Annotated in this window: 45 protein-coding genes and 1 pseudogene (1 of these 46 running past the window's edge); 29 read left to right on the forward strand and 17 right to left on the reverse strand. The window is 64.2% G+C overall.

The window, feature by feature from the left end; genetic code table 11:
- Positions 1-403 precede the first annotated feature (403 nt).
- Complete coding sequence (locus CFB17_RS12750) at positions 404-2143, reverse strand: nitrilase-related carbon-nitrogen hydrolase (RefSeq protein WP_088561951.1); 1740 nt, start codon at positions 2141-2143, stop codon at positions 404-406.
- 146 nt (positions 2144-2289) lie between these two features.
- Between CFB17_RS12750 and CFB17_RS12755 the strand changes: the two genes are divergently transcribed.
- The 6 genes from CFB17_RS12755 to CFB17_RS12780 all read left to right on the forward strand — a co-directional run bounded on the left by CFB17_RS12755 (position 2290) and on the right by CFB17_RS12780 (position 10367).
- Positions 2290-3168 (forward strand): NAD(P)-dependent oxidoreductase, encoded by an 879-nt coding sequence (locus CFB17_RS12755; protein ID WP_088561952.1) that lies wholly within the window; start codon positions 2290-2292, stop codon positions 3166-3168.
- 57 nt (positions 3169-3225) lie between these two features.
- Entirely contained in the window at positions 3226-3987 is a 762-nt protein-coding gene (locus CFB17_RS12760; RefSeq protein ID WP_088561953.1) for an SDR family NAD(P)-dependent oxidoreductase, read from the forward strand.
- A 133-nt stretch (positions 3988-4120) separates the two neighbouring features.
- Complete coding sequence (locus tag CFB17_RS12765) at positions 4121-6199, forward strand: hydantoinase/oxoprolinase family protein (RefSeq protein WP_088562066.1); 2079 nt, start codon at positions 4121-4123, stop codon at positions 6197-6199.
- A 15-nt stretch (positions 6200-6214) separates the two neighbouring features.
- Positions 6215-8026, forward strand: a complete 1812-nt coding sequence (locus tag CFB17_RS12770; RefSeq protein WP_207762067.1) for a hydantoinase B/oxoprolinase family protein — start codon at positions 6215-6217, stop codon at positions 8024-8026.
- Between the two features lie 110 nt (positions 8027-8136).
- Positions 8137-9552 carry an aminotransferase gene (locus CFB17_RS12775; RefSeq protein ID WP_207762068.1) on the forward strand — a complete coding sequence of 472 codons (1416 nt, stop codon included), beginning with the start codon at positions 8137-8139 and terminating at the stop codon, positions 9550-9552.
- Between the two features lie 95 nt (positions 9553-9647).
- Positions 9648-10367: a GntR family transcriptional regulator gene (locus CFB17_RS12780; protein WP_165769602.1), complete on the forward strand. Its 720-nt coding sequence runs from the start codon at positions 9648-9650 to the stop codon at positions 10365-10367.
- A gap of 255 nt (positions 10368-10622) precedes the next feature.
- On the opposite strand, the gene CFB17_RS12785 is transcribed toward CFB17_RS12780, so the two are convergent.
- From CFB17_RS12785 to CFB17_RS12795, 3 genes are read right to left on the reverse strand one after another with little or no spacing between them, the layout of a single operon-like run.
- Positions 10623-12572, reverse strand: a complete 1950-nt coding sequence (locus CFB17_RS12785) for a hydantoinase B/oxoprolinase family protein (RefSeq protein WP_088561955.1) — start codon at positions 12570-12572, stop codon at positions 10623-10625.
- 10 nt (positions 12573-12582) lie between these two features.
- Positions 12583-14607 carry a hydantoinase/oxoprolinase family protein gene (locus CFB17_RS12790; protein ID WP_088561956.1) on the reverse strand — a complete coding sequence of 675 codons (2025 nt, stop codon included), beginning with the start codon at positions 14605-14607 and terminating at the stop codon, positions 12583-12585.
- Positions 14608-14666: 59 nt separating this feature from the next.
- Positions 14667-15869, reverse strand: coding sequence for an ABC transporter substrate-binding protein (locus CFB17_RS12795; protein ID WP_207762069.1), 1203 nt, complete (start codon positions 15867-15869; stop codon positions 14667-14669).
- 252 nt (positions 15870-16121) lie between these two features.
- Here CFB17_RS12795 and CFB17_RS12800 point away from each other — a divergent pair, with 252 nt between their 5' ends.
- From CFB17_RS12800 to CFB17_RS12815, 4 genes are read left to right on the forward strand one after another with little or no spacing between them, the layout of a single operon-like run.
- The gene (locus CFB17_RS12800; protein ID WP_088561957.1) at positions 16122-16922 is read left to right on the forward strand and encodes an ABC transporter ATP-binding protein; all 801 of its coding nucleotides are present in this window, start codon (positions 16122-16124) and stop codon (positions 16920-16922) included.
- Positions 16922-17665: an ABC transporter ATP-binding protein gene (locus CFB17_RS12805; RefSeq protein ID WP_088561958.1), complete on the forward strand. Its 744-nt coding sequence runs from the start codon at positions 16922-16924 to the stop codon at positions 17663-17665. The genes CFB17_RS12800 and CFB17_RS12805 overlap by 1 nt, the downstream gene beginning before the upstream one ends.
- Entirely contained in the window at positions 17662-18576 is a 915-nt protein-coding gene (locus CFB17_RS12810) for a branched-chain amino acid ABC transporter permease (protein WP_088561959.1), read from the forward strand. Before CFB17_RS12805 ends, CFB17_RS12810 begins: the two co-directional genes overlap by 4 nt.
- Positions 18573-19646 carry a branched-chain amino acid ABC transporter permease gene (locus CFB17_RS12815; RefSeq protein WP_088561960.1) on the forward strand — a complete coding sequence of 358 codons (1074 nt, stop codon included), beginning with the start codon at positions 18573-18575 and terminating at the stop codon, positions 19644-19646. The genes CFB17_RS12810 and CFB17_RS12815 overlap by 4 nt, the downstream gene beginning before the upstream one ends.
- Positions 19647-19674: 28 nt before the next feature.
- Here CFB17_RS12815 and CFB17_RS12820 read toward each other — a convergent pair whose 3' ends face one another.
- The 3 genes from CFB17_RS12820 to CFB17_RS12830 are packed head-to-tail and all read right to left on the reverse strand — an operon-like array spanning position 19675 to position 24637.
- Complete coding sequence (locus CFB17_RS12820; RefSeq protein ID WP_207762070.1) at positions 19675-20601, reverse strand: aminotransferase class IV; 927 nt, start codon at positions 20599-20601, stop codon at positions 19675-19677.
- A gap of 49 nt (positions 20602-20650) precedes the next feature.
- A complete protein-coding gene (locus tag CFB17_RS12825) occupies positions 20651-22597 on the reverse strand; it encodes a hydantoinase B/oxoprolinase family protein (protein ID WP_088561961.1) in 1947 nt (648 codons plus the stop codon).
- Between the two features lie 3 nt (positions 22598-22600).
- Positions 22601-24637, reverse strand: a complete 2037-nt coding sequence (locus CFB17_RS12830) for a hydantoinase/oxoprolinase family protein (protein WP_207762071.1) — start codon at positions 24635-24637, stop codon at positions 22601-22603.
- 211 nt (positions 24638-24848) lie between these two features.
- Here CFB17_RS12830 and CFB17_RS12835 point away from each other — a divergent pair, with 211 nt between their 5' ends.
- Genes CFB17_RS12835 through CFB17_RS12855 form a run of 5 tightly spaced genes read left to right on the forward strand, consistent with a single transcriptional unit; the run spans position 24849 to position 29123 of the window.
- On the forward strand, positions 24849-25634 hold the full coding sequence (locus CFB17_RS12835) for a 5-oxoprolinase subunit PxpA (RefSeq protein ID WP_088561963.1): 786 nt from the start codon (positions 24849-24851) through the stop codon (positions 25632-25634).
- Positions 25635-25658: 24 nt separating this feature from the next.
- On the forward strand, positions 25659-25901 hold the full coding sequence (locus tag CFB17_RS12840; RefSeq protein ID WP_088561964.1) for an acetyl-CoA carboxylase: 243 nt from the start codon (positions 25659-25661) through the stop codon (positions 25899-25901).
- A complete protein-coding gene (locus CFB17_RS12845) occupies positions 25901-27289 on the forward strand; it encodes an acetyl-CoA carboxylase biotin carboxylase subunit (protein ID WP_088561965.1) in 1389 nt (462 codons plus the stop codon). The genes CFB17_RS12840 and CFB17_RS12845 overlap by 1 nt, the downstream gene beginning before the upstream one ends.
- Positions 27286-28152 (forward strand): 5-oxoprolinase subunit B family protein, encoded by an 867-nt coding sequence (locus CFB17_RS12850; RefSeq protein ID WP_088561966.1) that lies wholly within the window; start codon positions 27286-27288, stop codon positions 28150-28152. The genes CFB17_RS12845 and CFB17_RS12850 overlap by 4 nt, the downstream gene beginning before the upstream one ends.
- Positions 28149-29123: a 5-oxoprolinase subunit C family protein gene (locus CFB17_RS12855; protein WP_088561967.1), complete on the forward strand. Its 975-nt coding sequence runs from the start codon at positions 28149-28151 to the stop codon at positions 29121-29123. Before CFB17_RS12850 ends, CFB17_RS12855 begins: the two co-directional genes overlap by 4 nt.
- Here the strand turns inward: CFB17_RS12855 and CFB17_RS20090 are convergent.
- A pseudogene (locus CFB17_RS20090) lies at positions 29124-29336 on the reverse strand (hypothetical protein); the annotation flags it as partial.
- 208 nt (positions 29337-29544) lie between these two features.
- Here CFB17_RS20090 and CFB17_RS12865 point away from each other — a divergent pair.
- Together CFB17_RS12865 and panS are read left to right on the forward strand one after the other, a co-directional pair.
- The gene (locus tag CFB17_RS12865; protein ID WP_207762072.1) at positions 29545-30072 is read left to right on the forward strand and encodes a 2,4'-dihydroxyacetophenone dioxygenase family protein; all 528 of its coding nucleotides are present in this window, start codon (positions 29545-29547) and stop codon (positions 30070-30072) included.
- 94 nt (positions 30073-30166) lie between these two features.
- Positions 30167-31108: a ketopantoate/pantoate/pantothenate transporter PanS gene (panS, locus tag CFB17_RS12870; protein WP_088562072.1), complete on the forward strand. Its 942-nt coding sequence runs from the start codon at positions 30167-30169 to the stop codon at positions 31106-31108.
- A gap of 75 nt (positions 31109-31183) precedes the next feature.
- Here the strand turns inward: panS and CFB17_RS12875 are convergent, their stop codons facing one another.
- On the reverse strand, positions 31184-32194 hold the full coding sequence (locus tag CFB17_RS12875; protein ID WP_088561969.1) for a replication protein RepA: 1011 nt from the start codon (positions 32192-32194) through the stop codon (positions 31184-31186).
- A 578-nt stretch (positions 32195-32772) separates the two neighbouring features.
- On the opposite strand from CFB17_RS12875, the gene repA reads away from it, so the two are divergent.
- From repA to CFB17_RS12890, 3 genes are all read left to right on the forward strand, one after another.
- On the forward strand, positions 32773-33972 hold the full coding sequence (gene repA / locus CFB17_RS12880; protein ID WP_088561970.1) for a plasmid partitioning protein RepA: 1200 nt from the start codon (positions 32773-32775) through the stop codon (positions 33970-33972).
- On the forward strand, positions 33969-35069 hold the full coding sequence (locus CFB17_RS12885; protein WP_088561971.1) for a ParB/RepB/Spo0J family partition protein: 1101 nt from the start codon (positions 33969-33971) through the stop codon (positions 35067-35069). The genes repA and CFB17_RS12885 overlap by 4 nt, the downstream gene beginning before the upstream one ends.
- A 377-nt stretch (positions 35070-35446) precedes the next feature.
- On the forward strand, positions 35447-36511 hold the full coding sequence (locus tag CFB17_RS12890) for a DUF2332 domain-containing protein (RefSeq protein ID WP_088561972.1): 1065 nt from the start codon (positions 35447-35449) through the stop codon (positions 36509-36511).
- 23 nt (positions 36512-36534) lie between these two features.
- On the opposite strand, the gene coaA is transcribed toward CFB17_RS12890, so the two are convergent.
- From coaA to CFB17_RS12905, 3 genes are read right to left on the reverse strand one after another with little or no spacing between them, the layout of a single operon-like run.
- A complete protein-coding gene (gene coaA, locus CFB17_RS12895) occupies positions 36535-37470 on the reverse strand; it encodes a type I pantothenate kinase (RefSeq protein ID WP_088561973.1) in 936 nt (311 codons plus the stop codon).
- Between the two features lie 36 nt (positions 37471-37506).
- Positions 37507-39558: a hybrid sensor histidine kinase/response regulator gene (locus CFB17_RS12900; protein WP_165769603.1), complete on the reverse strand. Its 2052-nt coding sequence runs from the start codon at positions 39556-39558 to the stop codon at positions 37507-37509.
- Positions 39555-40493, reverse strand: coding sequence for a LysR family transcriptional regulator (locus CFB17_RS12905; protein WP_088561975.1), 939 nt, complete (start codon positions 40491-40493; stop codon positions 39555-39557). The genes CFB17_RS12900 and CFB17_RS12905 overlap by 4 nt, the downstream gene beginning before the upstream one ends.
- 120 nt (positions 40494-40613) lie before the next feature.
- Here CFB17_RS12905 and CFB17_RS12910 point away from each other — a divergent pair, with 120 nt between their 5' ends.
- Positions 40614-44189: an ABC transporter ATP-binding protein gene (locus CFB17_RS12910; RefSeq protein WP_088562073.1), complete on the forward strand. Its 3576-nt coding sequence runs from the start codon at positions 40614-40616 to the stop codon at positions 44187-44189.
- Positions 44190-44339: 150 nt separating this feature from the next.
- On the opposite strand, the gene CFB17_RS12915 is transcribed toward CFB17_RS12910, so the two are convergent.
- The 5 genes from CFB17_RS12915 to CFB17_RS12940 all read right to left on the reverse strand — a co-directional run bounded on the left by CFB17_RS12915 (position 44340) and on the right by CFB17_RS12940 (position 49301).
- The gene (locus CFB17_RS12915; RefSeq protein ID WP_088561976.1) at positions 44340-44606 is read right to left on the reverse strand and encodes a hypothetical protein; all 267 of its coding nucleotides are present in this window, start codon (positions 44604-44606) and stop codon (positions 44340-44342) included.
- 373 nt (positions 44607-44979) lie between these two features.
- On the reverse strand, positions 44980-46560 hold the full coding sequence (locus CFB17_RS12925; protein WP_243389879.1) for a GMC family oxidoreductase: 1581 nt from the start codon (positions 46558-46560) through the stop codon (positions 44980-44982).
- Between the two features lie 27 nt (positions 46561-46587).
- Positions 46588-46830, reverse strand: a complete 243-nt coding sequence (locus tag CFB17_RS12930) for a hypothetical protein (RefSeq protein WP_088561979.1) — start codon at positions 46828-46830, stop codon at positions 46588-46590.
- A 17-nt stretch (positions 46831-46847) separates the two neighbouring features.
- Positions 46848-48365: a sodium:solute symporter family protein gene (locus tag CFB17_RS12935; protein WP_088561980.1), complete on the reverse strand. Its 1518-nt coding sequence runs from the start codon at positions 48363-48365 to the stop codon at positions 46848-46850.
- Between the two features lie 297 nt (positions 48366-48662).
- The gene (locus CFB17_RS12940; protein ID WP_088561981.1) at positions 48663-49301 is read right to left on the reverse strand and encodes a helix-turn-helix domain-containing protein; all 639 of its coding nucleotides are present in this window, start codon (positions 49299-49301) and stop codon (positions 48663-48665) included.
- Positions 49302-49432: 131 nt separating this feature from the next.
- Here CFB17_RS12940 and CFB17_RS12945 point away from each other — a divergent pair, with 131 nt between their 5' ends.
- The 8 genes from CFB17_RS12945 to CFB17_RS12980 form a co-directional block, all read left to right on the forward strand.
- Positions 49433-50323: a class II glutamine amidotransferase domain-containing protein gene (locus CFB17_RS12945; RefSeq protein WP_088561982.1), complete on the forward strand. Its 891-nt coding sequence runs from the start codon at positions 49433-49435 to the stop codon at positions 50321-50323.
- Positions 50323-51012, forward strand: a complete 690-nt coding sequence (locus tag CFB17_RS12950) for a protein glxC (RefSeq protein ID WP_088561983.1) — start codon at positions 50323-50325, stop codon at positions 51010-51012. Before CFB17_RS12945 ends, CFB17_RS12950 begins: the two co-directional genes overlap by 1 nt.
- 6 nt (positions 51013-51018) lie before the next feature.
- Entirely contained in the window at positions 51019-52335 is a 1317-nt protein-coding gene (locus tag CFB17_RS12955; RefSeq protein WP_088561984.1) for an FMN-binding glutamate synthase family protein, read from the forward strand.
- Between the two features lie 87 nt (positions 52336-52422).
- A complete protein-coding gene (gene glnT / locus CFB17_RS12960; protein WP_088561985.1) occupies positions 52423-53721 on the forward strand; it encodes a type III glutamate--ammonia ligase in 1299 nt (432 codons plus the stop codon).
- Positions 53722-53732: 11 nt separating this feature from the next.
- The gene (locus tag CFB17_RS12965; protein ID WP_207762073.1) at positions 53733-54980 is read left to right on the forward strand and encodes a DUF2630 family protein; all 1248 of its coding nucleotides are present in this window, start codon (positions 53733-53735) and stop codon (positions 54978-54980) included.
- A 126-nt stretch (positions 54981-55106) separates the two neighbouring features.
- The gene (locus tag CFB17_RS12970) at positions 55107-55928 is read left to right on the forward strand and encodes a DeoR family transcriptional regulator (protein ID WP_088561986.1); all 822 of its coding nucleotides are present in this window, start codon (positions 55107-55109) and stop codon (positions 55926-55928) included.
- Positions 55925-56887: a tagatose kinase gene (locus CFB17_RS12975; RefSeq protein WP_088561987.1), complete on the forward strand. Its 963-nt coding sequence runs from the start codon at positions 55925-55927 to the stop codon at positions 56885-56887. The genes CFB17_RS12970 and CFB17_RS12975 overlap by 4 nt, the downstream gene beginning before the upstream one ends.
- Positions 56884-57671, forward strand: partial view of a D-tagatose-bisphosphate aldolase, class II, non-catalytic subunit gene (locus CFB17_RS12980; RefSeq protein WP_088561988.1) — the 5' portion only. Its footprint extends 490 nt past the window's final position; only the first 788 of its 1278 coding nucleotides appear in the window; the start codon lies at positions 56884-56886; its stop codon lies off the right edge, out of view. The genes CFB17_RS12975 and CFB17_RS12980 overlap by 4 nt, the downstream gene beginning before the upstream one ends.

Below are 57671 nucleotides of genomic sequence, written 5' to 3' on the forward strand. Positions count from 1 at the left end.
ACCGGCACGCGGTTGACGAGCGCCATCTCCTGGGCGGTACGTCCGGCCGCCATGGCCTGGGCCGTGCGCCTGCGGTCGCGCCTGGCCCAGAAGGGGTAGCGGCGCCGTGGCGGCTTGGGGGCGAGGCGATCGGTCCAGTCCATGGGGCCCACTGTACAAGGAATATAATCCCCACACAACCGGTCTCATGCGCCACCCGCTGTTCGACCCACCCCAACCCCATGGGTCCAGGGGCCTTTCGGCCCATCGACAGCAAAGCTGTCGATCCGTGCTCGCGCAGCGAGACGTCGATCATCAGATCGCCGAGGGTCGCCGAAGGCTTCCTCCATCTTCCAAACAAGCCATCGATGCTGTCCATTGCGCCAGTGGCCAAGTTTCCCGCGTGCGGCGCGGGGTCCGGACCCTACTGGCTGTTCCAGGGCCGGCCCACGAGGGGCGCGTAGTGATGGGGGAGGCGCATGGTGACGAGGTCCTTGCGCCGGATGATGTTGGTTGGATAGGGCGGCGCGACATTGGTGGTGTCGATTTCGGCGATGGCCAGGCCCTCGCCGTCCGGGACGATGGCTTCGCGGCGGGGAAATTCGAAGGTGTCCGGACCAAAGACGCCACTTTTCCCGGCCTGGCCGGACGGTGAGGCGCCGATATTGGCGAAGGCCAGGAAGCAATTATTTTCGCCCGCACGGGCGCGAAAGAGGTGCCAGTGGTGGAGGTCCGCCCCGGTGGGGATCGGATAGTTCTGGCGCACCTGGGAACCCGGGTGGCCGGCGACGAAGCCGCTCTCGATGGCGGCTGGAAGGACGATGAGGTCGCAGCCGCGCAGTGCCAGGACGCGGCCGGCCTCGGGGAAGCTGGCATCGTGGCCTGAAAGGATGCCGACACGGCCGAGCGGCAGGTCGATGACGGTCCAGTCCTGGCCCGGCGTCGCCCAGGCGCGCTCGGCCTCGGTCAGGTGGGTCTGGCGATAGCTGGCGCGAATGCCGGCGGCACCGATGATGAGGGTGGTTATGTAGATTTTCGCACCGGCAGCCTCGGCCAGGCTGACGACGAGGTCGAGGCGAAGGCGCGTCGCCAGGGCCATGAGCTTCTGGATGGCGGCGGCGTCGCGCGGCAAGGCGCTTTCTCGGCCGCCCGGCCGACCGGTGAGTGCTAGATGCGGGAAGACGACGAGCTCGGCGCCGCCCTCTCGTGCCTGGGTCGCCAGGGTCTCGATGCGCTCGAGGTTACGGGCGAGATCGGTGCCGGGGGTGAACTGTGCGGCGGCGATCTTCGTGCGTCGACCGGGCGGCAGCGGCTCCAGGCCGTAGAGGCCGAAAAAGTCCAGCGGATTCCAGGCGAAGGTAGTGGTGGCCAGCTCCATGTAGAGCTCGGGACGGCGCTGCTCGAAGACGGGATGACCCAGCACGTGGCGCCTTGCCTGCGTGCGCGCGAGATCGATCGTGGCATAGGCGATACCCGGTCCATCGTCGACGACGGCGGCAAGCGTGCCGTCGGGCTCGATGATGCAGCTGCCGCCGCTGAACTGGACGGTGCGCTCAAGTCCGTAGCGATTGCTCTCGATGAGGTAACAGCCATTCTCGACGGCGCGGGTGATCCAGTAAGGGGCGGGCGTGCGCTCGGCCAGCCAGTTGCTGACGTGGCAGATCACGTCGGCGCCCTTGAGGGCCACGAGGCGCGCCGTCTCGATGAAGTGGATGTCCATGCAGACGAGGAGCGCGATCTTGCCGAACTTCGTCTCGAACACCTGGTGCGTCGCGCCCGAGGCCGCCCATTTGGGCTCGGAAATGTAGGGGTGCGACTTCCTGTGCGTACCGATGACGCCATCGGGGCCGATGAGGACGGCGCTGTTGTAGTAGAGATCCGAGGCCGGATCGACTTCCGGCATGCCAATGACGATCAGACAATCATGCACGCGGGCCAGGGCGGCAAAGCGCTCCGTGGTCGGCCCCGGCACCGTTTCGACGAAGGGTGCGACCTCGGCGCGATTGAGCCAGCAATAGCCGGTCGTGCCCATCTCCGGGGTCACGATGAGTCTGGCCCCGGCCCGGGCGGCCGTGTCGACCTCCCGCAGGAGGACCTCGATATTGCGGCCCTTTTCAAACATGGTGGGCTCGAACTGGATCGCGGCTGCCTTGTAACTCGTCACGTCGAATGCTTCCCCTGCAAAACCAGCCGTTGGTCATGCACACCACGTGCCGGCCGCGCGCAGACCTATCCTGCGCCGTACCGCTGGGTGGACAGGCCGCACGGCCCTAGCTCAGATGCAACAACACTCCAACGGGAGGGACGAGGATGCGCGTCGGTTTTCTTGGCCTGGGCGGCATGGGTGCGGCCATGGCGGCGAATTTGATCAAGGCCGGCCACGAGGTGACGGTCTGGAACCGCTCGCCGGCACCGGCCGACCGGCTGGCGGCGATGGGCGGGCGCAAGGCGGAAAGCCCCGCCGCGGCCGCCGGGGGGGAGATCCTGATCAGCATGCTGGCGGACGATGCCGCGACCAAGGCCGTTCTCGTCGAGGGGGGTGCCCTGGACCGGCTGGCGGCGGGCGCCCTCCATGTCAACATGGCGACGGTGTCGATGGCGCTGGCCAAGGAGCTGACCGCGCTGCACGAGGCGCGCGGCCAGGGCTACGTGGCGGCACCGGTGCTCGGGCGCGTCGATGTGGCGGTGGCGGGCAAACTCAACATCCTGGCCGCGGGCCCGGCGGCGCTTCTGGACAGGGCGGAACCGCTCTTTGCCGCCATGGGGCAAAGGACCTGGCGATTCGGCGAGCGGCCGGAGCAGGCCAATGCCGTGAAACTCGCCGCCAATTTCATGCTGGCCTCGGCGATCGAGGCCATGGGCGAGGCAGCGGCCCTCGTGCAGGGCCACGAGGTCGCGCCCGCGAGCTTCCTTGAGATGATCAGCTCGACCCTCTTTGCCGCCCCGGCCTATAAGGGCTATGGTGCCATGATCGCCGAGAAGCGCTACAGCCCGGTCGGCTTCAAGCTGCCCTTGGGCCTGAAGGACGTGCGCCTAGCGCAGGAGGCCGGCTTTGCCGCCAACGTGCCCATGCCGTTCGCCTCGGTGATCCGCGACAATTTCCTTGATGCCCTGGCCAATGGCGACGGCGAACTGGACTGGGCGGCCCTGGCCAAGGTCGCGGCGAGGCGGGCCGGCCAGCAGGACTGACGAGAGCGGCACGGTCGTTGCGGCGGATCCAGGCGATCACATCGCGGAGGACGGAAGATGGACCTCGGTTTGGCTGGATTGCGCGCGCTGGTGACAGGCGGCAGCAAGGGGATCGGCCGCGCCTCGGCGCTGACGCTGGCGCAGGAAGGCTGCGGCATCGCGATCTGCGCCCGCAACCAGGCGGAGATCGACTCGGTGGTTGCCGCCGCCAAGGCCAAGGGCGTGCCGGCCATAGGCCAGTCGGTGGATGTCAGCAAGAAGGAGGCGCTCACCGCCTGGATCGCCGCCAGTGCCGAGGCGCTAGGCGGCATCGACATCCTCGTCTTGAACGTCAGCGCCCTCGATATGGGCCAGGGCGAGGAGGCCTGGCAGGCCGAGTTCGAGATCGACCTCATGCACACGGTGCGGGCCCTGGAAGCGGCCCTGCCCCATCTAGAACGCTCGGCCCATCCAGCAGTGATCATCGTCTCCAGCGTGTCGGGCCTGGAGTTCGACTTCACCAGTGCCGCCTATGGCACGTTCAAGGCGGCCCTCATCCATTACGCCTCGCGCATGGCGAGCGCCCTGGCGGAGAAGCATATCCGCGTCAACACGGTCTCGCCGGGCAACACCTATTTCGAAGGCGGCATCTGGCAGAGGATCGAGCGCGAGATGCCCGATCTCTTCAAGACGGCCATGGGGCTCAACCCGTTCGGCCGCATGGCGACCGACCAGGAAATCGCCAATGCCGTTGTCTTTCTGGCCAGCCCGGCCTCGAGCTTCACGACGGGCGTCAATCTCGTGGTCGACGGCGCCCTCACCCGCCGCGTGCAATATTGACCAATCGGCGGGCGCTGTGATCACAGATTAACCAACGGACGGTTGCGCGTCTCCTACGGGTCGCGGCGGCAGCTGGTCTGGAATGGAACTTGCGGCCGCCTTTCCCGACGTGAAGACAGGGGACAAGCGGTCGATGAGCTTTCGCATCTCGGTGGACACAGGCGGCACCTTCACCGACGTGGTGGTGGCAGACGAGTTTGGCCGCCTCACCGTCGGCAAGGCGCTGACGACACCGGAGCGGGCCTTCAAGGGCCTGAGCGACGCCCTTAACGACGCCGCAGAGGCCCTGGCGATGGACCTTCCGGCCCTGCTGGCGCAGACGGAGCTCTTCGTCTACGGCACGACGCGGGCGACCAACGCCATTGTGACGCGGCGCGGAGCCAAGACCGCGTTTTTGACCACCGAAGGCTTCCCCGACATCCTGGTCCTGAAGGAAGGCGGGAAGCATTTCCCGCATGATTTTGCGACCGACTACCCGGCCCCCTACATCCCGAGACGCCACACTTTCGAGATCCGCGAACGGATGAGCTCGGAGGGGACGGCCTCGATCCCCTTCGACGAGGCCCAGGCTAGAACCATCCTTGCCAAGCTGAAGACGCTGGGCTTCGAGGCCGTGGCTGTCTCCTTCATCTGGTCGATCGCCAATCCCGCGCACGAGCGGCGCATGGGCGAACTCATCGAGGAGATGCTGCCGGGCGTGCCCTACACACTCTCGCACGCTTTGGTGCCGATCCTGCGCGAATATCGCCGCGCCTCGGCCTCGGCCATCGACGCCTCGCTAAAGCCGCTCATGCAGCGCCATCTGCAGGGGCTGGAGGAGGATCTGCGCGCGGCCGGCTATCAAAACGAGTTCCTGGTCTCGACCTCGATCGGCGGCGTCATGCAGGTGGCCGAGCTGATCGAACAGCCGATCCACACGGCGAAGTCCGGCCCGGCCATGGCGCCCGTCGCCGCCCGCGCCTTCAGCGGCCTCGAAACGCTGGGCGCGGACGCCATCGTCTGCGATACGGGCGGGACCACTTTCGATGTCGGCCTCGTGCGCGAAGGCGAGCTCGTCTATTCCCGCGACACCTGGCTTGGCGGCGAATGGACCGGCCATCTCCTGGGAATCTCCTCGGTCGACATCCGCTCGGTCGGTGCGGGCGGCGGCTCGATCGCCTGGATCGACGATGGCGGCCTCTTTCGCGTCGGCCCGCAATCGGCCGGCTCCGTGCCGGGCCCGGCCTGCTACGGCCAGGGCGGCACCCAACCCACCGTGTCGGATGCCGCCTGCGTCCTGGGCTATTTCAATCCCGACTACTTCCTGGGCGGCCGCATGGCGCTCGACCAGGAAGCGGCCCATGCGGCCGTCTCGACCGTGGCCGCGCGCATCGGCCGCTCCACCGCAGCGACCGCCTTCGGCATCATCAATCTGGCCTCCGAATTGATGATCAAGGCCATCCACGACATCACCATTGCCGAGGGCGTCAATCCGCGCGAGAGCGTCCTCGTGGCCGGGGGCGGGGCTGCTGGCATCAACATCATGCTGATCGCCAAGGAGCTCGGCTGCGAGAAGGTCCTCCTGCCCAAGCAGGCCTCGGCGCTTTCGGCCGCCGGCATGCAGTTCGCCGACATCGTGAAGGAGGCCTCAAGAAGCCTCTTCACCACCAGCCAGAGCTTCGACAAGGTGACCGTCAATACCCTCCTGGCGTCGCTCCGGGAGGAGCTCGAAGCATTCCGCGCCGGCCTCAACGCCACGCAAAAGGCGCTGCCCTACAAGATCGAGTTCGTCACCGACGCCCGGTATGCGAGCCAGGTCTGGGAGATCGAGGCCCCCCTGCCCTCGGCCGTCTTCGAGACCAACGCAGAGGTGGATGCCCTGACCGAGGCCTTCCACGCCACACATGAGCGCCTCTTCACGCTTCGGGACGAAGGCAGCACCATCGAGTTCATCGGCTGGAAAGCGAGACTCACGGTGATGAGCGGTATCGCGCTCGATCGCATCAAGCCCGAGCCACCTCCCGGTGTCGCCGAAACGGCCCGCTACCGCCCTTGCTATTTCGGCGACGACGAACCGGTCACAACCCGCATCTGGAAGGGCCAGGAACTGGCGGCCGGCACCCGCGTCGATGGACCCTGCATCATCGAGGAGCCGACGACGACCGTCGTCGTCTTCCCGGGCATGTCGGCGGAAGTAACACCGCGCGGACATTATCTTTTGACCTGCATCTGAAGCGAGCCCCGCCCAATGCAAGCGACGAACCCTTCATGTTCCGAGAACGCGCCCGTGCCGCCCATGGACCCGGTCTTGATGGCGATCATCGCCAACCGCATCGACGCGGTGGTACGCGAGATGACGCACACGCTGCTGCGCACCGCCCGCTCCGCCGTAATCAACTCGGCCCGCGACTTCTCCTGTGCCATCTGTACGGGCGATAACGAACTCCTGGCCTGCGCGGAGGGCCTGCCGATCCATATTTTCGGCGCCGACATGCAGGCGCGCACGATGACCGAACGGCACGCGGACTTGGCCGAGGGCGACTGCTACCTCCACAACGATCCCTATACCGGCAACACTCACGCAGCCGACCACACCTTCCTCGTCCCCGTCTTCTTCGAGGGCGAACATCTCTTCACCGCCGTCGCCAAGGCGCACCAGGCCGACTGCGGCAACAGCCTGCCCACCACCTACATGTCGACGGCGCGGGACCTGTTCGAGGAAGGCTCCCTCATCTTCCCGGCGGTCCGCATCCAGCGCGACTATAAGATGGTGGACGACGTCGTCGCCATGATGCGCAGCCGCATCCGCGTGCCCAGCCAATGGTATGGCGACTTCCTGGCCGGCATCGGCGCTGCCCGCATCGCCGAACTGCGCCTGAAGGAGGTCTGTGCCAAATACGGCAAGTCCGCCATCAAGACCTTCATCAAGGCCTGGCTGGACTATACCGAGCAGCGCATGATCAACGCCCTCAAATCGTTGCCGGCCGCCTCTCTCAGCCGCGATGGGCGGCACGATTCGACCCCTTTTCTGCCCGAGGGCATCCCGCTCAGGGTCGACGTCGCCATCGACCCCGACGACGCGCGCATCACGATCGATCTCACGCGCAACATCGACAATGTCGATTGCGGCTATAACCAGAGTGAGGCTACCGCCGTCTCCTCGGTCATGGCCGGCCTCTTCAACAGCCTGAAGAGCGATGTCCCGCGCAATAGCGGCTCCTTTCGCCGCGTCGACATCAAGTTGCGCGAGGGGGCCGTCGCAGGCAAGCCGCGCTACCCGCATTCCTGCTCGGTCGCGACGACGAACGTCTCCGATCGCATGATCAACCTGACGGGCCTGGCCTTCAGCGATCTCGGCGACGGCCTGGGCTTGGCCGAGGGCGGCGTCGGCCTCGGCGTCGGCATGTGCGTCCTCTCCGGCACCGATCCACGCTACGACAACGCCCGCTTCGTCAACCAGATCCATCTTTGCGCCAGCGGCGGCCCCGCTTCGGCCAGCGCCGATGGCTGGATCACCTATGGCATCCCGGTCGTCGCTGGCCTCATGTATCGCGATTCCATCGAAATCGACGAATTGAAGCACCCGATCGAGGTCAAGCGTGCCGCCATCGTCGCGGGTACGGGCGGTGCCGGCCGCCGACGCGGCGCGCCCGGCAGCATGATCGAGTACGGCATCAAGTCGGAAACGATGACCATGATCTATCCGGGCGACGGCCAGGAATTCGCACCGCGTGGCGCGCGGGGTGGCCAGGATGGCGGCCTTGCCGGCCGTTGGCTCATCGAGCCCGACGGCAAAGCGACGAAGCTGACCAACGCCGCCAACATCCTGATCAGGAAAGGCCAGACGGTTCGCGGCCAGGATTGCGGCGGCGGCGGCTACGGCCCACCGCTGGAACGCGAGCCCGAGCGTGTTCTCGAAGACGTGCGCGAGCGCTACGAGACGCCAGCCAGGGCACGCGAGATCTATGGTGTCGTGCTCACGGGCAGTGCCGATGACGATACCCTGGCCATCGACCTCGACGCGACGCGGACATTGCGCCGGCATATGGCATCGGCGTGAAAACCCGGGAATTCATGCCGCTAGTGTTGTGATCACAGATTGATATAATGTCGTCTGGGGCGCCGCAGCGGCCGGCGCGGATGGTTGCCGCAGAAATCTGGAGTTCGTTGATGCTTGAGGATCGCAGCAATTATACGCTCGAGGACATGGACCGCATGAGCGTGTTCCATCCCTTGACCTCGATCGAGACCCACATGAAGCAGGGTCCGATGATCATCGAGCAGAGCAAGGGCGTGCGGCTGCGCGACCATAAGGGACGCGAACTCATCGATTGCGGCGCTGGACTCTGGTGCGTCAATATCGGCTATGGCCGCCCCGAGATCGCCCAGGCCGCCCAGCAGGCCTTCGAGAACCTCAATTACTACCATATCTTCGGCGGCGCCTCGAACGAGCCGATGATCCGCCTGGCCGACAAGGTACTGACCCTCTTTCGCGAGCGCTCGGGCGCGCCGCAGATGGCCCGCGTCTTCTTCGGCACGTCGGGCTCGGACGCCAACGACACCAACGCCAAGCTGGTGCGCTACTACAATAATCTTCGCGGCAAGCCCGAGAAGAAGAAGATCATCTCGCGCACGGGTGCCTATCACGGCCTGACCACCATGGCGGCAGCGCTCACCGGCATCGACATCTACCACAAGGCCTGGGACCTGGACGGAAGCGGTGTCTTGCACACGAGCTGCCCGCATTTCTTCCGCTTCGGCCTGCCTGGCGAGACGGAGGAGCAATTCACCGATCGCCTGATCGGCGAGATCGAGGCCATGATCGCGCGCGAGGGTGCCGAAACGATCGCCGCCTTCATCGCCGAACCGATCATGGGCACCGGGGGCGCCCTCCTGCCGCCCAAGGGCTATTTCGAGAAGCTGCAGCCGATCCTTGAGAAGAACGACATCCTCTTCATCGCCGATGAGGTGATCACGGGCTTCGGGCGCACCGGCGACTGGTTCGCAACCGGCCTCTATGGCCTCAAGCCCGACATCGTCACCTTGGCCAAGGGCATCACCAGCGCCTATTTCCCGGTCTCGGCCTCGGTGATCTCGCAAAAGATCTGGGACGTGCTCGAGGCGGCCTCGCCGGAATATGGCCCGGTCATGCATGGGTTTACCTATTCCGGTCACCCGGTCGGCGGCGCCGTCGGTCTCGCCAATCTCAAGATCATGGAAGAGGAAAACCTGCCGGCGAACGCCGCCAAGGTAGGCTCCTATCTGCGCGAGCAACTCAAGGCGCGCTTCGGCGATCATCCCTATATCGGCGACATTCGAGGCCAGGGCCTGATGGTGGCGCTCGAATTCGTCGCCGACAAAGCCAAGAAGACCTTCTTCAAGGCCGGTCAGAATCCGCATCGCGTCGTCGCCGGCTACGCGCCCGATAACGGCATCATGATCCGCGGCCTGCCCTTCACCGAGACACTGGCCTTCTCGCCGCCGCTCTCGATCACCGAAGGCGACCTCGATCAGGCCATGGACGCCCTGGCCAAGTCGCTCGAACAGGCCATGCCGGAATTGCGGAAGCTCGCCGCCGAAGCCTGATTGCCAGCCCGACCTGGAAGATGGATTTTTTTTAGCAAGATCCGGAAAAGTGATTGCCCGAGGTTGAGCGTCGCCCTTAGATGATGCCCATGAGAATGAGCATCGCTAGCGATCAGGACGACCTGGCGACACTTCCAGGCGAGGCTGAGACAGCCGGAATCGACACGACAACACTGGCGCAACAGGTCTATCTCGACCTGGAGAGTCGGATTCTCGGTGGTGAATTACTGCCTGGCGACCGGGTCAGTCTGCGTGGCCTGGCCGCCACGCTCGGCACCAGCATGCAGCCAGTGCGCGAGGCGGTGGGTCGCTTGGTCGCCGTCCACGCCCTCGAGGTGACACCCAATCGATCGCTTCGCGTGCCGCCGGTCGACAGAGCCACGACCGATGACATCTGGGCGATGCGGCTTCTCCTCGAGGGGGAGGCCGCCGCCCGCTTCGCCGAACGTCATCAGGCTGACGAGGCGCGATCACTCTTCGTCCACAGCAAGGTCATGCGCGAAATCCGCTACGGCGTCGATCTCGAGCCGACGATGCGGGCCATCATGGCCTGGAACCAAGGCCTGGCCGTTGGCTCCGGCTCGCCCCTGCTGATCGAGAATATCGCGAGGCTGCGGCTACGCTACGCGCCCTGGCTCGCCATGGCGCTCAGCGTGCCCCGCGCTTTCGAGGCACCGTTCCTGCAATTCACTCTGCATATCCAGGACGAACTCGTCCTGGCGCTCGAGGCGGGTGATGCGGCGGCTGCCCGCCATCTCCGCTGCGCCGACCTCCGCTCGTTCCAGCGCTATCTCTACGGGCGCCTCGACTGGTAGGACCCGCGCCGCCAGCTGGACCGTGCCCCTACGTCGCGTCGAATGGCACTGCGCCTCACCAACCAGCGCCATCGGTCGCCTCATGCTTCGATAATGAATCTTGATTCATGAAGTTATCGTGGCCCATAAAGTCACGGACCATGCATTGCCGGCATACTCACAAGTAAAAGCATCGATACCGCTCCGCTGGCGATGCGGTGCTCGCAAGAAGTACCGTGCCTGCCGGGCGGGGGATCCGGCAGGCACGGGTGCCGACTATTCACCTGCGAGGTCGACAACGCTTCCATAGTCGTTCGCCGCGGCTTTCGCACTCACATAACCTTCCGCAACATCCTCCAGGATGGCTGCGGGGTCGCGTTCGGCGGGGTTCCCATAACCTCCTCCCCCCGGCGTGACCAAAAGAACACGATCGCCGGGCTCGAAGGTCACGTTGGCGTATTTCGACGACGAGACCTTGCCGTAGAGTTCCCGGACCGTCAGCCACTCATCGGCCCCGGCCTTCTGGATCAAAGTGCCGCCATTGCCCCCCGGCTGCCCGCCCATGAGGGGAAACGGCTTGACCTCGTGGCGATCCGAACACTGGCTGCCCGTGATCGGCACGGCCGTCATCAGGAGCGATCGCTGGAAGCCCAGGCCGCCCCGCCATTTGCCGGCCCCGCCCGAATCCTGGATCAGCTCGCAGCGTTCGACACGCAGTGGAAAGCGGGTCTCGAAGACTTCCGTCGGATTGAAACGGCAATTGCCGTTGATGGCGTTGACGCAGTCGTTGCCGTCATGGCCAAAACGCCCACCCCAACCGCCCGACATGATGTCGTAGCAGGCAAAATACTCGTCATGATCCGGGTGGTTGCCGCCAAAGACGAAATTCGTACTGGTGCAGCTCTCGGCCGCCATCGCCCGCTCCGGCACGCAGGCAGACATGGCGCCTATGACGATGTTGGCGAGCCTTGGATGCGTTTCCGTGTTGCCCGCCACGAGCGGCCCTGGATAGTCGACATTCACCACCTTGAAGGGCGGCGCCACGACGCGGATCGGCCGGAACGCGCCCGAGTTCTTGGGAATCGAGGGATCGGTGACGTGAAGGATGCCGTTATAGGTAGCCCCCGTGGTGACGCCCAAAGTGGCGTTGATGGGCCCCTTGGCCTGGATCGAGCTCCGCCGATAATCGGCGACGACCTCGTTGCCCTGCACATGGATGTCGACGGCAACGGTATAGGGCTTGTTCTCGATACCGTCATTCTCGAGGACATCCTCAAAGCCGTAAACGCCATCGGGGAAAGCCTCGAGCTCGGCCCGCATGCGCCGCTCGGCATAGTCCATGAGGTCTTCACATGTCTGCTTGAAGACGTCCTTGCCGTATTTTTTGACGATCTGGACGATGCGGTCGGCGCCCAGCTGAACCGAGCCCATCATGGCGCGAAGGTCGCCATAGCTCTGCCTGGCCGTGCGCGTATTGGCGAGGATCAGCTTCCAGACCTCGTCGACGTCCTTGCCGGCCTTCATGATCTTGACCGGCGGCACACGCATGCCCTCGTGGAAGATCTCGGTGGCCTCGCCGCAGAAGGCGCCCGGGACCATGCCGCCAATCTCGGCTATATGTCCGATGCAGACGGCAAAGCCCAAGAGCTCGCCATCGACGAAGAAAGGCTTGAAGAAGGTGTGTTCCGGGCAGTGCAGCCCGCCCCGGTAGGGATCGTTGTGGAGCAGGATGTCGCCCTCCTCCAGCGTCTCGAAGGGGATTTCCTGCGCACAGGTCTTGATCAAGAGCGGCATGCCGCCGATCATCGTCGGGCAGAACTCCGCACAGGCGATCATGTCGCCCTTGGCGTCCGCCAGCGCGCAGGTGAAGTCCAGCCCCTCGTTGAAGATCGTCGAGTAGGAGGTCTTCATGAGCAGGATGCCCATCTCCCGGCAGATCGACACCATGGTCGAATCCAGGATGTTCATGGTCACCATGTCCAAGGGCGCCAGACGCTCGCCGCGTTGCGGATAGGCCGCCTCGAAGGGAAGCCTAACGTGCTCGATCGCCAGCCTGGGAGCTGGCTCGCCCGCGGTCTTCTTGCCGTTCCAGGTGACGCACCAGTCCGAGCAGAAGAGATGCGCCGATCCCTTGCCCGTGCGCACGCCGTCGCCATAGACCAGCATGCCGCAATTGGCGCATTTGAGGTATTTCTCGACGTAGTAGCCGTTCTCGGAAAGCTTCATCGTCTCCTCCTCAGGCCTTGGGCGTTTCGATGAGCAGATGGCCGTAATCGTCGACGGTCAGCGTCTGGCCCGGACAGATCACCGTGACCGAGGCCGGCTCCTCGACGACGACCGGTCCCTTCAGCTTCTGGCCGGCGCCAAGCGCGGCGCGGTCATAGACCGGCACCTCGAAGGTACCTTGCACATAGCCCACCTGCCGATGCGCGCGCGGTACGGGCAGGCCCTCGGCCGCCTTCAGGCGCGGCATCTCGGGCAGCGTGCCCGCCGAGACCGCCGTCACGCCGAAATTGACGATCTCGATGATCTCGCCCGGATTGTTGAAGCCGAAACGGGCTTTGTGCGTGTCGTGGAAGGCCTGCCAGAGCCGTTCCGGGTGACCAAGATCGCTCTCCTGGACCGCGAGCTCGAGCTCGTAATTCTGGCCCAGATAACGCATCTCGAGATTACGCGCGACGACGATATCGTCGGCAAATCCCTGCCCGTCCAGCTGGCCCACGGCCTCGGCCACGAGCGAGCTCATGATCTCCACTGCCCGTGCTGGATCATAGAGGTTGCTGGTGAGCTGCGCGGTGCGATGCCGGTCCACCCGGGCATTGGTCATGATGAAGCCGAAGGCCGAGAACTGGCCTGGATGATTGGGCACGATGCCGCGCGGAATGCCCATCTCCTCCATGAGCTCGCCCACATGCAACGGCCCGGCACCGCCAAAAGTGCAAAGCGTGAAGTCGCGCGGATCAAGGCCGCCCTCGATCAGGACGGAGCGCAGGGCCCCCACCATGTTGGTATTGGCGATCCGCACGATGGCCAGAGCCGCCTGCTCGATGCTCTGGCCCAGGGGCTCGGCGACGGTCGCAATCGCCTGGCGCGCCCGGGCGACATCGAGCAACATGCGCCCGCCCAGGAAATTATCGGCCGCGATCCGCCCCAGGATCAGATTGGCATCCGTGACAGTCGGCCATTCGCCCTTGCCGTAGCAAGCAGGCCCCGGATTGGCCCCGGCACTCTGCGGCCCGACCCGCAGCATGCCCCCTTTATCGATCCAGGCGATCGAGCCGCCGCCCGCACCGATGGTACGGATGTCGATGATGGGGATCTGGATCGGCACACCCCACTCGATCTCGAAAGCAGTGGTGAAGCGCTCCTGCCCATCAATGATCACCGAGACGTCGGTCGAGGTGCCGCCCATGTCGAGCGTCACCAGATGGTCGATCCCGGTCAGCCGGGCGACGTGCCGGCTGGCGATGACTCCGCCCGTCGGCCCCGAGACGACGAGGTTGACCGGCGCTTCAGCCGCCGCCCCGAGCGTCATCTCGCCGCCATTGGATTTGATGACGACGGCCGGCGCCTTGAATCCGGCCTCGTCCAGCCGCCGACGCATCGAGCCCATCTGCCGGCTGACGACGGGCTTTAGATAGGCATCGGCCAGTACGGTCGAGGCGCGCTCATATTCCTTCCATTTGGGCAGGACCTCGTAGGAGATCGAGATCGGCATCTCGGGCAGGATCTCGCTCAAGATCTCCTTGATACGGATCTCGTGCGCCGGGTTCAGGTAGGAAAAAAGCGTGCAGACGGCCACCGCCTGGATCTCAGGATCGGCCTTGATCGCCCGGCCCAGGGCCCTGACCTCGGCATCGTCCAGGGGCTTGAGCACCTGGCCATATTTGTCGATCCGCTCGTCGAGCTCGAAGCAATGCCGCCGCTTGGCGAGCGGCTTCGGCTTTACCCAGCTCATGTCGTAGTGGAACTTGCGATTACCGCGCTGGATGAAGATGACGTCCTTAAAGCCCATGGTGGTCACATAGGCGACCGTGGCCCCCTTGCGCTCCAGCATGGCGTTGGTGGCGACAGTCGTGCCCAGCCTGATATGACCGACCGCGTCGCCGTCCTCGTAGCGCTTCAGGCCCGAAACGATGCCAACCACCGGATCGGTCGGCACCGAGAGCTCCTTCCAGACCACGACCTCCTGCGTCTCCCGGTCATAGGCGACGAAGTCGGTAAACGTCCCGCCCACGTCGATTCCCAGCGCGTAACGCATCTATCCTGCCTCCCGTGGAGAAGAAGAAAGGGCCGCATCGGCGGCGCGGCCCGTCGCGATCAGTTGGTCTTGAGGCGATAGAGCACAGCCGGCGGCACCGGCTCGTCGATCCGCCACTGATCGATCACCTGCCCCTTGCCGCTGCCAACCATGGCGATCAGCTCAAGCGGTTGATCTTGGATATGCAGCTTGTTCGTGAAGGTACGTGGCCCGAGCAGCGTCGGCTCGTCCTTGTAGCTCTCCATGACCTTTGTCACGGCGGCAGCATCGGTCGTCCCAGCCTTGGTCACGGCCTTGCCCCAGAGGTCGAGCCAGGCATAGATCGGATAGGCATATTGCGAGGCCGGCGCGGAGCCGTATTTCTCGGCATAGGCCTTGGTCAGCGCATTCACTTCGGGCCTCGGATCGTCGCCATAGGATGAGGCCTGGATTGGCACGTAGAAATCCTTCAGGTTCGGCACGGCCGTCTGCCAGTAGAGGCCATCCATCGACTGAGAGCCGAACACCGGAATGTCGATGCCCGCCCCCCGGATCTGCCTCAGCGCCGAGCCGGCCCCCGGCATCGACGAGCAGAGCATGATGACATCGACCTTGGTCTGCGCGTTCACGCCGCGAAAGCGCGTGATCTGCGAGGCAAGGGACGTGTCCGCACCCTTGAATGTGTCGCGGCCGACGATCGTGCCGCCTACTTTCGGATACGCCCAGTCGAAGCCGGCACAGGCCGACTTATTATATTCCAGGCTCTCGTCCAGGATCACGTAGGCGGTTTTGAACTGCTTCTTCTTCATGCCCCACTGCGCCATGGTCGCCCCTTCGACCTGGGCGGCGTTGGACGAGGTGAAGGAGAAAGGGCCGACGCCCATGACACCCGCCTTGGGATCGCCGGCGCAGAGAAAGACCGACATGATCTTCGCCTGCTGCGCCTGAAGAGCGGCAGGGGCGCCGAAATCATAGTCGCAGGTCGCAAAGACGAGGGCAGCGCCGTCATGGACCACTCGCTGCCCCGCCTTCGCACCCTCGACGCGATCGGATTTCGTATCCGCCATCACGGCCTTGAGCTGCTTGCCCAACAGGCCGCCTTTGGCGTTCGTCTGGTCGATCCAGAGTTGCGCCATCTTGGTGGAATCGCCGTCATAGGCCGCCATGTCACCCGAGGTGGCCACAGCAAAGCCCATCACGATATCGTCGGCAGCACGACCCTGGACGGGGTTCAGCGCTAGCATCGCGGCAATAGCCGCGATGCCCGCCCACTTGCGATGCATCATAAGCTTGTCCCTCTTTGACTGGAGGCCGATCGCGGCCAAACTGCAAGTCCTGTTCCACTTCTCCCGCCAATGCGGAGGCAAGCGCGGAACCGCGCCCCCTGACGGCCCCGCCTTCTCCGTCCCCGGGTAATTGCATGGTTCTTGCAGTACCCACGACAGACAGGTTCGACAGCGCGGCGGGAGACGCTTGCAACCACTCTCCCGCTGAGCGCGCAATTTGTGATCACAGCTTATGCGGGTGGCGTCGAAATGATCACCAGACCGAGTCGGACCGCGCCTGGCGTCGACCAGCCTCTGGCCGCCAGCCTGCGAGCGGAGAACATCTCCGTCCGCTTCGGCGGCCTTGCAGCCATCAGCGAGGTGACGCTGGCCCTGGAGCGCGGCCACATCCTGGGTCTGATCGGCCCGAATGGCGCCGGCAAGACCACGCTCGTCAATTGCCTGACCGGCTTTCAGGCGCCAACCCACGGCCGCGTCCTCCTGGCGGACGCTCCCACGCTAGGCTGGACGGCCGAGCATTTCCGCCGCGCCGGCGTCGCGCGCACCTTCCAGGCGGGACGGCTCTTCAAGGCCCTGAGCGTCGTTGAGAATATCGAGGTGACCGGTGCCGGGCTCGGCCTCAGCCGCAGGCGGGCAAGGTCACTGGCCCTGGAACTCCTGGCGTGGCTCAAGCTCGACGACAAGGCCGAGACCCTGGCAGGTGCCCTGGCCTATACCGACGAGCGCCGGGTCGGCATCGCCCGGGCGCTGCTATTGGGCCCGGCCTTCCTCCTCCTGGACGAGCCGGCCGCCGGCATGTCGGATGCAGAGAGCGACGAGCTCTCCAGCCTGGTCAAGGCCATTCCCAAGACGTTCGAATGCGGTGTCCTCCTGATCGAGCACAATATGCGCATGGTCATGGATACCTGCGAGATGATCCATGTGCTGGACAGCGGCCGTACCATCGCTGAAGGCACGCCCGCGCAGATCCAGAAGAACAAGGCGGTCATCGCCTCCTATCTGGGCGGCGAGGGCGAGAAGCAACTCGAGATCATGGAGGAAGGACATTGATGCTCGAGATCAAGGGCTTGGCGGTCAGCTATGGCGCCACGACGGCGCTCGCTGGCGTCGCCTTGCATGTGGAAGCTCAGGAGGCCGTCTGCGTCGTGGGGCCTAACGGTGCCGGCAAGTCGACCCTCATGGCGGCGATCGCCGGCGGCGTCTCGCCTCGAGCCGGCAGCATCACCTACGAGGGCAAGCCGATCCTGGGCATGCGGCCCGAGAACATCGCCCGCCAGGGCATCTCGCTCGTTCCCGAGGGACGCCATGTCTTCGGCACACTGACTGTCGAGGAAAATCTCTTCATCGGCACCTACGCGATGGCGGATCGCCGGCATGCCGCCGCCGACGCCGAGATGCTGCTTGGCTATTTCCCCCGCCTCAAGGAACGCTGGCGCCAGCCGGCGGGACGGCTTTCGGGCGGCGAGCAGCAGATGCTGGTCATCGCCCGGGCGCTGATGACCCGCCCCCGCCTCCTGCTCGTCGACGAGCCGTCGCTGGGCCTGGCACCCAAGATCGTCGATACGGTCTATGAGACGCTGCTGTCGCTCAGGCGCGAGCGCCAGCTCACGCTTTTGATCAACGAGCAGAGCTCAGAGCGCATGCTGCGTTTCTCTGATCGAATCTATGTCATCCGCAACGGTCGCATCCTCTTGCATGGGCGCACCGAGGAGTTGCGCGACGGCGAGGCCATCGCCCGGGCCTATTTCGGCTTCGACGACAAGGCCGACGCCGCTCTGGAGGCCGCCCCTTGATCAATCTCATCCAGACCCTCATCGACGCCCTGGCCCTGGGCAGCCTCTATGCCCTGGCCGCACTCGGCATCGGCCTGCTCTTTGGCATCCTCAGGCTGATCAATTTCTCTTATGGCGACCTGATCACGCTTGGTGCCTACGCGTTGATCGTTCCCTCGGCGGACGCGGTCGCCAATATGTTCATCGGCAACTGGCCCGCTGCCTTGATGATCGTTGCGGTCTGCCTGATCGTCGTCATCGCCGCATTGCTTTCGGATGCCCTGGTGTTCAGCCATATCCGGCGCGCCGAACCCTCGACCTTGATGATCGCCTCCTTCGCCGTCAGCTACGTCATCCAGAACGGCATCTTGATGGTCTATGGCGCCAGGCCCAAGAGCGCCAATCTCTGGTCGGACCTGAGCTACCAGATCACCTTTGGCGAACTCCACATTCCGTTGCTCCAGATCGTCACGATCGCCGCCACGCTTGTCTTGATGGCGGGGCTTACGCTTCTCTTGAAGCGAACCTCGCTCGGCATCCAGATGCGGGCCGCCGCCGAAGACTTCAAAATGGCGCGCTATCTGGGCGTGCGTGGCAACATGGTGATAGGGCTGGCCTTTGCGCTCTCGGGCGTCCTTGCCGCCGTCGCCGCCCTCCTCCTGCTCACGCAGACGGGCTCGCTCAGCCAGACGATGGGGACACCCCTCATGCTCTTTGCCTTCATCGCCACGGTCGTAGGCGGCATGGGCAGCCTGCTCGGTGCCGCCGCCGGCGGCTTTGCCGTGGCCTTCGCCTCGGTCTTTCTCCAGGCCTATCTGCCCGAGGAATTCCGACCCTTCCGGGACAGCTTCGTGTTCGCGATCGTCATCTTGATGCTGCTCTTCCGGCCGAGCGGCCTCATCCCCACCAAAGCACTCGTGGAGCGCGTATGATCGAGACCCCGTCCGGCCGTCTGCTCCGCGGTCTTCTTCCCCCCGTCCTCGTCATGCTGGGCGTGGCGATCTTGACCGTAATCGCCGTCCAGTTGGGTGGCGACGATCTCTCGCTCACCATCACCGAGACGCTGATCCGGCTGACCGTGGTGGTCGGGCTTTCCATCTTCGTCGGCAATTCCGGCATCGTCTCGTTCGGTCATATCGGTTTCATGTGCATCGGCGCCTATGTCGCCGCCTGGGCCACCTGCAACCCGATGTGGAAGCAATTGATGCTGACGGGCCTGCCTACGATGCTGCAGGAGAACCAGTATCCCTTCCTCGTGGCGGTGGCGGGCGGCGGCATCCTCGCGGCCTTTGTCGGCCTCATCCTGGGAGCGGCCATCTTGCGCCTCTCGGGCATCGCTGCCTCGATCGCCACCTTCGCCTTTCTGGCGATCGTCAATAACGTCTATTCCAACTGGGATACGGTAACGGCCGCCACGAGCTCGATCATCGGCATTCCCGTCGAGGTCGATCCCTATATGGCACTGGCCTTCGCGCTCTGCGCCATCGCGATCGCCTTCTGGTTCAAGGACACGCGCATGGGGCTGATGTTGCGGGCCTCGCGCGACGATGGTGTCGCCGCCCGGGCCTCGGGGGTCAGCATCCTCAAGGTGCGCCTCGTGGCCTTCGTGCTCTCGGCCTTCGTGGTCGGCGTCGGCGGCACCCTCTGGGCACAGTTCCTGGGCGTCCTGACCGTCGACATGTTCTATTTGCCGATGACCTTCATGACGCTGGCGATGCTGATCGTGGGCGGCATGGGCAGCGTAACGGGAGCCGTCGTCGGCACGATCGCCGTTACAGTATTCGTTCAGCTCTTCCGGGCGATGGAAGGCGGAGTGACGGTGGGCGCCACCACCTTTGCCCTGCCGCAGGGCACGCAGGAGATCGCGCTCGGCATCGCGATGGCGCTGATCTTGATCTTTCTCCCAGCCGGCCTGACGCGCAGCCGTGAGCTACGCCTCCGCCGGCAGCGTGCGGCCACCGGCGACACCGGGCTCGGTGCGCCAGCCTCCCTCGGGAGCTAGCCCCTGGGAAGCCGGCGCCTCTAGGGCCTCAAGCCGGTGCCTTGTCGTAATTGACCGGCGTCGCGTGCCAGCCTTGCTCGCGCTTCTTCCAGAAGGTCTCGCGCAAGGTGGCCGAAATCGGGCCCGGCCGGTCATTGCCGAGGATACGGGTGCCGAGCCGGCTGACCGGCATGATGCCGCCAGCCGTGGTCGACATGAAGATCTCGTCCGCATCCTCGAGCTCGGCCTTGGAGATAGGCCGGATGTCGTGCGGGATACCCAGCTCCTGACAGAGCTCGTAGACCGAATCGCGCGTCTGACCGAGCAGTGCACCGCGCGGCGGACTCACCACGGTGCCATCGATAACGGCAAAGCAGTTATAACCAGGCCCCTCGGTCAAAAAGCCTGCCTGGTCGAGAAGAAAAGCGGTCTCGGCACCGGCTTCCTCGGCCTCGAACAGCGCCTTGGTAAGATCGCCCCAATGGAAGTTCTTGACTGTCGGATCGACGGATTCCGGGGCTATGCGCGGCGTCTTGGCGATGATCGCGTGCACGCCGCGCGCCTGCTGCTCCTCGGTGAAGAGCCAGACCCAGGGGATGGCAAAGGCGGCGATATAGGGCTTGGCGAAGGCCGGATGGAACGGCACGCCCCGCGGCGGGCGGCCGCGCAGGCAGTCCATCGCCACATAGGCCTCGCGCAGGCCGGTCCTACGCACGAGGTCGATGAGGATCTGCCTTAATTCGGCGTCGCTCTCCTTGGGCTCCATGCGGAGCTCCTGCATCGAGCGACGAAAACGGGCGATATGCTCGTCCAGACGAAAAAAGCTGCCGTAATAGACCCCGACCACGTCATAGGTCACATCCGAGCGTCGGTAGCCCCAGTCGGTGATGGGGATCTTGGCCTCCGCGACCGGCATCACCTGACCATCGATATAGGCAGCGCCTTTCGACCAGTCGGCGTCCTGCACCAAGTCCATCCGCATTCCTTTCATGCACAACAAGAGGGCTCGATTGAGCCTTGAGATCCTACCAGTGCGCCGCCGAGCGCAACTGCATCATGCGTCGGAACTCGCTCGTCGAGTTCGGCATGAGCTCGCCCGTGCCCCAGTCGACGATCACGCCATAGCGGCGGACGAGATCGAGGGCATCGAGCTCGCCCGCCCGATATCGTTCGGCGATCGTCTCGGGATCGGCCTCGAGCCAGCTGGCCCGTGCTGCTCGGATCTCGGCACGCAGCAGCTTTGTGGCCGCCTCGTCCACCTTGAACTCGGCCAGGTCCCGATCGACCACCTCGATGACGACGCCATAATCCTTGGCCGCCCGCTCGATCGAAACATAATCGTCCGCGACGTCCTCGACGACCAGGGCCGGATCGCGCAGCAAGGGGTCGCCGAAGCCGCCGCCTCCCGAGGTCGGCCGCGAGAAGACGTCGCCCTTCTCGATCGGCACGTCGGAGAAGATCGTGCCCAGCCACTCCTCCTTGCCGGATGCCCGGCGCACGAGTTTGAGGCCGTGCGGCATGGCCGGCAGGCCGCCATTCGTCCCCCAGACGATCGCCCGCTCGCGATCGCAGATATAGGAGATGACGGCCTGATCGGCCTCGCCCAGGGTGCTGGTCTTACGCACCCCGGCACCGCCCCGCCAGCGCCCTGGCCCCGGCGAATCGGTCAAGATCTCCATCTCGTTGCACAAGATCGGACTGGTGCGCTCCTGGCCCTCGACGGGCTGCGCCATCAAGCCGGTGCCAAAGCAGGCCGTTGTCACATTGGCGCCGTCCTTGCCGTTCCTGGCGCCCCAGCCGCCCGGCAGCCAGTCGTAGAACATGAAGATCGAGGCCGCATCGGCCCGGCGGTCGCGGCCGCCGGTCAAAAGATATTCGAGATTGAAGGCGCAGGACATGGCCCGCTCGGGCATGATCTTTGACCAGATCTCGTAGATCGAGTTCATGATCTTCTCAAAAGGCATCAAGAAGCCCGTGACCGCCACCGGCCAGCGCGCGCTGACGACCGAATCGTCCGGCGCGATCACCTTGATCGGCCGGTAGAAGCCCGAATTGAGCGGCAGGTCGGGAAAAAAGGTCTTCATCCCAGCCACGACGGCCGAGAATGTCGTGCCGAAGGCCGAATTGTAGAGCGTGCCGATGCAAGGATGGCTGCCGGTGAAGTCGTAGACGACCTCGTCACCCTTGATCGAAAGCTTGATCCTGATCGGGATCAGCCCCTCGGCACCAGCCGGGTCACGGTCGATATGGTCGACCGTCTCCCAGGTCCCGTCGGGAAGGGCCGCGATGCGCTGCCGCGTCGCCCGCTCGACATAGTCCTGCACCTCGGCGAAGCCCTGAACGACCGTGGCCTTGCCGTATTTGCCGACCAGGCGGAGCAATTCGCGCTCGGCCACGCGCGTGGCCTCCGACTGGCTCATCATGTCGCCGATGATCGAGGCCGGATCGCGCGTGTTGGCGGCGATCATGTTGGCGACGTCGTGGCAGAAGCGGCCCCCGTCGTAGATCCGCACGGGCGTGATGCGGAGGCCTTCCTTGAACATGTCCTTGGCCCCGACGTCGAACGAGCCCGGCACGCTGCCGCCCACATCCGACCAATGGCCGTTCGACTGGGCAAAGGCGATCACCTCGCCGTCCACGAAGATCGGCCGGATGACGCGCACGTCGGGAAAATGCGTGCCGCCCGCATAAGGATCGTTGACCAGATAGACATCGCCCTCGCGCATCTCGCCGTTGAAGACGCGGATCGCGTCCTTGCAGGTGAGATGCAGGGTGCCGACATGCACGGCGATATCGTGATTGCCCTGAGCGATCGAATCGCCGCTGGCATCGTGCAACGCGCTCGAGAAATCGCGGTTGTAGATGACGAAGGAGTAGCAGGTGCGCAGCACCTGCTCGCCCATCTGGTCGACGGCGGTGATGAAGGCGTTCTTCAAGACCTCGAAGGTAACAGGGTGCAGGGACTGGCTCACCGTTCAGACCTCCGCGATCTTGAGAATGAGATTCTGCCAGCGATCGACGCCGGCTTGCACGCCGGGGGGTATGACCGTCGTCGAATCGAGCTGATCGACGATGGCCGGTCCGGAGAAGCTGACCCCGGCCGGGAGATCCTCCCGCCAATAGACAGGCGTGTCGACGGGCGTGGCCGTCTCGTCGAAATCGACCAGACGACGGGATTTCGGCTCAGGCATGACACCCGGCAGCCGCTCGGCCAGTTCCGCCTTGGGCGTCGTGCCGACCGCGACCAGATTCAAGCGATAGAGACCGACCGGTGCCGTGTCGCGGCGGAAATTATATTCGCGCTCATGCAGGTCGTGAAAGGACGCCACCGCCTCGACGATCGAGGTCAGCGGGGCCGGCACCGGGACGCTCAAGGAGCGCCACTGGCCCTGATACATCATGTCGATCGAGCGGCTGAGCGTCATGCCCTCGGGCGGCACGCCGTCCGCCGCCAGCCGCTCGCGCGCCTGACCCTCGAGAGCCGCAAACCGAGCCTCGATATCGGCGGTGGCCGCATCGGCGGCCGGCACAAGGCAGCTCTCCGCCAGATCGTGACGGATATCGACGAGCAGGCAGCCCAAGGCCGAGGTAACCCCGGGCGCGGGCGGCACGATGACAACCGGGACCGCCAGCTCCTTGGCCAAGGCGGCGCCGTGCAGGGCGCCCGCGCCGCCAAAGGCCACGAGCGCGAAGTCGCGCGGATCATAGCCGCGACTGATCGAGATCAGACGGACGGCATCGGCCATGTTGGCATTGGCAACCGAGAGAATGGCCTTGGCGGCCTCGCCCTGTTCCAGGCCAAGGGGGCCAGCCACGGTCCGCTCGACCGCGCGCAGGGCCAATTCCCTATCCAGGCGAATCTCACCGCCGGCCAGGCCCTCGCCCAGGCGCCCCAGCGCCAGGTTCGCGTCCGTGTTGGTAGCGACCTCGTTGCCGTTGCCATAGCAGGCGGGACCGGGATTGGCGCCAGCCGATTGCGGGCCGTTATGGAGCGCACCCGCATCGTCGATCCAGGCGAGCGAGCCGCCACCGGCGCCGATCGTCAAAACCTCGATGGAGGGAAAGCGGATCGGATAGCCGAACTGGATATGCCAATCTTTCGTCACCCGGCTCTGGCCCTCGAAGACGAGCGAGACGTCGGCGCTGGTACCACCCATGTCGACGCCGATCGAATTTTGATAGCCGCAGAGCATGGCGATGTGGCGACTGGCGATAGCACCGGCGGCTATACCCGAGCCCGCCAGGCGCCCGGCGAAGTCCTGCGCCGTATTGGCGGTCATCACACCGCCGCCGCTATGGAGGAGCAGCAGCTCGCTCTTAAGCCCGCCCTCGCGCAGCCTTTGCGAGAGCCGACCGATATAATCGCCGGCCACAGGCCGCAGGATCGCGTTCACGACCGTGGTTGAGAACCGCTCATGCTCGAAGATCTCGGGCAGCACCTCGGACGAGGTCGAAATGGCGACACCCGGCAACGTCGCCTCCAGGATGGCCCGCATACGCAATTCGTTGACGGGATTGACGAAGGCGTTCACGAAGCAGACCGCGACAGCCGTCACCTGTCGCGCCTTCAAGATACGCGCCACATCGCGGGCCGCTTCCTCGTCCAGCGCCCAGACGACATTGCCGGCCGCATCCACCCGCTCCGGCACCGTCAACCGGTCGCGACGGCGTATATAAGGCGGCGCCACGTCCTTGTAGGCGTCCCAGAGATCTTCCTTGTTGGCGCGGCGGATCTCGATGACGTCGCGAAACCCGGCCGTGCAGACCATGGCGGCCTTGGGCAGACGCCGCGTGATCAACGCATTGGTCGCAACCGTTGTCCCATGCGAGAAGAGGACGACGCGCGACAGATCGATGCCACCCTCATGGAGCCCTTTCATCACGCCTTCGATCGGATCGGGCGTCGAGGGCGTCTTGAAGACGCGCAGTTCCCGTGTCGTCTCGTCGAGGACGCAGATATCGGTGAATGTGCCGCCAATATCGACGGCCACCCGAAGGCTCGCCTGATCCACTAACGTTCCTCCCCGCGCCCGAGCATGCTCGATTGGCAATCTTCGTGCCATCAATCCGCCAGCTTGACCGGCGGCCGGGCGGAGCGCAAGCCTGTGTGATCACAGAATGACCAGTCCGCTGACCGGCGCTTGATTTTTCGGCAGAACGCCTTTGCGCCGGCGCCCGGCGCAGGTATCGATGCCCCGGCACGCGGCATGCATGGAGCGGTGCATGACTTACCGACCAAAAATCGACATCAACTGCGACATGGGTGAGGCCTTCGGAGCCTGGCGCCTTGGCCTCACCGACGATGAGCTGCTGATGCCGCTCATCACGAGCGCCAACGTGGCGGCCGGCTTCCACGGCGGCGATCCCAATCATCTCGACCGCTCAGTCAGGCTGGCCAAGGCTAACGGCGTCGGGCTTGGCGCCCACCCGGGCTATGCCGACCTGCAGGGCTTCGGCCGGCGCACGCTCAAGGCACCTGCCGAAGAACTGGTCAATGACATTGTCTACCAGATGGGTGCGGTACGCGAATTCGGCCGCCGGCACGGTGTTCCGCTCCAGCACGTAAAACTGCATGGCGCCCTCGCCCTCGATGCGGGCGCCGATCCGGTCCTGGCCGAAGCTTTCGCAGCGACGATAGAAGCGATCGAGCCCACGCTCTTCGTCATGGGCATGCAGGTCTGGGAAACGGTGAAGGCAGCGCAGGCCAGGGGCCTGCCGGTCATCCGGGAGTTCTATGCCGATCGCGACTACGGGCCTGATGGCAACATCGTCTTTGCCCGCAAGGTGGACCGCATGGATCCAGCTACCGTGGGACAGAAGGTGCTGCGCGCCTGTCGCGAGGGGCTGGTGACGACGGTCGAGGGCGAGGACATCGAAGTCGCGTTCGAATCGATCTGCTTTCATTCCGACACGCCGGGCTCGCTCGAAATGGCCAAGGGCATCCGGGCAGCGTTGGCGGAAGGCGGCATCGAGGTGGCACCCATCACCGATGTCCTGGCAACGATCTGAAAACAACGCGAAAGGGCTCTCTTCATGGCGACCACGCAAGTCCCCTGTCCTCTCCCCGGCACCTTCTATCGCCGGCCTTCGCCGGACCAGCCGGCTTTCAAGAATGAGGGCGATCCGGTCGCAGTCGGCGACACGATCGGCCTCATCGAGGTCATGAAGACGTTCAACGAGGTGAAGGCCGAGATCGCCGGCACGCTCAAGGCCTTCCTGGTGGAGGACGAAGAGGCGGTCATGGCGGGCCAGCCGCTCTACGAGATCGACGCCTGATGCCGATTGGCCGTCTCTTCATCGCCAATCGCGGCGAGATCGCCTATCGGATCGGCAGAGCCGCCCGAGCCATGGGCATAGAGACCGTCCAGGCCTTCAGCAAGGCCGACGCGGACTCGCTGCCCGTGCGCCACGCCGACCATGCGCGGCTGATCGGACCGCCCCAGGCCGCCAAGTCCTATCTCGCCATCCCTGCCTTGATCGAGGCCGCCAAGGATGCCGGTGCTGACGCCGTGCATCCGGGCTACGGCTTCCTGGCCGAGAACGCCGCTTTTGCCGAGGCGGTCGAGGAAGCGGGGATGATCTTCGTCGGCCCCAGCCCTGCCACCATTCGCTTGATGGGCGACAAGGCCAGTGCCCGGGCGGCGGCCAAGGCGGCGGGCGTGCCGACAGTGCCCGGCAGCCCTGGGCGCCTGGAGGATCTGGAAGCGGCCCGGGCCGCAGCCGAGACGATCGGCTATCCGGTCATGATCAAGGCCGCGGCCGGCGGCGGTGGACGCGGCATCCGCATCGTCAAGGATGAGACCGAGCTGGCGACCCAGTTTCCCCTGGCCCATGCCGAGGCCAAGGCCGCCTTTGGCGATGGCGGCCTCTATCTCGAGGCCTTCATCACCAATGCCCGGCATGTGGAAGTGCAGATCCTGGGCGACGGCGAGCGGGCGATTCATCTCTTCGAGCGCGAATGCTCGCTACAGCGTCGTCGCCAGAAGGTATGGGAGGAAGCGCCGGCCAGCTGTCTCGACGCCCCGACCCGAGCGGCGCTTTGCGCCTCGGCGGTAGCCTTGGCCGAGCGCGTCGCTTATCGCGGCGCCGGCACGCTCGAATATCTTTATGACGCCACGCGCCAGGCCTTTTATTTCATCGAGATGAATACCCGCATCCAGGTCGAGCATCCGGTCTCCGAGATGATCACCGGCGTCGACCTCGTCCAGGCGATGATCGAGATCGCCGGAGGTGGCAGGCTGGAGCTCCAGCAGAGCGATGTGAAGCTCAAGGGGCATGCGATCGAGGTGCGCCTCAATGCCGAGGACCCCGCCCGGGGCTTCCTTCCTTCGCCCGGTACGATCACCCGGCTGATCGTACCCGAGGGCCAGGGCATCCGCTTCGACAGTCATCTCTTCGAGGGCTACACGATCCCACCATTCTACGATTCGCTTCTGGGCAAGCTGATCGTCCATGGCGACGACCGCGCGGCGGCCCTTCGCCGCCTGGAAGCGGCGCTGGCCGGCCTCGTTATCGAGGGCGTGCCGACGACCAGGGGCCTGCACGCGGCCCTCCTGGCCGCCCCGGACGTCCGGGGCGGCCGCTTCGATACGGGCTATCTTGAACGCTGGCTGGCAGCGGAGCCGAGCAGGCTCGCGGCCGCGACCGAGGAGGCAATCCAATGACGCGCTATGCCTTTGGCGGCGACGAACATGTCTATGGCGAACTGGCGCCCGAAATGTCGCTCGATGCCTTTTTCAAAGGTCTCTCGATCACCAATCTCGTGCGTGAGGCGAAGATCAAAGGCGTCACCGAGGTCTGCGCCGCCAACGCCTCCTTCCAGGTGCGCTTCGATCCGGACGTGATCAAGCCCGACGACATGCTGGCCCTCGTCAAGGAACTGGAGGAAGAGGCGGAGCACGGCCCCCAGCTCATCGAGACGCGCATCGTCGAGGTACCGGTCTTCTACGAGGATCCTTGGACTTACGAGACGCTGATGCGCTTTCGCGAGCGACACCAGGACCCGTCTGGCACCGATCTCGACTATACGCGCAAGATCAACGGCTATGCGACGAATGCCGAGCTGATCGCCGCCCATCACGGCACGCCCTGGATCATCTCGATGGTGGGTTTCGTGGCCGGCCTGCCCTGGCTCTACCAACTGGTCGAGCGGGAGAAGCAGATCCAGTCGCCGAAATATCTCCGCCCCCGCACGGACACCCCCAAGCTCTGCGTTGCCCATGGCGGCGCCTTCGGCTCGATCTACTCGGTGCGCGGGGCCGGCGGCTACCAGATGTTCGGCGTCACGCCATTGCCGATCTACGATCCAAGCCAAACCCAGCCGCATCTCAAGGAGAACATGGTCCTCTTCAAGCCGGGCGACTTCGTCCGCTACCGCCCGATCGATCGCGCCACCTATGATGCCATGGCAGCCGAGGTCGAGGCCTGCCGCTTCGAGGCCAGGATCGGCAAGGTCCGTTTCTCGCTCGACGAATACAAGGCCGATCGCCTGGGGACGATCCGAAAGCTCGAGGGAGCGCTGCCATGAGTTTCAAGGTGACGAAGCCGGGGCTGGCCACGACCGTGCAGGACCTGGGGCGCCCCGGCTATTTCCATCTGGGCATCCCGCTCTCCGGCGCCATGGATCAGATCGCGTTGCGCACGGCCAACCTTCTGGTCGGCAACGACGAGGGAGCAGCCGGGCTCGAGATCGTCTTCATGGGCCCGGAGCTGATCTTCGCCAGGGACGCGCTGATCGCGATCACCGGGGGCGAGATCCCGCCCAAGCTGGATGGTCAGCCGCAGCCGACATGGACAGCCCTGCCGGTCAAGGCCGGCCAGACGCTGAGCTTCGACTTCCTCAAGGCGGGTGCGCGCGCCTATCTGGCGATCGAAGGCGGGATCGACGTGCCGCTGGTGCTAGGCTCGCGCTCCACCTATGCGCTGGGCACGCTCGGCGGCTTCCAGGGCCGCAAGCTCCAGGCCGGTGACGAATTACAGCTGGGCCCGGCCGGTAACGGCGGCCGCGCCGGGCGCAGCCTGCCCGACTCGCTCCGGCCCGTCCTGCCCAAGGAGATCCGCCTGCGTGCCCTGCCTGGACAGTTCTGGGAGCGCATCACCGAACAGGCGCAGGCCCAGTTCTTCGAGGATACCTGGAAGGTGGCTCCCGAGGCGGATCGGATCGGCTATCGCTTCAGGGGCGGGCGCCCCCTGGACTTCGTGCCGCGCGAGCCGCCCTTCGGCGCCGGCTCCGATCCCTCCAACATCGTCGATGGCTGCTACAGCTACGGCTCCATCCAGATCCCAGGCGGCACGGAGCCAATCGTGCTCCATCGCGATGCCGTCTCGGGCGGTGGCTATTTCATGCCGGCCACCGTCATCTCGGCCGATATGGACCTGATCGCCCAGCTCCAGCCGCACGTGCCGGTCCGCTTCGAGCGCGTCGACATGGAAACGGCGCTGGCGGCCCGCGCGACGCATCGAGCCGATCTGGAGCGCATCCGCAGCGCGCTCGCCTGATCAGGCAGCCTGCCGCCATGGCAGCGTCGCTAAATGCGCGGCCGCCAGATGGCAGCTCCAGATCGAGATGTCGACGCTCTGTTCGACAAGGTCGATCGGTTCGCTGCCGGGAATGAGATTGAGTCTCAAACCCGGATGGCGGCGGCATGCGACCAGCAGGGATGGCAATTGGCACAAGACGAAGGTGGGTAGCGCGTGCAGCCGCAGCGGGCCCTCCCCTCCCCCGTTATGCCCAGCGTGCGCGCCGCAGCATTAAAAAAGCCACCGGCCACGACGATGTGCTGGAAGACCAGGAAATCGTTCAGCCGATCGCTCAAGGTGCCGGCGCGTGATGCAAGGAATGTCTCCCAGGCCAGTTGCGAGCCGGGCCCGCTAGTTGAATTTCTTTGTTTTCTAATCCTGATCTCAGGGAGAGCATGCCATGGCCGGCCAGCAAGACCCCAGCCGCATCGCCTATCAGCTGCCACAGCCCAGGGGCATGATGCCCGACATCTTCGTCCCCTCCGCTCTCGCGCTTCGTGACGACGATCCGCTCTGGGTGCCGCAGGCGCCAAACGTCTGGTTCAAGCCGCTCGTGCTTGGCGTGAGCCAGGGCTATTACGTCAATCTCCTGCGCGTCAGACGCGCCGGCATCCTCTCGCGCCATCGTCATTCCGGCCCTGTCCATGCCTTCACGCTCAGGGGTTCTTGGCATTATCTGGAGCATGACTGGGTGGCGCGAGTCGGCGACTATGCCTTCGAGCCGCCTGGCGAGACCCACACACTGGTGGTCCCAGAGGGTGTCACCGAGATGATCACCCTTTTTCATGTGACCGGCGGCTATACCTATGTCGATCCCATGGGGGTCGCACTCGGCTACGAGGACGTCTTCACCAAACGCGACAATCTCCTCAAATATGTCGAGGAAAGCGGCCTCGACCCCAAGATCATCGACGCTCTCACACGCTAGGCCCAACAACGCTGGTGGCGATGGACGGTTTTTGGTGATATCCGCACCGCCCGCGTGCCTGCTTTCGAGGCACCTGTCTTGGCCGGATGTTTGGATCATGTCGCGCATCACCCAACTCTTTCCGCTCTGGGCGGTGCTCGTCGCCCTTGCCGCCTATTTTCTACCCGCGAGCTTCACGCCGCTCGGGCCCTATGTGGCCTGGCTCTTGATGCTCATCATGTTCGGCATGGGAGTGACCCTGACGCTCGCCGATTTCCGCCGCATCGTGACCCGGCCAGCGCCGGTCATCGCCGGAATTGTCGTTCATTATGTCGTCATGCCGTTGGCGGCATTCCTGATCACGCGCCTCCTGCAGATGCCGCCCGAATTGGCGGCCGGCACGATCCTCGTCGGATCCGTTGCCAGCGGCACGGCCTCGACCGTGATGATCTATCTCTCCAAAGGCGATGTGGCGCTCTCCATCAGCATCAGCGCAATCTCAACCCTGGTCGGGGTCGTCGCCACGCCGCTCTTGACGGGCTGGCTCGTCGATACCTCGATCCACGTCGATAGCTGGGGCATGCTCGTCAGCATCGTCGAGATCGTGGCGATCCCGGTAGCGCTGGGCATCGCCGTTAATCACCTGGCGCATTCGGTCGTTCGCCGGGCGGAAACCGCACTTCCCCTCGTCTCGATGTTGGCCATCTTGCTCATCATCGGCGCGGTGGTGGCGGCCAGCCGCGCCAGCATCGCCGCCATGGGTCCAATCGTCATGGCCGCGGTCGTCCTCCATAACGGCCTCGGGCTCCTCGGCGGCTATTGGGGCGGCAGGCTTCTGGGCTTTGACGAGAGCATCTGCCGCACGCTTGCCTTCGAGGTCGGGATGCAGAATTCGGCCCTGGCCGCCACGCTGGGCAAGGTCTATTTCGGCCCCCTGGCTGCCCTGCCCGGCGCTCTGTTTTCCGTCTGGCACAATTTCTCAGGCTCGCTTCTGGCCGGCTACTGGGCCGGCAAGCCGGTCCATAATCCTGCCGTCGAGCGCGCACACGAGGCTTGAGCTTCATCGGCGGCGTTTCCCTGGCCCCGAAGCTCTAGCTTCCGGGAGCGTGCCGGAGACGGTACCCGCCGCTGTTTAAAAAGGGATTGCGCCCTCGATGGCCTTGAGGCTGGTCCGTCGCCCGAGCGACATGTCGCGCACCGGTGCCGGCGACGGATGCAGCGTCACGCCGCGATCATCGATCGTCACCCGGGCGCCGGGATAGGCGCAGAGTGCTGCCTCAATGGCTTCGCGGAAGGCCTCCCGGAACTGCCGGGCACGACTGTAATCCGGCCCGAACTGCTCCTTCAAAGAGCCCCAGGCGCAAAGCGTCTCACGCTCCAGTACGTGCAGACGATAGGCTAGCCAGCAATAGACATCGAGGGCGAAGGGCGACTGGTTGAGGGCCGCGATCGCCGCCAGGTCGACAGGCACGGGACGACGGACGATTTCCTCGTAAAAGGAATTGGAGAGCACGATATGGTCCTGCCAGATCGGGTATTGCCGCTGGTCGCCGCGCTCTGTCATGACAAGCACGCCGCTCTCGACGATCGTGTCTTTCTTGAAAGCGGTGAGCGTATCGCCCTTGGCGTTCTTTTCCCCCCAGGTGAAGCGCAGCGAACAGGCGGCGATGCGCAGAAGCTGGTCGCGGACTCGGCGATAATCGGAACCGCCCACATGAAAGCCCACATGCTTGAGCCAGCCATACATCGAGCTGCCGAGCTCGATCTGCCGCGAGCGATTCAAGAGGGCTTCGCGCTGCATGTAGATCAGCAGGATGCGCGCGGCCGAGCCGAAAGGCACGCCAAACGTCCTGTTTTGTCCCTCGACCATGAGCTTCCCGGGCTCGACGGAAAGGCTGCAGGAGAAATCCGGCCGATGGAGCGTTCGCTCCCATGAAGAGAGATCGCCATCGCGACGACGCCTTGGCAGATTGAGGATGCAGAATCCGGCGTAGGAGATCCCGGCATCGCTGCTGTCCGCCTCGTAGAATCGTCGGACGATGTCGACCAGTTTGGGATCGACGATCTCGTCGGCCGCACGCTTCAGACCTTCGTCGCGCCCATAGACGCGCACGAGCTGGTGGGCCCGTTCGGCTTGAGCCATGTTCTCTCCTCCACGACGTTAAGCCACGATAGGCCAGAGTCTGCCTGACGCAAAGACGGTATGCAGGCGCGTTTTCCACGGTAACTAGGCGCGGCTGCGACGGCCTGGCGATCCCCATTATCGGTAGGAAGACGCGTTCTCATCGGTGAGCAGGCGCGCAAGCCCTCGGTAACTAGACGCGCCTTATCAAGACTCATGAGAATCAAGATTCCGATCAATTGATAAGCGCGTCTAGTTACCGAGGGCTTGTGGAAAAGATCGACCGCCTCCGACGTCATGCGCCTAGTTACCGTCATGGAAGAAGTTTGCGCGCCTAGTTACCGAGCCCTTCCCGTGCCAGATGGCTGAAAAAGGCTAATCGGCTCATTCATAGCTCAATGGCATCAACTATCCGTGCACATGGCCACCCAGCGCGGCAGACACTTTATCGGGAAGTAGGCGCGAGGACGTAAAAGGCGCTTTGCCGGAACTTCTCCCGAAACGAGCGCGGCTCTTAATCAAATCTGGCCACAAACGCTTTTGGGTCGCCAAAAACGTGCAAAGCGCTTATAGCTCGACTTGCCACGGAGGAGAAAGAATTGAGCGATCCCGTCGAGATGTTCGCACGCTACGCCTCGATCTGTCGCGAGGTCCAGCGCAAGGCGATCGAACTCGAAAACCATCCCGACCAGCGCAAGCATCTGCGGCATTTCTCGGCGCGCGAGGTGGCGGATATTCTTGGCGTTTCCCAGAGCCACCTGCGCAATCTCGTGCGCAGCGCCGGGTTTCCCGAAGGCCTGACCGCTAAGAACGGCCGCCGGACCTTCTCGATCGAGGAGATCCACGCGGCGCGCGCCTGGCTTGCTCAATCGACCGGCAGTGCGCGCTACAGCCCCGGCCGCAAGCCCGACAGCGAGGCTTTGCAGGTCGTCACCTTCGTGAACTTCAAGGGCGGCAGCGGCAAGACCACAAGTGCGGTCCATTTTGCTCAATACCTGGCGCTCAACGGCTATCGTGTCCTCCTCGTCGACCTCGACCCACAGGCCAGTGCCACGGCTCTCTTTGGCTTGGCGCCGGCCACCGAGGTGGACGAGGCAACGACCTTCGCCGGCTGGGTCCGCCGGGACGTCAAGGACCGTAAGGCACCCCCGGTTCAGCCGACTTACTGGCCCAATCTCGACCTCATTCCCTCCAGCATCGGCCTGCAGCACGCCGAGTACGAGCTGATGGGGCGCCTCCTCCAAGACCGCGCCTTCCCTTTCTACGCCCAGCTTCAAGATCTGATCGGGGCCGTCGGTGATGCTTATGACGTCGTAGTCTGTGACTGCCGACCCGACGTCGGCATGCTGACGATCAATGCATTGATCGCTGCCACCGCATTGGTGATTCCGATCCCGCCCTCGATGATCGATTTTGCCAGTTCCGGCGAGTTCTTCCGCTTCATGAGCGAGGTTGCGGACGACCTTCGCGGCAATCTCGGCGACGATGTCATGCACTATGATTTTGTGCGTGTACTGACGACGAAATACCGCCAGACCGATCGCAATCAGGCCGAGATCGTCCGCTGGAAGAAGGCGTTCTTCCAGGAAGCTGTTTTGGACAGCCCGATGGTCGAGACGGCGGTGATCGACGCTGCCGGGATCGTCAAGGAATCGCTCTACGAATACGAGCCGCAGGGCAGCAGACGCACTTATGATCGCGGCCTCGATGCCATGAACGAGGTCAACGCGGCCCTCGAGGCCGAGGTTCTCGCCGTCTGGGGAAGACAGCGTCATCGCCGCAAGGAGGGGCTCGCATGAGCAGCAAGAGCAAGCGTGCCGCATTGAGCGAGGCGATCTTGGACATCGCGACGCGTACGCTCCCGGGAGACGGCGACAGCAAGACGGCACGTCAGGCTGAGGGCGAGGCGCAAGGCAAGGTTCCGGAACGATCCGCCCAAACCAGCATGGGAACCCAGCCACCGGGTGGCGGTATCGTCAGACGCGCGCTCGAAGTGCATCGCGAAGGTCTGGTCGAGAAGATCGCCCGCTTGGAGCGCGAACTTGGCCAGACCGAAGGCGGCATGCGGCTGGCGGAGCTCGATACCGCCACCATCCGCGAGGTCCTGCCGACCGACCGCCACCCGCGCGCCTTTGCCGACCCCGCCTTCCGCACCTTGCGCGAGAGCATCGCCCGTAACGGTCAGCAGACGCCCATCGTCGTTCGGCCAGCCAAGGATGGCCGGGCTGACAGTTACGAAATCGCCGCCGGCCGTCGTCGCCTGGCGGCGTGCCGCGAGCTTGGTCGACCGGTCCTGGCGCGGATCATGCCGCTGGCCGACGACGAGATGCTGGGGCTGCAATATCGCGAGAATGCCGAGCGCGCGGATATCAGTCTCTTTGAGCGCGGACGCTGGCTTGCCAGACTTTCTTCTGAACGCTCGCTCAGCACCCGGCGTCTGGCCGAGTTGTTCGACCTCTCCCAGGCGTCGATCGTCGAATATCTGAAGCTTGGTCGCCTCCCAGACGCGTTGGTTGACGTGCTGGCCGATCCTCGCGAGCTGACGATTGATCAAAGCCGCCGGTTGCACGCGGCCCTGGCGGGTGGCGAGCCGCCATCCGCTCTGCTCGATGCGCTGGAGACGGCGCGCGCACGCGGCACGGCGCAACAGATCAGTTTTGCCCTCCAAGCCGTGGCCGGTCGGCCGGCGACGGCCCGCGAAAGCGGCCGCTCCTTGATCCGCGATCGTGCGGGGCGTCGCTTGGCGACATTGACGCGGAGCGGCAATCAGTGGGTCTTGCGCTGGGCTGCCGGCCTCGACGACGATGCGGTGCGCGCGATTGCCCAGCGATTGCCCGACCTCTTCGAAGCCTGGGAGCGCAGCAACGGCCGCAGCAAGAGCGCCAAAGGCGAGTGAGCCCGGCCAAGCGATGCCGGCCTCGCGATGTTCGCCTCCTCATCGGGCCGGAATAAGCCTAGGTCAAAGCCGCCCTCTCGATTGTGGGAGCGCCTGTCCGGATTCTTGCGTCCGGCAAGACAAATACTCGTCGCCGTCCCGGTTTGCACGTGACCTCGGCGTAAGCGGATCGATGGCTGTTCGTTCCCCGAGTTGGCTTCCAGCCCGGCTAGGCAGGCTGGCATTCCATCCGCGTTGATGGCTATAACGCGCCCGATCCCTTGGGCGCTTCCATATCGATGGGTGATCAATGCATTGTTCACCGACAGCGCAGGGCATAACCGTGACGGCAACCATCGGAATAAGGGCACCCACGGCCACCTATCGAGGAGTGCATCATGCTGCCATCTGCATCAGAGCTGCGCCGGGCATTCGAGGTTCAGGCCGATTGGTGTCGACGCCTGGGCTCGCCTTTTACCGCGAGGATCTGCGATGTGCTGCCGGCGCTCATCGATGAACAAACCCGGTCCGGCAAGCGCCTGATCGCGTGGCCTGGACGGGTCGATGCCGGCGGCCACTCGCTGCCGCTGCGCATCGCGGGCGCGCTGCACGCACTGGCCAGGCGCCGCGTCGATCCCTCCCTGAATGCTATCTACCCGCCCGAGCCTTTGCCCTCTGCTGAGCGGATGACGGAGGCTTTGCACGCGGCCTTGGAGGCCAATGACAGCTTCATCGCCGACTGGCTGGAGCGCCCACCCCAGACCAATGAGGTCGCCCGGTCGTCGGTACTAATGGCGGCCTTACAAGTGGTTGCCGCTCGCACGGGGCAGGTTATCGACCTCTACGAACTTGGCAGCAGCGCCGGTCTCAATCTGCTCCTCGATCGCTACGCCCACCAACTGGGCGGCAGCCAGCTTGGCGATCCGACCTCCCCTTTGTGTCTCAAGCCAGATTGGGAGGGCCCGCCGCCTCCGGCGGCCGATGTTCGCATCGTCAGCCGCCAGGGCGTCGACAAGGATCCCTTGGACGTTCGGTCCGCGATGGACCGCGAGCGCTTGCAGGCCTATGTCTGGGCCGATCAGTGCCAGCGCCTGGAACGGCTTAGCTTGGCCCTTGGTATCGCGCAGGCCGATCCCCCTTCGATTACGAAGGCCGATGCAGGCCATTGGGCTATGAGTCAATTCAGCGCGGCACCCAAGTCTGGTGTCACGCGGGTCCTCATGCACAGCATCACCTGGCAATATTTCCCTCCACAGACCGTAACCCTGCTGGAGGCCGCCATCGCCCGCGCAGCGGCCGCAGCCGGCCCTGACAGCCATTTTGCCTGGATTCGTTACGAGGCCGATGCGGCCTTGCACGGCCGCCCGAGCCTGCGTCTCAAGCTCTGGCCCGATGGCGGCGATGAGCTGCTGGCGGAAGCAGCCGCACATGGCACGCCGGTCAAATGGCAGGCGTCTGTCTGAATCGCCAGGTTCAGAGAAATTGCTTAAACATTGCGGAGCCGTACGGTGTCGATCGTGTGCGTGGCACCTTTTTGCAGGATCAGACGTGCTCGCTCGCGCGTGGGCAGAATGTTTTGCACCAGATTAGGCAGATTGATCCGTTGCCAGATGCCACGTGCACGCGCCCTGGCGTCCGGCTCGGGCAGATCGCGCAGGGCATGGAAATAGGAGGAGGGGTCCTGGAAGGCGCTGCGTTGCAGGAGGAGAAATCGCTCAATGAACCAATGCTCGATATCCTCGGTCCGGGCGTCCAGATAGATCGAGAAATCGAAAAAATCGGATGCGACGACCGAAGCTGAGGGTATCGTTTGCAGGACGTTCAGGCCCTCGAAGACGAGAATGTCAGGCCGATCCACGATATCGACCCGATCGGGAACGATATCGTAGATCTTGTGCGAATAGATCGGGACCCTGAGATTGGGCTCACCGGCCTTCAGCGCCGCCAGGAAGGCCAGCATGCGCCTTTGATCATAGCTCTCCGGGAAGCCCTTGCGTTCCATCAGCCCGCGCGCCTGGAGAACGGCCGTCGGCAGAAGAAACCCGTCTGTCGTAATCAGATCGACTCTGGGATGGGTCGGCCAGCGTGCGAGTACAGCGCGCAGGAGGCGGGCAAAAGTGCTCTTGCCTACCCCGACGCTGCCGGCAATGCCGATGACGTAGGGGGCGGGCGGGACCGGCGTGCCGAGGAAATTCGCGAGTACCGTCGCGTGCAGGCCGCGTGCTGCCTGGATATGCAGGTTGAGGAGGCGCGCCAGCGGCAGATAAACGTCCTCAACGTCGGCCATCGAGATCGGTTCGTTCAGACCGCGCAGCTTCTCAAGTTCGGCGTCCTGCAAGGGGAGGGGGGTGTTGGCGCGCAGCTTTGACCATGCCTCGCGCGGGAACGCGATATAGCCATCGCGATCGATCGTCCCATCCATTGTCGCCCTCCCACCTGCCGTGTCGTCGAGCGGTCTTCAGCCTTCCTGGTCCTCCAAGACGCTTCGCACGCGGTCCGTCAAGGCACTCATGGTGAAGGGCTTGGGCAGCAACGAGACATGCGCACCGAGCGGCTTATCCGCCTGCTCGACCTCGTGGGCGAAGCCCGTCATGAGGATGACGGGCAGGTCGGGCCTGAGCGGTCGCATCGCTTCGACCATCTTGCGGCCGGTCAGGCCCGGTAGGCCGATGTCGCTCAAGAGAAGATCGATGCGTCTGGAGGAACGCAGTACCTTCAGGCCCTGGAGACCGTCATCCGCCGCCACCACATTATGACCCATTTCGTCCAGCATCGTGGTGACGAGTTCGCGTACCAGCGGCTCGTCCTCGACGACAAGGACGACCTTTCGCTCGGCGGCCCGATCGACATCCTCGTCACGATCCACGGGCTCAAGTGGCTCGGCCGGCCCCAGGTGGCGAGGTAACCAAATCGTCGCCGTCGTCCCTTTCCCGGGCGTGCTCTCAAGCGTCACGCGGCCGAGCGACTGGTGCGCAAAGCCGTGGATCATCGAAAGACCGAGGCCCGTGCCATGCCCAATGGGCTTGGTCGTGAAGAAGGGCTCGAAGGCGCGCTCGACCGTCTCCTGCTCCATGCCGATCCCGGTATCGGTCACGGCAATGGCGATCTGCTCGTCATCACTGTCAGCCTTCGCCGCACTGTTGCGCGTGGAGATCGTGAGGCTGCCGCCCCCCCGCATTGCATCCCTGGCATTGACGGCCAGATTGATCAGGGCGGCCTCCAGCTGATGCGGATCGCAGAACGTCGTCCATAGGGCCGGATCAAGATCGAGTTTGAGCTCGATCTCTGCATCGATCGTTCCCTGGATCAGCTGCAGCGCGTTGCGAATCAAGGCGTTGGCATCGACGGCTCGAGGGTCCAGCGGCTGACGGCGGGCAAAGGCCAGCAAACGATGGGTCAGGCTGGCGGCACGGTCCGTCGCCGACAGCGCGTGATCGACCAGCTGAACCACTTCCTCGGTACGGCCCTGGAGATGCCGGCGACGGATAAGATAGAGGGCACCCCCGATCGCCTGCAGGAGATTGTTGAAGTCGTGCGCGATCCCGCCGGTGAGCTGCCCCACGGCTTCAAGCTTCTGGGCCTGGAACAATTGCTCGCGGGCCTCATCCAATGCCCGCTGCGCCTCGCGCCGCTCCGTGATGTCGCGCGTGATCTTGGTAAAGCCCAGCAGCTGATTATTCTCGTCATGGATCGGCTGCAGGACGACCGAGGCCCAAAAGCAGCTGCCATCCTTGCGCACCCGCCAACCCTCATGGACAAATCGGCCGCGTTCGATCGCGGTCTTGAGTGCCCATTCGGGCAACCCCGCCGCCTGGGCCTCGGGCGGGTAAAAGGTGCGAAAATGTTTGCCGATCACCTCGCGCGCTGTATAGCCCTTGATGCGCTCCGCGCCGGTGTTCCAATTGGCGATCAGCCCGTCGGGCTCGAGCATCATGATGGCGTAGTCGCTCACCTCCTCGATGAAGATGGCAAAGCGCTGTTCGAGTTCGGCGCGCCCGGCCTGTACCGCCTTGCGCTCGCGCATCACGGCCTCGAGTTCCGCTGTCCGCGCGGCTATTCGCTCCTCGAATGTGGCGGTCATCTCCCTCAGGGCCGTGTCCGCCTCGCGGCGATCGGTAATATCCTCCGCGGCGCCATACCAGCGAACCACCCGTCCCTCGGCATCGTAGCGTGGCTGCGCGCGTGTACGCATCCAGCGGTACGCGCCGGCCTTAAGGCGGGCGCGAAATTCGATGCCATCCCCCTGGTCGGCGCGTAGGGCCGCCTCACGGGCTTCTATGACCCCGGCCAAGTCGTCGGGGTGTATCAGTTGCTGCCATCCGTCGCCTAAGAGTTGGTCGCGGTCCAGCCCTGTGAGGGTCGTCAGGCGCTCGGGAACGTCGATGAGTCGTCCCTTTGCATCGGCAACCCAATGCATCGCCGGTGAAAGCTCGACCGTTGCCCTATATTTTTCCTCCAGGTCCAGGGCAGCCTGGCGCAATTGCGCTGACGTCGCCTCCTCGTCCATCATGCGCGCGCTTCCAGCGCGCAGCTGGCCGTCGACGGTTCGGCCGATCCCGTCGCCTCGAGGATCGGCCGCATCTCCTGGAAGAGCCGGACGAGTGCATCGATGACGGCACGGATGCGGGGCAGGTCGCGCAGGTCGCGATGCACGAGAAGCCATTGGTCGACTATGATCTCGGGCAGCGGCGCGCCCAGGCGTTGCAGATGCGGGTCGTCGTCGCCCAGACAGCAGGGCAGCAGGCTAAGCCCTGCGCCAGCCCGCACCGATTCCTGCAGAATCAGCCAGTTATTCACCCGAACTGACGGACGCTCGCCGCCGAGCAGTGAGATGATCCAGCCGTGGCCCGGCATATAAGAGTGGTCATCGTCGAAGCCGCACCAGGGCAGCGTACGGAGATTGTCGAGCGATCGATCGTCGACCTGCAGGCTGGCGGCGGCGTAGATGCCGTAGGCAACCTTCCCCACGCGACGTGTCATGAGGCTGCCTGTATCTGGCACCTGTTCGCGGATCAGAAGATCCGCCTCGCGACGGGATAGATTGGCCAGAAGGTGACTGGCGACCAGTTCGAACTCGATATGCGCCAAGTCGCGACGCAACCGGGGGAGATGACGGGCGAGGAACGTGGTCATCGCCTCACTGGCCGAGATGCGCACCGTGCCACGGGCGGTATCGGCAAGGCCGGCGCTCCGGCGGTGGATCGATTCCGCGGCGCGCTCCATGGCCTCGGCGTCCGCCAACAACTCGACGCCAGCGACTGTCGGTACGAAACGATCGGGCAATCGATCGAACAGCCGCGCGCGCACGGAGGCTTCCAGCACCTTGATCCGCCGCGCGATCGTCGGATGGCTGACATCCAGTTTACGTGCCGCACCGGTCAAGCTGCCCTCGCGCGCCAGGGTCAAGAACGTGCGCAGATCGTCCCAATCGATGTTAGTGGCCATCCATCGTCCCGCGTCTGAACATTCATGAACGGCCTATCTGAAGATATTTGGAGTGGCGTTCATTTTCGTACAGCATACGCTTTAGCCGCGAGCAATCCAATGACGAAAGCGGCCGGGGCCATGCATATTGAACCTAGATTATGGCAACTTACGCGTGGCGTGCGTGGTCGGATAGCACTTGGCACCTTGCTTGGCCTTACCGGCGTGGCGCTGGGCATTTTAAGGCTGGCCCTCCTGGGCTGGATGATCGGCCAGGCCTTTGCCGGCAAGCCCTTCCTCGACCTTTTGTCGACCGCTGCTGCCATCGTCAGCTTAATTTTCGCGCGCGCGTTATTCGAGCACTGGAGAACGATGACCGCCCACCGGACGGCCGCGATCGTGCAGGCGAAGCTGCGCCGGCAGATTTTCGACAAGGTCATGGAGCTTGGCCCAGGGGGAAGCGGCCGGGTCAGGTCCGGGACGCTGACGCTCTCGCTTATCGACGGCGTGGACCGCCTCGAAACCTATTTTGGCCAGTTCCTGCCGCAGTTCCTGATCTCCCTGCTGACACCGGCTATCATCTTCATCGGCATGGCCTTTGTCGATTTGCCGGTTGCCTTCGTCATGCTGGGCTTCTCCCTTCTGGCTCTCCTCGCACCTGCTCTCTGGCACAAGGCGGATACGCGAAACGCGCTGGCTTTGATGGATAGCCATGGGCGGTTTGCCTCCGAGTTCCTCGATGCCATCCAGGGGTTGGTTACCCTCAAGGCATTCGGCCAGAGCACAGCCAGGGCCGAACAGCTGGAGCGCCATTCCAGGGAGCTCTACAAGACGACGATGCGTGTCGTCGCTACCAACGTCGCAGCCCGGGGTATCACCGACAGTGCGATCGCCTGCGGCGCCGCAGCGGCCCTGGCGCTAGGTGCCTGGAGGGTAGGAGAGGGGAGCATGAGCCTTGCCGCGCTCCTCATCATACTCATGCTGGGCGTTGAGGTCTTCCGTCCGATGCGCGAACTTCGCACCGTACTCCACCAGGGCATGATCGGTCTTTCGGCCGCCCAGGGCATCTTCGCTCTCCTCGATCTGCGAGCACCGATCGTCGAGAGTCCCGAGGATGGAGGCCTCCCTACGAGTCTCGAGCCCTCAGTGCACTTCCAAGATGTCCGCTTTTGCTATCCGGGCACACGACGCGTCATCCACGAGAAACTCGACTTCAAGGTGGCACCGGGCGAGCGGGTCGGGCTTGTCGGGCCGTCCGGCGGTGGCAAGTCTTCCATCGTCCGGTTGCTCTTGCGCCTCTACGACCCGGATGGCGGGGCCGTGCTCGTCGGTGGCAAGGACCTCCGAACCCTGCCGCGTGCGGAATTCCGTCGTATGGTGGCGGTCGTCAACCAGGACACATTCCTCTTCCATGGTACGTTACGTGACAATCTCCTCCTTGGCCGACCGCTTGCGAGCGATGCCGAGATCGAGGCCGCCACGCGGGCCGCCAACATCCATGACTTTATCACCTCGCTGCCTCAAGGCTACGCGACGCAGATCGGCGAGCGGGGCGTAAAGCTCTCCGGCGGCCAGCGCCAGCGGTTGGCCATCGCCCGTGCCATCCTGCGAGATGCGCCTATCCTCGTGTTGGACGAGGCCCTCTCGGCGGTCGACGGGCAGAACGAGGCGGTGATTCAGGAAGCATTGGACCGGCTGATGCGCGGCCGCACCGTGCTCGTCCTGGCGCACCGGCTCTCCAGTGTCATCGGGTGCGATCGCATTCTCGTCCTTAAGGATGGTCGTGTCCGCGAGGAAGGCGATCACGCGACGTTGATGCGGCGTGGCGGCATCTATGCCGGGCTGATGGCCCAACAAGCTCAAGAGGCGATCCAGACCCAGCCATTGGCGCCCCTGACGCCACCGGACATGATGCGGCCCGAGGCCGGTCGAACGGCGTCCACCCCAGCGCTCACCGAAGGGATCATCAAGGCCCAGGCCCTGGGCTGGCCGCAGCTCGTCATCGCCCTGATGCGTCTCGTCCTTCCCTGGAAAGGGCGGGTTCTCGCGACCTTTGTCCTGGGCGTCACCCGCGTTCTAGCCTTCATCGGCGTCGGCGTGCTCTCGGCCTTCACCATTCTGGCACTCAAGAATGGCCAGCCTTATGCGGGCCTGCTCTGGGCCCTGGCGGTCGTGGCTCCGCTGTCGGGCGTGCTGCACTGGCTGGAATCCTGGATCGCACACGACATGGCGTTTCGCCTGCTGGCCGAGATGCGACTTGCCGTGTTCCGAAAGCTCGATGCGCTCGCGCCTGGCTATCTCATGCGCCGGCGGACCGGCGATCTCATGTCGCTGGTTACGAACGATGTTGAACTGGTCGAGTATTTCTTCGCCCATACGGTGGCCCCGGCCTTCGTCGCTCTTCTCATGCCAACCTTGGTTCTTGCCGTGCTAGGCTGGGCCAGCCCTTGGTTGGCCCTTGTTCTTCTGCCCTTTCTGCTGGTGGCCGGCCTGTCGCCGCTTTGGGGCCGTCGCCGCATCGACAGGCTGGGCAGTCTGGCGCGCGAAGCTGGCGGCGAACTCGCCTCGTTCGCTGTCGATTCGATCCAGGGCATGAGCGAGCTGATAGCGTTTCAGCGGGAGACAGCCCGGGCATCCGAGCTCGATGAACTTACGCGGCACCATATCGCCTTGCGGCTACCTTTCTTTGCCGAACTCTCGCGCCAGCAAGTCTTTCTCGAGGCACTAACTGGTCTGGGTGGGCTGGCGATCGTGCTGGTAGGCGCGCAGCTTGCCGCGACGGGCAGCCTCCAGGCCGGCTGGCTGCCACTTCTAACCCTTCTGGCCATGGCGGCCTTCCTGCCGATCGCCGAGATCGCCCAGGTTGGACGCCAGTTGGCCGACACCCTGGGTGCCACCCGGCGGCTCTTCGGGCTGGAATCCGAGCCCGTCATTATCCAGGACGGCCCGGGCGTCCCGTCGCCGCTGGACCATGCGATCTTGCTCAAAGGAGTCAGCTTTTCCTATCCGGGCCAGCATCATCCCGCCCTCGACGGCATCGATCTTTCCCTTCCTGCCGGGCGGACGACCGCTCTGGTCGGCATGTCGGGTGCCGGCAAGTCGACCCTGGCCCAGTTGCTCCTGCGCTTTTTCGACCCAGCAGAAGGCCAGCTGTCGATAGGGGGGCACGACCTGCGCGCCTACGGCCTGAATGCCCTTCGCCGCCGTATCGCTTTCGTCGCCCAGGACACTTATCTCTTCAACGATACTTTAAGGGCCAACGTGATGATGGCCCGGCCGGAAGCCAGTGCAGCCGATCTGGCGACAGCCGTGCGCTTGGCCGCTCTCGATGAGCTTGTGGCGATGTTGCCGGAAGGTCTGGAGACGGTGGTCGGAGAACGCGGGGCCGCGCTTTCCGGTGGCCAGCGCCAGCGCGTAGCGATCGCCCGCGCGTTCCTCAAGGACGCGCCGATCTTGATCCTGGACGAGGCCACCTCGCATCTTGATACTGAGAATGAGAAGGCCATTCGCCAAGCGCTCGACGCGTTGAAGGCTGATCGTACCACCATTGTCATCGCGCACCGCTTGGCGACCGTACGCGACGCCGACCTCATTGTCGTCATGGACCAGGGCCGCGTCGTCGAGCAGGGCCGACACGCGGACCTTTTGTCCCAAGGCGGCCTCTATGCCCGCCTGGTGGCAAGCCAACTTTCGGCGGGCCGGAAGGAGGCGGCATAGCACGGCCGGCATGGGGGCTGCCTGAGCGGCTCGGCCTGTTGCGCCAGCTCTGGCCCAGATGACACCAGCTCCGCCTGGCCGAATATGATTCGGCTCGGATGTGCCGCCTTTGGCGGTCAAGCCAGGCTCGCGGATATCCTTCCCTGATCTCTAGAGCCCGACTTTTTCAGCCTTCTCAGGTGTTATGCAGGCGAACGTATCGCCCGCACCCCCGCCATAAGGGCGAAAGCTGATCACATGAACGGGGCGGCGGCCGTAGAGAGCGCATGCTCCCTGGGCGGCTTGAAGTTTGGCGCCTTCATCGGTAAATACGCTCGACTGCATGGTCAGTCCGTCCGAAGTCACGGAGGTGATCTCCGATGTCGTGCAGCCTGCGATGCTGATTGCCAGGGCCGTAAGGCCAATGGGCTTCTTCATATGGTGATCCTGCCAGCCAAGTAGAGCAGCGATCACCTTATTCTCGAAGAGTTTATATTGGATTAACGCGTTCGGTCGATCCTGCTCTCGAGACGGTGTCGAAAGAGGAGGCCGCCCCTGTTCGCGGAAACAGAGCCATCAACGATCTCCTCGAGCGCCGCTGGGCGCGGCCTTACGCCCTGCAAGCGATCCAGCAACCCCGCCAACCTCGGTCAGATTGCGCATTCGTCGCTTGGCGTCGGGGCTTTCGATATGACGATCGGGCTCGATCAGCCCGCCGGCCGGAGCGGAGTCACTGGCCAGCCTCGTCACGTGCCTCATGTAGCGCGTGCCAGACGAAACCGGCCTTCATCGCCAAGCCCCGCGAAAACGCTCAGCCGGCGATGAATTCCGCGGCGCGCTCGGCCACCATGATTGTCGGCGCGTTCGTGTTGCCGGATACCATTCGGGGGAAGATGCTCGCATCGGCGACGCGGAGCCCTTCCAGCCCGTGGACCTTCAATTGCGGATCGACCACCGCCAGCGAATCGACACCCATGCGGCAGGTGCTCGTCGGGTGATAGAGGGTCGTGCAATGGCTGCGGATGTAGAGGTCAATCTCAGCGTCGCTCTTCGCCTCGGCGCAGGGCGTGATCTCGTGCGCGATGACCTCGGCCAAGGGCGATTGCGCGGCGATCCGCCGATTGAGGCGCACGCCTGCGATCATGGTCTGGATGTCATAGCCACTCGGGTCTGAAACGAAATAGCCTGGATCGAGAAGCGGAGTGTCGAGGGGATCGGCCGATCTCAGGCGCAGCGAGCCCTGGCTCTTTGGACGTTGCAGCGTCGCATGCATGGTAAAGCCCGGCCCGGCGGCCAGATAGCGGGCGTGGTCCCGATGGCCCGAGACCACGCCATAGAGCTGAAGATCCGGTTCGGTCGCATCTGGACCGCTGCGCGCGAAACCGCCGGCGGCGACCCAGGGTGAAGTAAGGGGGCCGGCGCGTTTGTTCTGCCATTCCGTGAACGCCAAGCTCAGCTCATCGCCGGTCATGGCGCCGATTCCCGCTTTTTCCTTGAGGGCATAGGTGATCGGAATGTTGATATGGTCCTGCAGGGTCTTGCCGACGCCCGGCAAGTCGTGGACCGGCTTTACCCCGACGGCTTCGAGTTCCTCTGCGGGTCCTATGCCGGAGAGGAGCAGCAACTGGGCCGAGCCGATGCTGCCCGCCGAAAGGACGATCTCGTCCGCCTCGATCGTTTCGGGTTGTCCCTTGTCCAGGAGCACGACGCCCCGAACGCGCCCGTTCTCGACGGAGATCCGGGTGATGCGGACGCCTGTCCGCAGCGTCAGGTTGGGGCGATCCAGGACCGGTCGAAGAAAGGCCTTGCCAGTGCCGAACCGTTCGCCGTCCTTGACCGTCAGCTGAAACCAGCCGACGCCTTCCTGCGAGGGACCGTTGAAGTCCGCATTGTCCGGAAGACCGGCGGCGATCGCCGCTTGATGCCAGAGCCGTTCGTAAGGATCGACGAACGGCACGTCCGATATGAACAACGGACCGCCCGTTCCGTGCAGCGGCGATCCGGCCAGGCGGTCATTATGCTCAGAGCGCAGAAATACGGGCAGGACCTCGGCCCAGCTCCAGCCGGGACAGCCTTGGGCGGCCCAGCCGTCATAGTCCGAGGGCAGGCCGCGAATATAGATCATCGCGTTCAAGGCGCCGGAGCCACCCACCATCTTGCCGCGCGGCCAGAAGATGCGCCGATGGCGGCAGCCCGGCTGCGCCTCGGTGTGGTAGCCCCAGTCGGCCCCGGTATTGAACATCATGGGCCAGTTGGCCGGGATGTCGGAATCGAGCGGTGCCGCGCGTCCGGCCTCGAGCAGCAGCACGCGACGGGCGGGATCGGCCGAGAGCCGATTAGCAAGAACGCAGCCGGCACTGCCGGCGCCGACGATGATCGTATCGTAATGCAAGGCAGCCCCCACCCGCTTCGTTGTCGTTCAGCTCGCGGGACCGAAGGCGCCGCGGCGCTCGTCATCGACATAGGCCACGATGATGCTGAGCAGGATGAAGATGGCGAGGCCGCCGAAATAGACGATCGAGCAGGGGAGGCCGAAGAAGAGCGGCGTCGGGCCGCCAAGGAGCCAGTAGACGGGCGGCAACAGCCCAAGAAGCGCGTCCAGCGCGAACCAGATCGAGATGAACGGCGAACGGGGGCGGGTGGCGAAACGAAGCGATGCCATGATGTCGTTCTCCTTCTTCAGGCGCGGCGCGGCTTGAGACCGAGTTCTTCGACGGCGGCGGGTGTGGGTGTCTCGCTGGTGGTCAGGGCGAAGAGCCCCTCCACCCTTTGTTCCTCCTCGCTGGTTTGCGGCAGGAAATAGGCGCAGGCGATGTAGATGGCCGCATTGACGGCTAGGGCCACGACACCCGAGGTCAGACCGGCGGCCCAGCTGATGCTGGTCGGATAGTAATACTGGAGCAGAATAGCCAGGACGAAGCCCACCACGATGCCCAGGATCGCACCCGTCTTGTTGCCGCGCTTCCAGAAGATGCCCAGATATTGCGGCACGGCCAGCTGGATGATGCCCTGGTAGGCAAGGACGGCCAGAAGGAAGAGATGCGGGATCTCGAGGGTCGCCAGCCAGGCCGAGATCAGGGTCACGATCAGCATACCGATTTTGGCGGCGATCACCGACTGCTTATGATCGAGCGGCCTGTAGCTGCCGATCAGATCATTGGCGATCTGTGCCCCTGAGGCCTGGATCGCCCCATCGACATTGCCCATCGTGGCCGCCAGCACGACGACGCCGCCCAAGCCGAGGAGAACGGCGCCACCGGCCATCTCGCAGATCTTGAACCAGAGAGCATCGCCAGCACCGGCCAGGGCGGGCACCGTACTGGCGAGAAGACCGAGAATGACGAGAGCGCCGGCATAGACTAGGGAAAGGGGGGCTCCCAGGGCGGCAGCGCGCTGCACGCTGCGTACACTGTTGGCCGTGTAGAGGCGGATGAAGATCGAGGGCCAGCACCAGCCGCCCAAGGCGCCGGAAAAGATGATGGCGAAGAGATAGAGGGGGCCCAGCTCCGAGCCCAGGCCAGGTGCCTTGAGATGCGCGACATCGATCGCAGCCGTGCTGGCGCCCTGGCTCATGACGAGCCAGAAAACCAAACCCACGATGATGAACGAGCCGCCGATATAGGCGATGATGCCCTGGAACATGTCGGAGATGACGACGCCGCGCATGCCCATGCGGATCGTCCAGAACTGACGGATCGCCATGACGAGGACGCCGGTGATGATCGCGGCCGTAGCACTCATCGTTCCCATCGATAGCGAGGCGAAGAGTTCCCCCAGGCCCTTAAAGCCCAAAATGAGCCAGGGCATGCCCGAGAGGATGCCGACGATGGCGCCGATGAAGGCAAGGCCGCGTGAGTTATAGCGAAGAGCCAGGAGATCCGGCTGTGTCTTGAGGTCGAAAAGCTTGCCCCAAAGCCAGACACGCTCGGCCATCACGTACATGAGCACGACCGTGAGCAGGCTGTAGATCAGCATGTAGAAGGCGATGACGCCGCCGCTGACGGCAAGTCCCGTCAGCGCCAGGAAGATGCCGCCCGGCCACCAGGTGTTGAGGAAGGACATGGCCTGGTAGGCGGGACCGAAGGAACGGCCGGCCACGGCATAATCGGTGAACGATTTGTCGGCGATATGCGCGCGTTGCAGGACGACGATGACCGCGATGCAGAAGATCGCGACGAGGCCGAAAGTAATGATCATCGAGGCGCGGTCCCAGTCTTGGCGGTGGATCGTCGAGGGGCTTGCCAGGGCCTTGCGTGGCCCGTTTTGTGCGTGCAGCTGGAATTAGAGGTTAGGGTGGGGTGAAAGCCCGATGCAAGAAGATTTTATAGCAAAACGGGATCTAATCTGCTGAAATCAACCAAAGAGGCAGATCAAACCGACTTTCGTCCAATGCCCGTAGAGCAGTCTTGTGCTTCTGGAAGCTTTATTAGGCTCGAAGCGATCGTGCGTCAGGAAAAAATCATGATAATGCTTGCTCTTTAAAGTATCGTCCGGCTAGCGCTGATACATGATGATCGAAAGATAGTTGCATGGCCGCTCGATCAGCGTCTCCGGGCCATGAAGTGCCCCAGCATCGAAGAGCAGCGTATCGCCCTGGCGCATGTGATAGCTCTTGCCGCCATGGCGGTAGATGAGTTCGCCGGAGAGCATATAGATCAATTCCATGCCCGCATGCTGGAACGAGACATAGGCCTCTGCCTCTTCCTTGAGGGTGATCAGATAGGGCTCGACGATGACGTCACTGCTCGAGACGTGGCCCAGGAGTTCGTAGAGATGGCCGATCTTGGTGCCGCGCCGCTCGATCGGCACACCCTGGCCCGCCTTGACGAAGCTGCAGTCGCGCCGCTCCTCGAAGCTGCTGAACAGAGCCGTGATCGGCACAGAGAGCGCGACCGCCAGCATCTGCAGCGTCGCTAGCGAGGGCGAGATCTGCCCGTTCTCGATTTTGGAGAGCATGCCGCTCGAGATGCCGGCCGCCGTGGCAAGCTCGTTGACCGTCATGTCGTGGCGCCGCCGCAACTGGCGGATTTCATGGCCAAGCGCCTGTTCCAATGGGCGCTCGACGATGGCGGGCGCGCCTGAGCCCGTCGTCAAGTCTGGCGCCGACGGCGGCGCGGATCGTTCCAAGCTCATCTCCTTCACGCGAAGGCACAACGGCGAAGAGTAGATCAATGTTTCCCTGGAAGAAACATATATTCTTCCTAATTGACGGAGATGCCTTGTCTGCCTAGGGTGCCTCCCGTCGCTCCAGGGAGTGCGCAGCCATGTGCGGAATTGTCGGTCTGTTCTTGAAGGGCAAAAGGCTCGAGAGCGAACTTGGCGCTCTGGTCGCTGCGATGCTCGAGACGATGTCGGAGCGTGGGCCCGACAGCGCGGGCTTTGCCGTCTTTGGCGAGGGCGAGGATGGTCGTGTCAAGCTGACGCTTCGTCTGGTCGACGTCGATGCCGACAGCGTCCTTGCCGATGCGGCTGGAGTCCTGGGCTGCGGTGTATGCGGCCAGATGCGCGAGACCCACCTCGTCCTTTCCATTCCGGCCGAGGAGGAGGTCAAAGCGCGCTTCTGGGCGGAGGGGCGGCCCGATCTGGTCTTGGTGGGCGTTGGCAATCGCATGGAGCTTTACAAGGAGGTAGGAGCCCCCGCCGACGTAGCGCGGCGCTTTGGTCTGCAGGCGATGAGCGGCACGCATGCGATCGGCCATACACGTATGGCGACCGAATCGGCCGTAACGACTGCCGGCGCCCATCCCTTTTCGACCGGCAAGGACCAGTGCCTGGTCCATAATGGCTCGCTCTCGAACCATAATGACCTGCGCCGTCGGCTGCGCCGGGGCGGCATGCGTTTTGAAACCGAAAATGACTCGGAAGTCGCCGCCGCCTACCTGACCTCGCGCATGGCTGGAGGTCTAAGCCTTGGTCAGGCGCTCGAGGCGGGGCTGGGTGAGCTGGATGGCTTCTACACCTTCGTCTGCGGCACGGCAGGCGGCTTTGCCGTGTTGCGCGATCCCATTTCCTGCAAGCCCGCGGTGATGGCCGAGACGGACGATTATGTGGCGTTCGGCTCCGAATATCGCGCGCTGGTGCCTCTGCCCGACATCGAGTCGGCGCGAGTCTTCGAGCCCGAGCCCGCCCATGTCTATGCCTGGGAGCGTCATTGATGCCGGAAGTTGATCTGCGGCAGCAGACGGTGCGCGATCTGAACGAGGCGCTGCACCGGTTGAGCCGCCAGACGAACGAGACGGATTGGCAGGTGCTGCATCCCAACGGCCAGCACAGCCTGGCCGTCGGTATCGATGCGCCGGTCACGGTCCGAATCAAGGGACATGTCGGCTATTATTGCGCCGGCATGAACAAGGACGCCACCGTTATCATCGATGGCAATGCCGGCGTCGGCTGTGCCGAGAACATGATGTCGGGTCGCGTGCACGTCAAAGGTGATGTTAGCCAGGCGGCCGGTGCCACGGCGCAGGGAGGGCTGCTCATCGTCGATGGCAATGCCTCGGCCCGCTGCGGGATCTCGATGAAGGGTGCCGATATCGTCGTGAAGGGTAATATCGGCCCGATGAGCGCCTTCATGGCGCAGGCGGGCAATCTCGTCGTCCTGGGCGATGCCGGCGAGGCTTTGGGCGATTCGCTCTACGAGACACGCATCTTCGTGCGTGGCGCGGTCAAGAGCCTGGGTGCCGACTGCGTCGAGAAGCCTATGGGCGAGGAGGAAAAGGCCATTCTGAGCCAGGTTTTGGAGCTGGCTGGAATTGCCGACGATGTCCGGCCCGAGGCGTTTCGCTTCTACGGGTCCGCCCGACGCCTCTATCATTTCAACGTCGATCACGCCGAGGAATACTGAGCCGTCATGTCCAGGACATTGCCCCGATTCTCGGCCACCTTCGATCCCTACACGATCTCGCAGATCCAGCGCGCGGCCGCCACCGGCATCTATGATATCCGCGGTGCCGGCGCCAAGCGGAAGTTGCCGCATTTCGACGATCTGCTCTTTCTCGGGGCCTCGATCTCGCGCTATCCCCTTGAGGGTTATCGCGAGAAATGCGGGACCAACGTTGTCCTGGGCGCGCGGTTCGCAAAGAAGCCAATCGAGCTCAAGATCCCGATCACCCTGGCCGGCATGAGCTTTGGCGCGCTTTCAGCCAATGCCAAGGAAGCGCTGGGCTTGGCCGCTACCGCCATGGGGACCTCGACGACGACGGGCGACGGCGGAATGACATCGGAAGAACGCCAATCCTCCAAGACCCTGGTCTATCAATATCTGCCGTCGCGCTATGGGATGAATCCCGATGATCTGAGGAAGGCTGACGCGATCGAGGTCGTCATCGGCCAAGGCGCCAAACCCGGCGGCGGCGGCATGCTGCTGGGCCAGAAGATTACGCCGCGCGTGGCCCGCATGCGCGTCTTGCCCGAAGGCATCGATCAGCGTTCCGCCTGTCGCCACCCGGACTGGACGGGCCCGGACGATCTCGAGATCAAGATTGGCGAATTGCGCGAGATCACCGACTGGGAAAAGCCGATTTACGTGAAAGTCGGAGCCTCGCGACCTTATTACGACACCGCGCTGGCGGTGAAGTCCGGGGCCGACGTCGTCGTCCTGGACGGCATGCAGGGCGGTACGGCGGCAACCCAGGAGGTGTTTATCGAGAATGTCGGCCTGCCGATCCTGGCGGCGATCCGGCCAGCCGTACAAGCGTTGCAGGACCTGGACATGCATCGCAAGGTCCAACTGATCGTCTCGGGCGGCATCCGTACCGGAGCCGACGTCGCCAAGGCCCTGGCACTCGGCGCTGATGCCGTCGCCATCGGCACCGCGGCGTTGATCGCTCTGGGGGACAACGATCCGCGTCATGCGGCCGAGTATGCCGAGCTCGGCACCGAGCCCGGTGCCTATGACGATTGGCATGAGGGGAATGATCCGGCCGGTATCACGACCCAGCGGCCGGAACTGACGGCTCGTCTCGATCCGGAGACGGCCGGCCGGCGGCTGCGGAATTATCTCTCCGTCTTGACGCTGGAGGCACAGACGATCGCGCGTGCCTGCGGCAAGAGTCATGTACACAATCTTGAGCCGGAGGATCTGGTGGCACTCACGGTCGAGGCGGCGGCAATGGCCGGCGTGCCGCTGGCCGGCACCAACTGGATACCGGGCACGCCTCTGGGCTGAAAGACTCAAGAATCAAAAAGAGAGTCGGCGACGGGCCAGACCATAATCAAGCAATACCGTCCCCTCCAGCACCGAAAGCCAGCCACCATGGTCAATCTTGCAAGAGAGGCTGCCGAGCGCGGCATCAAATATTTCCTGATTTCATTCGTCGATCTGTTCGGGCAACTACGCTCCAAGCTTGTCCCTGCCGCAGCGATCGAAGCCATGGTTGACGAGGGGGCTGGCTTTGCGGGTTTTGCCACTTGGCTCGACATGACGCCGGCCGATCCCGACATGTTCGCCAGGCCCGATCCCGCAAGCCTGATCCAGTTGCCCTGGAAGCCGGAGGTGGGCTGGCTCGCGGCCGATTGCTGGATGAACGACGAGCCCGTGGCGCACGCGCCGCGCACCGTCCTGAAGCGGGTTCTGGCGAGGGCGGCAGCGGATGGCCTTGCCATCAAGAGCGGTGTCGAGTGCGAGTTCTTCCTGATCGATCCCAGCGGCCGCGCGGTCAGCGATCCGAACGACCGGCACGTCAAGCCTTGCTACGACCAACTTTCGTTGATGCGCCGCTACGACGTGATCACGGAAATCTGCGATGCCATGCTGGCGTTGGGTTGGAAGCCTTATCAAAACGACCATGAGGATGCGAACGGCCAGTTCGAGATGAACTGGGCCTTCGACGATGCCCTCGTCACGGCCGATCGCCATGTCTTCTTCAAGTATATGGTGAAGTCGATCGCCGAGAAGCACGGGCTGCGGGCCACGTTCATGCCCAAGCCATTTGCCGACCTCACGGGCAATGGCTGCCATGCCCATGTCTCGGTATGGCGCGGCCAGATCAACGAACTTGAGGAGCCAATCGCTGAACTGGGTCTGGCGCAGAAGGGCTATCATTTCATCGGCGGCCTGATGGCCCACGCCGACGCCGTCTGCGCGCTTACCAACCCGGCCGTCAATTCCTATAAGCGCATCAACGCGCCGCGCACGACCTCCGGAGCGACATGGTCACCCAGTTCCGTGACCTATGCCGGTAATAATCGTACGCACATGATTCGTATTCCGGGCCCGGGTCGATTCGAATTTCGCCTGCCGGACGGGGCTGCCAACCCTTATCTCCTGCAGGCGGCGATCGCCGCGGCCGGTCTCGAGGGCATGGCATCTGCCCGCGACCCCGGGCCGATCTCGACGATCAACATGTATACCGAGGGGCATCTCCTCAAGGACGCGAAGAAGCTGCCCTTGAATCTGCTGGACGCTCTTCGCGCGTTGGAGGCTTCCGAGGCGATGCGCGCCATGCTGGGCGACGCCTTCGTCAACGGCTATGCGAAGCTCAAGCACGAGGAGTGGAACGCCTATAGTCGCCATCTGACCGAATGGGAGCGGGAAACCACGCTGGATTGCTGAGGCTGGCCCCGTTGGCCGAGCGACCGCCCCGCAAGGTCGCGTTTCTGCTCGTGCCCGGCTTCGCGCTCATGTCGTTCGCCTCGGCGATCGAGCCCTTGCGGGCCGCCAATCATTTAAGCGGCAAGGAGCTCTATCGCTGGTTCGCGGTCGTCCCGCGGGGCGACATGGCCGAGCCATCGGTCGGATTCCCGTTCCAGGCCGACGCCACCGTGGGCGATACCGGAGCCGCCCACATGGTGGTCGTCTGCGCCGGCGGCAACCCCGCGAGATTCAAGGATCGGCAAAGCCTCGTCTGGCTGCGGCGTCAGGGCCGGGCCGGCGCCTTGATGGCAGGCGTCTCGGGCGGCTCCTACCTGCTGGCGCGGGCGGGTCTCCTCAACGGTCGTCGCTGCACCATTCACTGGGAGCATCTGGGGGCCTTCCGCGAGGAATTCCCGCATCTCGACATTGCCCGGACGCTTTTCGAGATCGATCGTGATCGCCTCACCTGCGCCGGCGGCACCGCCGCCCTAGACATGATGCACGCGGTGATCGCCCGCGACCATGGCGAGGATCTGGCAGCGGCGGTCCATGCCTGGTTCCTGCAAAGCGAGGTGCGCGGCGGCTCGGACCGCCAGGGCATGCGGCCGGAGGAGCGCTGGGGCGCTCGCAATGCCCATCTCGCAGCCGCCCTGGAGGTTATGGAACAGGACGCGGAGTCCATTCTTTCGATGCCCGATGTGGCGGCCGCGGCTGGAATTTCGGTGCGCCAGCTGGGACGACTCTTTCGCGCTCAGCTGGGCGCAACTTTCAGCACGCATCGACAGGGCCTGAAGCTCGATCGCGCGCGGCGCCTGTTGCGGCAGACGTCGATGCCTATCCTGGCCGTGGCCATCGCTTGTGGCTTTCAAAGCGCCAGCCACTTCAGCCGCGCCTATAAGAAACGTTTCAGGGAAAGCCCCAGCGTGTCGAGGCGAGGCGGCGGAACGCTGCCTGCCGCGCCGGGTTGTCCGTCTTTAAGGAACACGGAGAGCGACATGCCGGACGAGAGAGTATTCAGGAACATCGAGAACCTGACTCGGGAGGAGCACGAGCTCTTCGCCAAACAGGCAGCCCGTGAAGCTACAGATGCCGACAATGCGCGCCTCAAGGACATCCAGGTCATGCTGGATCAATGCTGGGACCTGCTGCGCCAGCGGCGAGCCAAGCGCGATGCCGGCCAGAACCCTGACGAGGCGACGGTTCGATCTTCCAGGACTGTAGAAGGCTACCAGGGATAGCGGCACGGCTCTTTGTCGGCTGACCGGGCGCATTCTGCTGCATAAATATGCACTTGGCCCGCTTTTCATGGCTGGCTGGCGGAGTTATCTTGCGTTTCGGTCAGATGAACTTTCGGATCTTTCGTTTTGCTGAACGGCACCCGGAGCGCGACGCTGCAGCGGCGATTGAAGATCGTTGATCTCATTCGTCGGCACGACGCCATGCGGGTTGAGGATCTGAGCCTGATGTTCGGCGTGTCTGCCGTAACGATCCGCAGCGATCTGGCCTATTTGGACGACCAGGGCCTGGTAAGGCGTGGTTTCGGCAAGGCCCAGGCGCCGAGCGACTTTCCGGCCCGGCAGACGGGCCTCAGCCGCCAGGAGAGCGAACCCCTCCTCGCGGACTGCGCCAGCCTGATCCTGTCAGCACAGCAAGTCTTCCTCGGGCCCGGCGATCTGCCGCTGCAGCTTTTGCCCTTTCTCCGCCAGCAAACTGGACTTGCCGTGCTCCTGGCACGTATCGACGCCGTAATGCTGGCGCGCCAATGCCTGGAGGGGGCGATTCACGTCGTGGGTGGAGCCATCCTCGATGACGGCGTCACGCTTGGCGGCCCCCAGGCCGAGGCGCATCTGACCGGCCAGATTCTTGATATGGCTGTATTGGAAGTTGCGGGTCTGAGTCCTGCAGGGGTGTTGTTCAAGTCGCCCGAGACGCGCGATCTCGCGCTCGTCGCTTGTAGCCGGGCAGGACGTCGGATCGGCCTTCTCGCCGCCACGGCGCCGGTCGATGCTGGCCGCGATCAGGTGCTGGATCTTGATTCATTTGACGACCTCCTCCTGCCGCCCTCGGCGCAGCCGGCTCTGCTCGATGTCGCCGCGTCGCACGGCTTTAGGGCCGAAGAGTGGAGTGGCGGTTCTGTTCTGGTGCGGCGGCACCCTCAACGCGAAGGTTTGGAACCGGGAAGATGAATGCAGGGAAGATCGTCACGCTTGGGGAGATCTTGGTTGAGATCATGGCCCAGGACGTCGGCCAGAGCTTTCGCTCCGCTGGCCCGCTGGTTGGTCCGTTCGCAAGCGGCGCGCCGGCCATCTTCATCGATCAGGTCGCCAAGCTAGGGCACCCTTGTGGCATGATCAGCGCTGTTGGCGACGATGATTTCGGCTGGCTCAACATTGAGCGACTCAAGCAGGACGGGGTCGATGTCGGGGCCATCGCCATCAGCGAGGAGTACCCGACGGGCAGCGCCTTCGTGCGCTATCGCGACAATGGCGAGCGCGATTTCGTCTTCAACATCAAGCACAGCGCCTGCAGCAAGATCGCCGTCGATGCGGCGGCGGAACGCCTTCTCGAGGATTGTGGCCATTTTCACGTGATGGGGTCCTCGCTGTTCTCCTTTCGCATGATCGACGCCATGAAAAAGGCCATCGAGATCGTGAAAGCCAAGGGCGGCACAATCTCCTTCGATCCCAATGTCAGGAAGGAGATGCTGAACATCCCGGAGATGCGGGCGGCCTTGGAGTTCATGCTAGGTTATTGCGACATCTTCCTGCCTAGCGGGCCCGAATTGATGCTGCTGACCGAAGCAAAGGATGAGGCCTCGGCGATCGATGAGATCCTCAAGCAGGGCGTCCAGAGTATCGTCGTCAAGCGTGGTGCCGAAGGCTCAAGCTACCATGACGGCACGACCACTCTTCGGGCACCCCCTTTGCTGACGAAGGAGATCGATCCAACTGGGGCAGGGGACTGCTTTGGTGCCACCTTTGTTACCTGCCGCCGTCTCGGCAGGAGCATCGAGGAATCGCTTCTCTACGCCAATGCCAGCGGTGCTCGCACGGTGACCGTGCGTGGCCCGATGGAAGGCGCCTCGACCTTTGCCGAACTCGACGCCTTTATTTCTGAACGCCGTCAGGCAGGAGCATCCGCATGAGCAATCCTCTGGCAAGCCTGGCCGCAGATCGGCAAGCGGGACTTCGACGTGGCATCACCTCGGTGTGCTCCGCCCACCCGACCGTAATCACCACGGCCCTGGCCCGGGCCGTACGCGAAAAGCGGCCGGCCCTCATCGAGGCCACCTGTAACCAGGTCAACCAGGAAGGCGGCTATACCGGCATGACGCCGGCAGATTTCCGCGATTTCGTCGCCGGCATCGCAGCGAAGGTCGGCGCGACGCCGGATGACTACCTCCTGGGTGGCGATCATCTGGGGCCCAATCCCTGGCGGAAGCTGCCGGCGCGGGCGGCGCTGGAGCGCGCCCGGACGATGGTCGCTGCCTATGTCGATGCCGGGTATGGCAAGATCCATCTCGATGCCAGCATGGGCTGTGCCGATGACCCGGTAGCCCTGGCGGACGAGGAGATCGCCAGGCGGGCAGCCAGCTTGGCGGTCGTGGCCGAGGCGCATGCTAAAAAGAGCGGCCAAGCCTTACCCTATTACATCATCGGTACTGAGGTGCCGACTCCCGGCGGCGCGCTCGAATCGCTCGACCACATGGTCGTCACAGATCCGGCCAATGCGGCCCGCACCGTCGAGTTGCATCGACAGGCGTTCAAGGATGCTGGCGTCGAGGCGGCCCTTGAGCGCGTGATCGGGCTTGTCGTTCAGCCAGGCGTCGAGTTCGGCCATGATAGCGTCGTGCAGTACGCGCCCGACAAGGCACGGGCACTTTCTGCCTATCTGGACGAGGCGCCAGGTCTCGTCTTCGAGGCCCATTC

It is taken from the genome of Arboricoccus pini (assembly GCF_900187945.1).
In the GTDB taxonomy this organism is placed as follows: domain Bacteria; phylum Pseudomonadota; class Alphaproteobacteria; order Geminicoccales; family Geminicoccaceae; genus Arboricoccus; species Arboricoccus pini.

Coding starts and splice junctions, on each gene's coding strand:
- CFB17_RS12755 (WP_088561952.1), top strand. CDS start 2,290: ATGCGCGTCGGTTTTCTTGGCCTGGGCGGCATGGGTGCGGCCATGGCG.
- CFB17_RS12805 (WP_088561958.1), top strand. CDS start 16,922: ATGCTCGAGATCAAGGGCTTGGCGGTCAGCTATGGCGCCACGACGGCG.
- CFB17_RS12760 (WP_088561953.1), top strand. CDS start 3,226: ATGGACCTCGGTTTGGCTGGATTGCGCGCGCTGGTGACAGGCGGCAGC.
- CFB17_RS12855 (WP_088561967.1), top strand. CDS start 28,149: ATGAGTTTCAAGGTGACGAAGCCGGGGCTGGCCACGACCGTGCAGGAC.
- CFB17_RS12910 (WP_088562073.1), top strand. CDS start 40,614: ATGCATATTGAACCTAGATTATGGCAACTTACGCGTGGCGTGCGTGGT.
- CFB17_RS12840 (WP_088561964.1), top strand. CDS start 25,659: ATGGCGACCACGCAAGTCCCCTGTCCTCTCCCCGGCACCTTCTATCGC.
- CFB17_RS12900 (WP_165769603.1), bottom strand. CDS start 39,558: ATGATGGACGAGGAGGCGACGTCAGCGCAATTGCGCCAGGCTGCCCTG.
- CFB17_RS12930 (WP_088561979.1), bottom strand. CDS start 46,830: ATGGCATCGCTTCGTTTCGCCACCCGCCCCCGTTCGCCGTTCATCTCG.
- CFB17_RS12890 (WP_088561972.1), top strand. CDS start 35,447: ATGCTGCCATCTGCATCAGAGCTGCGCCGGGCATTCGAGGTTCAGGCC.
- CFB17_RS12945 (WP_088561982.1), top strand. CDS start 49,433: ATGTGCGGAATTGTCGGTCTGTTCTTGAAGGGCAAAAGGCTCGAGAGC.
- CFB17_RS12785 (WP_088561955.1), bottom strand. CDS start 12,572: ATGAAGCTTTCCGAGAACGGCTACTACGTCGAGAAATACCTCAAATGC.
- CFB17_RS12820 (WP_207762070.1), bottom strand. CDS start 20,601: ATGGACTTGGTGCAGGACGCCGACTGGTCGAAAGGCGCTGCCTATATC.
- CFB17_RS12935 (WP_088561980.1), bottom strand. CDS start 48,365: ATGATCATTACTTTCGGCCTCGTCGCGATCTTCTGCATCGCGGTCATC.
- CFB17_RS12815 (WP_088561960.1), top strand. CDS start 18,573: ATGATCGAGACCCCGTCCGGCCGTCTGCTCCGCGGTCTTCTTCCCCCC.
- CFB17_RS12905 (WP_088561975.1), bottom strand. CDS start 40,493: ATGGCCACTAACATCGATTGGGACGATCTGCGCACGTTCTTGACCCTG.
- CFB17_RS12775 (WP_207762068.1), top strand. CDS start 8,137: ATGCTTGAGGATCGCAGCAATTATACGCTCGAGGACATGGACCGCATG.
- CFB17_RS12845 (WP_088561965.1), top strand. CDS start 25,901: ATGCCGATTGGCCGTCTCTTCATCGCCAATCGCGGCGAGATCGCCTAT.
- CFB17_RS12940 (WP_088561981.1), bottom strand. CDS start 49,301: ATGAGCTTGGAACGATCCGCGCCGCCGTCGGCGCCAGACTTGACGACG.
- CFB17_RS12795 (WP_207762069.1), bottom strand. CDS start 15,869: ATGCATCGCAAGTGGGCGGGCATCGCGGCTATTGCCGCGATGCTAGCG.
- CFB17_RS12955 (WP_088561984.1), top strand. CDS start 51,019: ATGTCCAGGACATTGCCCCGATTCTCGGCCACCTTCGATCCCTACACG.
- CFB17_RS12950 (WP_088561983.1), top strand. CDS start 50,323: ATGCCGGAAGTTGATCTGCGGCAGCAGACGGTGCGCGATCTGAACGAG.
- coaA (WP_088561973.1), bottom strand. CDS start 37,470: ATGGATGGGACGATCGATCGCGATGGCTATATCGCGTTCCCGCGCGAG.
- CFB17_RS12875 (WP_088561969.1), bottom strand. CDS start 32,194: ATGGCTCAAGCCGAACGGGCCCACCAGCTCGTGCGCGTCTATGGGCGC.
- CFB17_RS12915 (WP_088561976.1), bottom strand. CDS start 44,606: ATGAAGAAGCCCATTGGCCTTACGGCCCTGGCAATCAGCATCGCAGGC.
- CFB17_RS12790 (WP_088561956.1), bottom strand. CDS start 14,607: ATGCGTTACGCGCTGGGAATCGACGTGGGCGGGACGTTTACCGACTTC.
- CFB17_RS12850 (WP_088561966.1), top strand. CDS start 27,286: ATGACGCGCTATGCCTTTGGCGGCGACGAACATGTCTATGGCGAACTG.
- CFB17_RS12975 (WP_088561987.1), top strand. CDS start 55,925: ATGAATGCAGGGAAGATCGTCACGCTTGGGGAGATCTTGGTTGAGATC.
- CFB17_RS12765 (WP_088562066.1), top strand. CDS start 4,121: ATGAGCTTTCGCATCTCGGTGGACACAGGCGGCACCTTCACCGACGTG.
- CFB17_RS12770 (WP_207762067.1), top strand. CDS start 6,215: ATGCAAGCGACGAACCCTTCATGTTCCGAGAACGCGCCCGTGCCGCCC.
- CFB17_RS12885 (WP_088561971.1), top strand. CDS start 33,969: ATGAGCAGCAAGAGCAAGCGTGCCGCATTGAGCGAGGCGATCTTGGAC.
- CFB17_RS12865 (WP_207762072.1), top strand. CDS start 29,545: ATGGCCGGCCAGCAAGACCCCAGCCGCATCGCCTATCAGCTGCCACAG.
- CFB17_RS12780 (WP_165769602.1), top strand. CDS start 9,648: ATGAGCATCGCTAGCGATCAGGACGACCTGGCGACACTTCCAGGCGAG.
- glnT (WP_088561985.1), top strand. CDS start 52,423: ATGGTCAATCTTGCAAGAGAGGCTGCCGAGCGCGGCATCAAATATTTC.
- CFB17_RS12835 (WP_088561963.1), top strand. CDS start 24,849: ATGACTTACCGACCAAAAATCGACATCAACTGCGACATGGGTGAGGCC.
- CFB17_RS12800 (WP_088561957.1), top strand. CDS start 16,122: ATGATCACCAGACCGAGTCGGACCGCGCCTGGCGTCGACCAGCCTCTG.